The sequence below is a fragment of the uncultured Tyzzerella sp. genome, from assembly GCF_963558545.1.
Taxonomy (GTDB): domain Bacteria; phylum Bacillota; class Clostridia; order Lachnospirales; family CAG-274; genus Tyzzerella.
Genome location: NZ_CAUWHO010000016.1, coordinates 1 through 41595, shown reverse-complemented (window position 1 = coordinate 41595; position 41595 = coordinate 1). Strand labels below are relative to the sequence as shown.

General features: G+C 26.9%; 35 protein-coding genes. 8 read left to right on the top strand and 27 right to left on the bottom strand.

The features are described from left to right. Nucleotides 1-81: 81 nt before the first annotated feature. The gene (locus R5Z65_RS04030) at nucleotides 82-897 is read right to left on the bottom strand and encodes a MerR family transcriptional regulator (protein ID WP_317367218.1); all 816 of its coding nucleotides are present in this window, start codon (nucleotides 895-897) and stop codon (nucleotides 82-84) included. 174 nt (nucleotides 898-1071) lie between these two features. Next, nucleotides 1072-2253, bottom strand: a complete 1182-nt coding sequence (locus R5Z65_RS04025) for a serine hydrolase (protein ID WP_317367217.1) — start codon at nucleotides 2251-2253, stop codon at nucleotides 1072-1074. 181 nt (nucleotides 2254-2434) lie between these two features. Between R5Z65_RS04025 and R5Z65_RS04020 the strand changes: the two genes are divergently transcribed. The 4 genes from R5Z65_RS04020 (at nucleotide 2435) to R5Z65_RS04005 (ending at nucleotide 8567) form a co-directional block, all read left to right on the top strand. Then, nucleotides 2435-3811 carry a recombinase family protein gene (locus R5Z65_RS04020; RefSeq protein ID WP_317367216.1) on the top strand — a complete coding sequence of 459 codons (1377 nt, stop codon included), beginning with the start codon at nucleotides 2435-2437 and terminating at the stop codon, nucleotides 3809-3811. An 8-nt stretch (nucleotides 3812-3819) separates the two neighbouring features. Then, nucleotides 3820-4647, top strand: a complete 828-nt coding sequence (locus R5Z65_RS04015; protein WP_317367215.1) for a hypothetical protein — start codon at nucleotides 3820-3822, stop codon at nucleotides 4645-4647. 405 nt (nucleotides 4648-5052) lie between these two features. Further along, entirely contained in the window at nucleotides 5053-6921 is a 1869-nt protein-coding gene (locus tag R5Z65_RS04010; protein WP_317367214.1) for an S-layer homology domain-containing protein, read from the top strand. Between the two features lie 14 nt (nucleotides 6922-6935). Beyond that, nucleotides 6936-8567: a peptidoglycan DD-metalloendopeptidase family protein gene (locus tag R5Z65_RS04005; RefSeq protein ID WP_317367213.1), complete on the top strand. Its 1632-nt coding sequence runs from the start codon at nucleotides 6936-6938 to the stop codon at nucleotides 8565-8567. 119 nt (nucleotides 8568-8686) lie between these two features. Here R5Z65_RS04005 and dnaJ read toward each other — a convergent pair whose 3' ends face one another. The 9 genes from dnaJ to R5Z65_RS03960 form a co-directional block, all read right to left on the bottom strand. Next, on the bottom strand, nucleotides 8687-9832 hold the full coding sequence (dnaJ, locus tag R5Z65_RS04000; RefSeq protein WP_317367212.1) for a molecular chaperone DnaJ: 1146 nt from the start codon (nucleotides 9830-9832) through the stop codon (nucleotides 8687-8689). A 256-nt stretch (nucleotides 9833-10088) separates the two neighbouring features. Continuing rightward, nucleotides 10089-11927 (bottom strand): molecular chaperone DnaK, encoded by a 1839-nt coding sequence (dnaK, locus tag R5Z65_RS03995; protein WP_317367211.1) that lies wholly within the window; start codon nucleotides 11925-11927, stop codon nucleotides 10089-10091. A gap of 37 nt (nucleotides 11928-11964) precedes the next feature. After that, a complete protein-coding gene (grpE, locus tag R5Z65_RS03990; RefSeq protein WP_317367210.1) occupies nucleotides 11965-12522 on the bottom strand; it encodes a nucleotide exchange factor GrpE in 558 nt (185 codons plus the stop codon). Between the two features lie 17 nt (nucleotides 12523-12539). Next, a complete protein-coding gene (gene hrcA / locus R5Z65_RS03985) occupies nucleotides 12540-13571 on the bottom strand; it encodes a heat-inducible transcriptional repressor HrcA (RefSeq protein WP_317367209.1) in 1032 nt (343 codons plus the stop codon). Nucleotides 13572-13769: 198 nt separating this feature from the next. After that, a complete protein-coding gene (locus tag R5Z65_RS03980; protein ID WP_317367208.1) occupies nucleotides 13770-14975 on the bottom strand; it encodes a GGDEF domain-containing protein in 1206 nt (401 codons plus the stop codon). A gap of 6 nt (nucleotides 14976-14981) precedes the next feature. Next, on the bottom strand, nucleotides 14982-16175 hold the full coding sequence (locus tag R5Z65_RS03975) for a GGDEF domain-containing protein (RefSeq protein WP_317367207.1): 1194 nt from the start codon (nucleotides 16173-16175) through the stop codon (nucleotides 14982-14984). A 194-nt stretch (nucleotides 16176-16369) separates the two neighbouring features. Next, a complete protein-coding gene (locus R5Z65_RS03970) occupies nucleotides 16370-16747 on the bottom strand; it encodes a helix-turn-helix transcriptional regulator (protein WP_317367206.1) in 378 nt (125 codons plus the stop codon). A 254-nt stretch (nucleotides 16748-17001) separates the two neighbouring features. Further along, on the bottom strand, nucleotides 17002-17517 hold the full coding sequence (gene purE, locus R5Z65_RS03965; RefSeq protein ID WP_317367205.1) for a 5-(carboxyamino)imidazole ribonucleotide mutase: 516 nt from the start codon (nucleotides 17515-17517) through the stop codon (nucleotides 17002-17004). Nucleotides 17518-17527: 10 nt separating this feature from the next. Continuing rightward, nucleotides 17528-18694, bottom strand: a complete 1167-nt coding sequence (locus R5Z65_RS03960; protein WP_317367204.1) for a 5-(carboxyamino)imidazole ribonucleotide synthase — start codon at nucleotides 18692-18694, stop codon at nucleotides 17528-17530. Between the two features lie 140 nt (nucleotides 18695-18834). Here R5Z65_RS03960 and R5Z65_RS03955 point away from each other — a divergent pair, with 140 nt between their 5' ends. Genes R5Z65_RS03955 through R5Z65_RS03945 form a run of 3 tightly spaced genes read left to right on the top strand, consistent with a single transcriptional unit; the run spans nucleotide 18835 to nucleotide 24315 of the window. Beyond that, nucleotides 18835-20010, top strand: coding sequence for a cation diffusion facilitator family transporter (locus R5Z65_RS03955; RefSeq protein WP_317367203.1), 1176 nt, complete (start codon nucleotides 18835-18837; stop codon nucleotides 20008-20010). A 30-nt stretch (nucleotides 20011-20040) separates the two neighbouring features. Next, nucleotides 20041-23277 carry a DNA translocase FtsK 4TM domain-containing protein gene (locus R5Z65_RS03950; protein ID WP_317367202.1) on the top strand — a complete coding sequence of 1079 codons (3237 nt, stop codon included), beginning with the start codon at nucleotides 20041-20043 and terminating at the stop codon, nucleotides 23275-23277. Between the two features lie 36 nt (nucleotides 23278-23313). Beyond that, the gene (locus tag R5Z65_RS03945; protein WP_317367201.1) at nucleotides 23314-24315 is read left to right on the top strand and encodes a hypothetical protein; all 1002 of its coding nucleotides are present in this window, start codon (nucleotides 23314-23316) and stop codon (nucleotides 24313-24315) included. Nucleotides 24316-24370: 55 nt separating this feature from the next. Here the strand turns inward: R5Z65_RS03945 and R5Z65_RS03940 are convergent, their stop codons facing one another. From R5Z65_RS03940 to R5Z65_RS03920, 5 genes are all read right to left on the bottom strand, one after another. After that, entirely contained in the window at nucleotides 24371-25009 is a 639-nt protein-coding gene (locus R5Z65_RS03940; RefSeq protein ID WP_317367200.1) for an N-acetylmannosamine-6-phosphate 2-epimerase, read from the bottom strand. Between the two features lie 48 nt (nucleotides 25010-25057). Next, nucleotides 25058-25948 carry an ROK family protein gene (locus R5Z65_RS03935; protein WP_334309015.1) on the bottom strand — a complete coding sequence of 297 codons (891 nt, stop codon included), beginning with the start codon at nucleotides 25946-25948 and terminating at the stop codon, nucleotides 25058-25060. After that, nucleotides 25948-26397, bottom strand: coding sequence for a YhcH/YjgK/YiaL family protein (locus R5Z65_RS03930; protein WP_317367197.1), 450 nt, complete (start codon nucleotides 26395-26397; stop codon nucleotides 25948-25950). Before R5Z65_RS03930 ends, R5Z65_RS03935 begins: the two co-directional genes overlap by 1 nt. Nucleotides 26398-26408: 11 nt before the next feature. After that, complete coding sequence (locus R5Z65_RS03925) at nucleotides 26409-27905, bottom strand: sodium:solute symporter (RefSeq protein ID WP_317367195.1); 1497 nt, start codon at nucleotides 27903-27905, stop codon at nucleotides 26409-26411. Between the two features lie 94 nt (nucleotides 27906-27999). Next, complete coding sequence (locus R5Z65_RS03920; protein WP_317367194.1) at nucleotides 28000-28890, bottom strand: N-acetylneuraminate lyase; 891 nt, start codon at nucleotides 28888-28890, stop codon at nucleotides 28000-28002. Nucleotides 28891-29197: 307 nt separating this feature from the next. Between R5Z65_RS03920 and R5Z65_RS03915 the strand changes: the two genes are divergently transcribed. Further along, a complete protein-coding gene (locus tag R5Z65_RS03915; RefSeq protein WP_317367193.1) occupies nucleotides 29198-30010 on the top strand; it encodes a MurR/RpiR family transcriptional regulator in 813 nt (270 codons plus the stop codon). Between the two features lie 33 nt (nucleotides 30011-30043). Here the strand turns inward: R5Z65_RS03915 and R5Z65_RS03910 are convergent, their stop codons facing one another. From R5Z65_RS03910 to R5Z65_RS03860, 11 genes are all read right to left on the bottom strand, one after another. Next, nucleotides 30044-30916, bottom strand: coding sequence for a YitT family protein (locus R5Z65_RS03910; RefSeq protein ID WP_317367191.1), 873 nt, complete (start codon nucleotides 30914-30916; stop codon nucleotides 30044-30046). Beyond that, nucleotides 30894-31655: a WecB/TagA/CpsF family glycosyltransferase gene (locus R5Z65_RS03905; RefSeq protein WP_317367190.1), complete on the bottom strand. Its 762-nt coding sequence runs from the start codon at nucleotides 31653-31655 to the stop codon at nucleotides 30894-30896. The genes R5Z65_RS03910 and R5Z65_RS03905 overlap by 23 nt, the downstream gene beginning before the upstream one ends. A gap of 13 nt (nucleotides 31656-31668) precedes the next feature. Further along, a complete protein-coding gene (locus R5Z65_RS03900; protein WP_317367189.1) occupies nucleotides 31669-32151 on the bottom strand; it encodes a hypothetical protein in 483 nt (160 codons plus the stop codon). Between the two features lie 20 nt (nucleotides 32152-32171). After that, nucleotides 32172-33293: a polysaccharide pyruvyl transferase CsaB gene (gene csaB / locus R5Z65_RS03895; RefSeq protein ID WP_317367188.1), complete on the bottom strand. Its 1122-nt coding sequence runs from the start codon at nucleotides 33291-33293 to the stop codon at nucleotides 32172-32174. A 13-nt stretch (nucleotides 33294-33306) separates the two neighbouring features. After that, nucleotides 33307-34695: an O-antigen ligase family protein gene (locus tag R5Z65_RS03890; protein WP_317367187.1), complete on the bottom strand. Its 1389-nt coding sequence runs from the start codon at nucleotides 34693-34695 to the stop codon at nucleotides 33307-33309. Nucleotides 34696-34699: 4 nt separating this feature from the next. Further along, nucleotides 34700-35212, bottom strand: a complete 513-nt coding sequence (locus tag R5Z65_RS03885) for a hypothetical protein (protein WP_317367186.1) — start codon at nucleotides 35210-35212, stop codon at nucleotides 34700-34702. Nucleotides 35213-35241: 29 nt separating this feature from the next. Next, nucleotides 35242-35772 (bottom strand): DUF4330 domain-containing protein, encoded by a 531-nt coding sequence (locus R5Z65_RS03880; RefSeq protein ID WP_317367185.1) that lies wholly within the window; start codon nucleotides 35770-35772, stop codon nucleotides 35242-35244. Then, complete coding sequence (locus R5Z65_RS03875; RefSeq protein ID WP_317367184.1) at nucleotides 35765-36898, bottom strand: glycosyltransferase family 4 protein; 1134 nt, start codon at nucleotides 36896-36898, stop codon at nucleotides 35765-35767. The genes R5Z65_RS03880 and R5Z65_RS03875 overlap by 8 nt, the downstream gene beginning before the upstream one ends. A gap of 100 nt (nucleotides 36899-36998) precedes the next feature. Beyond that, the gene (locus tag R5Z65_RS03870) at nucleotides 36999-38261 is read right to left on the bottom strand and encodes a glycosyltransferase family 4 protein (RefSeq protein WP_317367183.1); all 1263 of its coding nucleotides are present in this window, start codon (nucleotides 38259-38261) and stop codon (nucleotides 36999-37001) included. Continuing rightward, nucleotides 38261-39514 carry a nucleotide sugar dehydrogenase gene (locus R5Z65_RS03865; RefSeq protein WP_317367181.1) on the bottom strand — a complete coding sequence of 418 codons (1254 nt, stop codon included), beginning with the start codon at nucleotides 39512-39514 and terminating at the stop codon, nucleotides 38261-38263. Before R5Z65_RS03865 ends, R5Z65_RS03870 begins: the two co-directional genes overlap by 1 nt. A gap of 197 nt (nucleotides 39515-39711) precedes the next feature. Next, nucleotides 39712-41202, bottom strand: coding sequence for an oligosaccharide flippase family protein (locus tag R5Z65_RS03860; RefSeq protein ID WP_317367180.1), 1491 nt, complete (start codon nucleotides 41200-41202; stop codon nucleotides 39712-39714). Nucleotides 41203-41595: the final 393 nt, after the last annotated feature.

The following is a 41595-nucleotide window of genomic DNA, read 5'->3' as shown; positions in this document are numbered from 1 at the left end:
ATATTACTATATATTTTAATATTTTTCTATAATTATTTTATAATATAAAAAATTTATAATTAAATATATTTTAAAAGTATACTAGTCCTCTATTTTTATAATTATTTTTGTAACATAATCATCTATTTTAGAAATAGCAAATTCATTTAACCCTATTTCATAAGCATTACCTATTAAATTTAAATTATTTTCATTAGCAAATTTTAAAATGTTTTTATACAAAGTTTTTAAATTACTAAAATCTCCTATTGAATATGAGCAAATATACCTTCCTTTTAAACATACTACAAATTGCTCTAAATCTGTATCTATAAAATTATTTGAAATAGGAAAAAATAAACCATTATACTGTGTAAAATCTCCTTTTTTTACCATATCTAAGGAAATATAGCTTCCACAGTTTACTTTAAATTTTTCTAACTGCCATATTTTTTTCGATTTATCCAGTATATCCTCAATATTATATTCTTTAAATAAAAAAGGTACTTCCACTATATAGCTTTCCTTATAATCTACTACCTCAATACTATTATTTTCAACTTTGGTTGATAATTCCAAACTTTCCTTTTTATTTTCTAATATAGCTTTTAACTTATTTAACTTATTTATTTCCTCATTAATAAAATCTAATCTATTCTCGGCTATTTTTAGAAAGTTTTTAGGCTTGCAATCTTCTAAATACATTTTAATATTTGAAATAGAAAAACCTAACTCCCTAAACATTAATATAAATTCTAGCTCTATAGATTGTTGTAGAGAATAATACCTATAATTATTTTCCCCAATATAAATAGGAGAAAATAGCCCTATTTTATCATAATAATGTAAAGTTCTTGTATTAATATTATGAAATTTTGCAAATTCTGATATTGTCATTACTTTAAATTTATTTTCCATAATTAATCTCCTTTAAATAAGTGTTAATAACAAAACTATATATTAAAATTTAATATATATCAATCAATTTTTTAGATACTTTGTATTTAAAAACAGGTATTCCTAAATTGATATCAATAAAAAAAATATACAAAAAAATTAAATATTAATATCTTTGTATATTTTTATAATATTTTATGATATGCTATCTACAATACTTCTAAAAAATTCTATATTTTTTATTTCATAATCTGATTTGTTAAAATTAGAATCTGCACTAGTTTTTACAATAATTATGTTTTTTAATGGGTTTACATATAAAAATTGTCCATAAACTCCAATAGCAAGAAATTCTTTTTCATTACTCTCAGGAATCCACCATTGATACCCATAACCAATAGCATTTTCTATGCTATTAGTTTTATCTGGTCTAGAATATGGACTACTATTATCTAAACTTTGTTCAATCCATTCTTTTGGTATTATTTGCTCTTTGTTATAAACTCCATCGTTTAAATATAATCTTCCAAACCTAGCATAATCTCTAAGAGAAATGTTTAACCCACCCATTGCTAATTCTTTATTATTATTTAATGTCCAATAGGCATCTGATTGTACTCCTATTTTTTTCCATAACTTTTCTTCCATATATTGTGAAAGACTATACCCAGTAGCGTTAGTAATAATTTCTCCTAAAATTTCTGTATTTATACTTAAGTATTTTCTATGAGTAAATGGCTTTTCCTCTACTCCAGATTTAGCTATTAATTTCATTGGTGAAACTCCCAATAAAGTTTTAATAGAAAATTTACTTAAATCTTTTTCCTCATCAAACTTTATACCTGAAGCCATTTGCAAACAAGCCTTAATAGGAATATTTTCTAAATCTGTATTTTTAAATTGTGGTATGTATTTTCCAATAGGTTCATCAACACTATTAATATACCCTTCCGAAACAGCTATGCCCATTAATGCAGAAACAAATGATTTTCCCATAGAATTAGATGAAAATAAAGTATCTTTATCTCCTCCTAAATAATATTTTTCATATTTTATGTTATCATCTTTTATAATAAGTAATCCTGTTGTTCTAGTTTCTTCTATAAAATCATCTACTGAATAAACACTATTTTTAAAACTAAAACTTTTAGGTAAATTTATTGAATTACTTTCATTAAATTCAAATGTATTTTCGCCTTTATTAATAATTCTCACTGGCTGTATTTTAGCTGTATTTTGAAAAGTATAAGGTAAATTTTCATCTTTAAAACTATTTAAAGATGTATATATTAGTTTAACTTTATCCTTATATTTTATAATACTTACTAATACAATGGCTACTACTACAAGTACAATTATAACTTTAAAATTTTTCATTTTATTTATAACTCCTTTTATATAAAAACTTTTGGTAAATAAAATATAAACTATCTACTAAGTGTAAAGTCAATACTATATTAATAAAATTTATAAATTATATAATATGATACTTACAATTAATATTAAATAAATTTAAACATATATTTTATATCAACTTAAATAAAATTTAGGAGTTTTTATGAAAAAAGCCGTTGCATACGTTAGAATGTCTACAGATAAACAAGACTACTCTATAGAAAGTCAAAAAAGAACAATAAACGAATATGCAAAAAAAAACAGCTACAATATAATAAAATATTTTGAAGATAAAGGTATATCTGGTAGAGATGCAGAAAAAAGACCTGCTTTTATGACTATGATAGAAGAAAGTAAAAAAGGTTATTTTGATTATGTTATTATATATGATAGCTCACGTTTTGCAAGAAACTTAGAACAATCCCTAATATACAAATCTATACTTAAAAAAAATAATGTAAATTTAATCTCTATAACAGAGCCTATGCTAGATGATGATAGCCAGCTTATAGCAGATGCACTTTTTGGCGCTATGAACGAAATGTACTCTAGGAAGCTATCTAAAGTTGTAAAAAGAGGTATGACAGAGAAAGCTTTAAAGGGAGAATATATATCTTGTGCTCCTTATGGATACTTTAAGCCTAAAAATAAGCCTCTTGTTATAGTAGAAAAGGAGGCTAATATAGTTAAAGAAATTTTTAGGTTATTTTTAAATGGTAAATCTACTTATGCAATAGCAAAAATATTAAATGAAAATAATATTAAAACAAAAAAAGGAAATAGTATAGATACACGCTTTGTAAAAAAAATATTAACAAACCCTACATATAAAGGTTATTATAGGTTTGAAACAGAAAAAAAAGTTATCCTAAATAAATCAACACATACACCCATTATTGACGAAGATACTTTTGATAAAGTACAAATTTTATTTAATAATAACAACAAAAGATTAAATAGTAAAAATAAACCACTAGAATATAATAAACATTGGCTTACTGGTATGATAAAATGTGTACATTGCAATAGCACCTTTGTATATGCAAAATATTATAACAACAGGCAAGATAGATTTAGATGTGGTGGTTATACCTGTGGTAAATGTGATAGTTCTTTTTCCATTGGTATATATAATATAGAAGATATTGTCATAGAAAAAATTAAAGAAATATACCCAAATAAAAAATATAAAATTAAAAATATATCAGATACTAATCAAAAAAAATATAAACTATTAAAAGATATAGAAAAATATAAAAAAGCTTTAGAAAAAGCTAAAGATGCCTATTTTTTAGAAATAGACACATTAGAAGAATATAGTAAAAATAAAACTTTTTTTACTAAAAAAATTAAAGACCTAGAAACACAACTAAAAGATTTTAAAAAAACCAATAATAATATACAAGAAATATCTATATTAAGTATACTAACAGGAAATTACAATATGGCATTAAAAACTAAAATTTCTAAACTTGTTATAAACAAAATATTAATAGATGGTAAAAATAGAAAAATAAAAATAATTTTTAATGCTTATTAAAATGTTGTATGCTATTGCATTGTAGACAACAAGACTGCCTTACAAGTGATGTATTAGGACCTGCTAGAGCAGACTGTTTTGAACACATTGGAAATAGAACTATACAAGAAGGAGATATTATAGTTCCACCTTCTAATGCTGCTAGCGTTTCTGTAGAAAACTTAAGAGTAAAAAGAGTTATCGTAGCAGATAAAGAGCCTAATCCATTTAAAAGTGGTTTTTGGGATATTACTTTAAAATATGTATTTGTATACACATTAGCTTTTAGAGAATCAGATGGAACAATTATTGGTAAAATACAAGCCAACAGTATATATACTAAAAAAGTAACATTATTTGGTTCTATTGGCACAGAAATTTCTATATCTACAGATTTATTTAATCCAAATGGCTCTGGTTGCTGTGAACTTAACTCTGACCCATTTGTTTTAGTAGAATCTAAAGCAGTAGCTCTTGGTGCTGAACTTAGATACCAAAATAGACAATGTTGTGCAGATGAAGCTTTAGATGCAACAGAAGTAGGCGTTACTATTGGCTTATTTACAATAATAAAATTATTTAGACTTGTAAATCTTTCTGTATTATCAAGAGGATTCTGTATACCAAAAGAATGTGAAAACATTTCTCCACTTAATCCTTGCGAATTTTTTGATAGCTTAGATTTCCCTATGGATATTTTTGCACCACCTCAAAAAACAGAATTTTTAGCAGGTATTAGTGGAAATATACCAAATGATAACACAAACAATAATAATAACGGCTGTGGTTGTCATACTGGTTGTGAACATCACAATAACTGTGGTTGCTCTTGCAATAATAGTTGCCTTCTTAGATAGTATAAAAAGCAGTAGATTTTTTTCTACTGCTTTTTATACTATCTAAAATTAATATATAACCATATTTTATAATATCTGTTTTATATAAAAAATATTAAAAAACTTATCAAATAAATATATAACAAAATAATTTATTCATAATAATTATTACTATTTGCCAAATTCATTTATTAATACTATATTAAAATATATTATTTAAACAAAAAACTTTTATGTATAATGTTCTTTATAAATGTTTATAAATAAACTACTCTTAATAATGATGTATTTAAAATAATTTTTATACTATTTACCTAAATTTTTCATATTTTTTTATTTTACCCTTGATATTTAAGATAGTTTAAGTTATAATTGTTACAAATATATTACAAAAATTAAGATTCCTTTACAATTAAGGAGGCGTATATGAAAATTTTTCAAAAAATATTAGCCATATTTGGTTTATCTACATTGGTTTTAATTAATAATACAAATGTATATGCTAATATTTTTAATGATGTGGACCAAAATGCTACGTCCTACCCCTCTATAGAAAAAATGTCTAAGCTTGGCATTATGGTAGGCGATTTGCAAGGTAATTTTAAACCAGATAGCTATATTAGTAAATTTGACGCTATTAAAATTTTATCAAAACTTATAAAAAATGATAAAAATATTAATATATCTGAAAGTAAATATAATAGTATAATTTTAAAATACGATGAAAAGTTTTCCCGTTGGGATAGCTCTGCTAATACATCTCTAGCTATTATGCTAGAAAATGGTATATTAACAGAAAATAACCTAAACAATTTTATTATCCTAGATAAAAACAATAAAGAGCAAGTAAGGGCTTTATCTAACGAAGAAATAGCATTACTTTTGGTTAGGATAGATAATAAAGAAAATGTTGTTAATAATATGTCTTTCCAAAAAGTTTTTAAAGACGAAAGTAATATTAACCCAGATAAAGTTAAAGCTTGTTATTATATGGATAGTATAAATATAATAAATGCCAAAGATGATAACTTTTTACCTAAAAATGCTGTTACTAAAGCTAACCTTGCTGTTATATTAGATAATTTTTTACAGCATTCAAATATAGAATTAAATACACTAAATAATAGTACTGAAAATTTAAACAATAACAAAACTATACAAACTAGATTTGTTACAATAGAAAAAATATTTATTGACACAAACTCTATACAAATAAAAATAGGTAATGAAACTAAAATATATCCAGTAGAAAAAAATGCTTATATATATATTGATGATGTTTCTTATAATTTAGTTAATATAAAGCCTAACAGTAATGCAGAAATTACTATACAAGATAATGTTATTGTTAAAATAGATGTTAAAACTAATTTACAAATTAAAAATGTCGCTGATAATAATTCTAAAAAACTATATGGTATAATAAAAAATGTTTCTAACGATAGTATAGGTTTATCTTACAAAGAAATGGACGATAATGGTTTTTATAGCAAAGAAAAAATTGAAATTATTCCTTTATCTAAAAATTGTAAAATAACAAAAAATGGTATTAGCGTTAAAACATTAAAAGAAAATAGCTTAGCTACTGTTATATTAGAAGACAAAATAGCTAAACAAATAATATTAGAAGATGATAACACATTATTTATAGGCACTATAATAGAAAAATCTAAAAATAAAATAACTATAAAAACTACTGATGAAAAAATATTTGAAATTGGATTTTTAGAAAATTCACAAATAATTAGAAATAATAAAGATGCTTCTATTAATAGTTTAAAAATAGGAGATTCAATAAATATTAATGTTAAAAATGATAAAATTTCTAAGATAAACGCTAAAGGTTATAGAAGTAACAAACAAGGAGTTGTAAAATCTATTAAAATAAACAATACCTCATCCATTATAGAAATAGAAGATAATGAAAATAACTCCCACACATATTATGCTAATAACCTTACAACAGATATTTATTCTATAAGAATACTAGATACTGTTAATTTATATTTAAACAGCTCAGAAATATATGCAATAGATATTTTAGAAAGAAAACACAACAAAAACTTTAGTGGTGAAATTATTGATATTAATAACAACTGTATAAAAGTTTTTACTAAAGACTTAACAGAAAAACACACTACTTCAGTTCTTATAGATAAAAATACTACAATATTTGATTGTAAAAATTTAAATATTATAGATGCTAACGGTCTAAAAAAAGGTGATAACATTTATGTTGTTTTAAAGGATACTATAAATAATATAGCATCTAATATAAACGTAGTATCAAAATAAAATGGAGGTTCTTTATGTCTATTAATGTTAATAAGGAAAATTATTATGAAGATTTACCCAATAATAAAAATAAAAGTAACATAATAAATTTTCCTTTTAAAAATAATCAATTAAACTTAAAGGAAGTAAATCTTGTTTGTAAAGAAAATACGGTTAATGCTAGTAATAAAAAAGAATATAGCTTAAAAAATACTATAATAAATAAATTTTATTCACCAAAAAATAAAGAAACAATATTAAATACACAAGAAAGCTCAAATAATATTATTTCTATTAATCCTGAAAATAATAATGGAAATAATAAAATACCACCTAAACCAGTTGCTCTTACTGTTTTAGGAGTTATATTAATAGTTTTATCTATATGGGCTTTAACACACAAAAATGCTCAAGAGGTATACGTAGGTGATAAAGCCGTAGCTATAATAAAACCTAATAAAGATAACGTGGAAACACCAGAACAGCTTAAAAATCTTGCTCTATCTAGCTTATCAGAAAAAGCTGGTGCCAATGTTGAGGTAAATGAAGATGTTTCTTTTAAACCTATTAGAGCATCAAAAAATGAAATTATCCCTATATCTGATGCAACTAAAAAAGTTTCTGAAAGCTTTACTTTTAAAGTAGAAGCATCTATCATTACAGTTGATGGTCAACCTATAGCCACTGTAAAAAATAAAGAAGAAGCTAACAAAGTTTTAAATAGTATAAAAAATAAATATGTAAATAAAGAAAAAAAACAAGCTGCACAGCCTAGCTTTGTACAAAATGTAAAAATAGAAGATAAATATGTAAACGAAAAAGACATAGTAACAAATGAAGATGCTTTATCTTTATTAACTGTTAATAAAGACCAAGGAAAAGAACACGAGATTAAAAAAGGTGATACACTTTTTGAAATAGCAATGAAAAATGATATGTCTTTAGAAACTCTTTTAAAATCAAACCCTACAATTACAGAAACAACTCCTCTTAAAATTGGTAGCAAAATTAATGTAGTTGTTCCAGTACCTTTATTATCTGTTGTAACTTATGAAGAGGCTACTTACAATATGCCTATACCTAAAACAATAGAAACAATTAAAAATGATAAAGAATATAAAACATATAAAAAAGTTTTATCTGCAGGTAAAGATGGTACAAAACAAGTTAATGCAAAAATAACTAAAATTAATGGTGTGGAAGAAAAAAGGGATATTTTATCTGAAAAAGTATTAACTCCTGCTGTTGTAGAAAAAGTTGAAGTTGGTACATTAAATACACCTCCTAAAAAGTCTATTGGTACATTTGCATATCCTGTTAGAGGAAGACTGTCATCTGGCTTTGGCCATAGATGGGGTACAACACATAAAGGTATAGACCTAGCTTGTGCAGCTGGTACACCTATAAAAGCATCTGATGGTGGTACAGTAGTATACTCTGGTTGGAATAACGGTGGATATGGATATATGGTTAAAATAGACCACGGCAATGGTTACCAAACTGTATATGCTCACAATAGTAGAAATGCTGTATCTGTTGGACAAAAAGTTGCCCAAGGCGAAGTTATAGCATATGTTGGTAGTACTGGTAATAGTACTGGTAATCATGTTCATTTTGAAGTTATACAAGGTGGAGTTCAAAAAAATCCTTTAAACTTCTTAAAATAAATATATCTATTTTATAACTAAAACAAATATAAAAATACGTAATTTTAATTATAAAAATACTAATAAAAACAAAAAGTCAAGTACAAACTTAGTTTGTACTTGACTTTTTACATATTATACTAATCAAAGTGCTTTTTCATTTTATCAAAGAAATTTTCTTTTTTTATATTTGGAATAGAACCATCTTGTGATGCAAACTGCATAAGAAGTTCTTTTTGCTGTTCACTAATTTTTGTAGGTACTACTACTTTAAATTTTATAATTTGGTCTCCCCTCAATTTAGGGTTTCTTACATTAAATACACCTTTATTTTTAAGCGTAACTACCGTTTCTGGTTGTGTACCTGGTTTTACAGTATAATATTCTTCTCCGTCTATTGTAGGTATTTTTATATTATCACCTAAAGTTGCTTGTACAATAGAAATAGGCACTTCTATATATATATCATTGTTCTGTCTAACAAAAGTTTTATGAGGTCTAACACTAATAGCTATAAGTAAATCTCCATTAGGTCCACCTTTTTCTCCAGGAGCACCCATACCTGCTTTTCTAATGCTTTGTCCTTCATTAATACCTTTTGGTATATCCACTGTTATTGTTTTTGTTTTTCTAACTTTTCCTTTTCCACTACAAGTTGTACAAGGGTCTTTTACTATTTTACCTTCCCCGTGGCAAGTACGACATTCTATAACACTTGTCATAGAGCCAAACATTGTTTGTTGCATAACTCTTTCTTGTCCTGAGCCTCCACAAGTATGGCAAGTTTGAGCGTGTGTACCAGGTTTAGCACCAGAGCCTCCACAAGTATCACACTTGTCATCTGCTTGAAAAGATATTTCCTTTTTACACCCAAATATAGCTTCTTCAAAATCTATTGTAAGGTTATATTGTAAGTCTGCACCTCTTGATGGTCCTCTTCTTCTCCTTGATGAACCTCCACCAAATATATCAGAAAAACCTCCACCACCAAAGAAACTTTCAAAAATATCTCCCATATCCATACCAGAGAAATTTCCTCCACCAGAAAATCCTCCAGCACCATCAAATGCAGAGTGCCCAAACTGGTCATATGTTTGTCTTTTCTTATCGTCGCTAAGTACTTCATATGCCTCTGTGGCTTCCTTAAACTTTGCCTCTGCTTCTTGGTTATCAGGGTTAGCATCTGGGTGATATTTTTTAGCAAGCTTTCTATAAGCTTTTTTTATGTCGGCATCTGTTGCACCTTTGTTTAAACCTAAAACTTCATAATAATCTCTTTTTGCCAATTTATTCACCTACCAATTATATTTTAACTATATTTACAAATTTTTTATTTATCTATATTTTTATTATTTAATAAATACCTAAACAAAATAGCTATTTAATTTAAACTTTATCTTAGTTATAGATAAGGTAAATACAACCTTATATTATGTATAAAATTATAGATAATAAAACTTTAAGATAGTGTTTTACCCTCTAACCATCGGCTAGAGGGCCTTTATTAAAATAATTATTTATAAAATTAATACTTAATCTATATTAACCATCTATAATATCATCATTATTTGTAGCACCTTGGTCTCCCATATCTCCCATATTCATATTAGGGTTACCACCTGCTTCTTGATAAAGTTTTGTTGAAAAATCATTAATAAATTTTGTAAAGCTTTCTGTTGCTGTTTTTAATGTTTGAGTATCTGTTTCGCTCATAGTTTCTGCAACCATTGGGCTAGATACAGCTTTTAAGTTGTCAATCTCTTTTTGAAGCTCTGCCTTATTTTCTTCAGATACTTTATCGCCTACATCTTGTAAAACTTTTTCACCTTGGAAAATTAAACTTTCTGCTTCGTTTTTAACATCAACGGCTTCTTTTCTCTTAGCATCTGCCTCTGCATATTGCTCTGCCTCTTTCATAGCTCTTTCTACTTCATCATCACTTAAATTTGTGCTAGATGTAATAGTTATATTTTGTTCTTTTCCAGTACCTAAATCTTTAGCAGAAACAGTAGTAATACCATTAGCATCTATATCAAATGTAACTTCAATTTTTGGTATACCACGAGGAGCAGGAGCAATACCATCTAATTTAAATTGTCCAAGCTCTTTATTATCTCTAGCCATAGGTCTTTCACCTTGAACTATTCTAATATCAACAGCTGTTTGGTTATCAGCATAAGTTGTAAATGTTTCTTTTTTGTTAGTAGGTATAGTAGTATTTCTTGGTATTAATACAGTAGAAACACCACCTGCAGTTTCTATACCTAAAGAAAGAGGAGTAACATCAAGAAGTAATATACCACCTGCACCTTCATCTCCTGCAAGTTTACCACCTTGTATAGATGCTCCAAGAGCAACACATTCGTCAGGGTTTATACCTTTAAATGGCTCTTTACCAGTTATTTTTTTAACTTCTTCTTGAACAGCTGGTATTCTTGTAGAACCACCTACTAATAATACTTTATCTAATTCACTAGCCTCTAAATCAGCATCTTTTAAAGCATTTCTAACTGGCTCTAATGTAGCCAAAACTAAGTCGTGAGTTAATTCTTCAAATTTAGCTCTAGTTAAAGTTAAATCTATATGTTTAGGTCCGTCTTGGTTCATTGTAATATATGGTAAGTTAATATTTGTTGTTGTAGCTGAAGATAATTCTTTTTTAGCTTTTTCTGCTGCTTCTTTAAGTCTTTGCATAGCCATTTTATCCGTTCTTAAATCCATACCTTCTGCTTTTTTAAATTCATCTACAAGGTAGCCTATAATTTTTTCATCAAAATCATCTCCACCTAAATGGTTGTTACCACTTGTAGCTAAAACTTCTATAACGCCATCGCCTATTTCTATAATAGATACGTCAAACGTACCACCACCTAAGTCATAAACCATTATTTTTTGTTCGTTTTCATTATCAAGTCCATAAGCTAAAGCTGCTGCTGTAGGCTCATTTATAATACGTTTTACATCAAGCCCTGCAATTTTACCTGCATCTTTTGTTGCTTGTCTTTGGCTATCTGTAAAATAAGCTGGAACTGTAATAACAGCTTCTGTAACACTTTCTCCAAGATAACTTTCTGCATCTTTTTTAAGTTTTTGTAAAATCATAGCAGAAATCTCTTGAGGAGAAAACTTTTTACCATCGTTTTCAAATTTATAATCAGTACCCATATGTCTTTTAATAGAAATAACTGTACCATCTACATTTGTAACAGCTTGACGTTTAGCCGTTTCACCTACTAATCTTTCTCCTGTTTTTGTAAAACCTACAATAGAAGGAGTAGTTCTAGCACCCTCACTATTAGCTATAACAACAGGTTGCCCACCTTCCATAACAGCAACACAAGAGTTAGTTGTACCTAAGTCTATACCAATAATTTTTCCCATTTTTTGTATCCTCCTTAAAATATATTAAATATATTAATTAATTTGCCACTTTAACCATACTAGGACGTATTACTTTGTCCTTATACTTATAACCTTTTTGCATAACTTCTGCTACTACATTTTCGCCAAAGCTATCATCATCTATGTGTAAAACAGCATTGTGTATGTTAGGGTCAAATGTTTCTCCAACGCCTGATAGCTCCTCTACACCCATATTTTTAAATGTTTCTATCATTTGGTTAAATATCATATCTATACCTTTAAACATATTGCTAGCTTTATCTTCTTCTGATGTAGATAAAATAGCTCTTTCAAAGTTGTCAAGTATAGGTAATAGTTTTTCTATTGTATCTCTAGTACCATTTTCGTACATAGAAGCTTTTTCTATATTAGTTCTTTTTCTAAAATTGTCAAATTCTGCCATACTTCTTTGTAGCTTATCCAAATAGTCCTTAGAAGATGCTTCTGCTTTTTCTAGCTTATCTTTTAACTGGTCTATTTCTTTTTCATCTTCTTTAACATCTTCTGTTGTTTCATCAATAGTTTCTTCTAATGTTTCGTTTTCATCTACATTTTGTTCAATATCTTTTTCCATTATTTTTTCCTTTCCCCTTAATCTGACGACAAGGTTTTAAGAACATTATTTATATTTTTAACAATCCCCTCCAAAACACTGACGGCCTTTGCATAGTCCATACGCGTAGGAGCTATAATACCTATTGTACCCTTAGCACCCGCTATTTTATACTCAGTTTTTACAATACTACAATCTTTTAAACCCTCTATAGTATTTTCTCCACCTATCAATATTTGTATAGAATTGTTATTTTCACCATTATTACTTAATATATCCACCAACATTTCTTTTTCTTCTAAATATTGAAATACTGGTTTTGCCTTTTCTATATTACTAAATTCTTTAAAATCTAGTATGTTGTTTATACCACTAGTATAAAATTTAAGGTCTTCTTCTTCTTTATTAGCTTTAAATATTTCACTAAAAACTTTACTAATAACTTGCTCTGCATCAGTCAAAATATCCTTTTCATCAATTAAGCTTTTAATTTCTTCTAGTGAATATTTTTCCACTAAGCTATTTATAGCAGAGCTAATAGATATTAAATCTTGTACAGATAAATTTTGGTCTACAGGTATAATATGATTTTTCACATTTTTATTTTCTGTAACAATAACAGCTATAATAGATGTTTCATCTAAAACAACAAGCTGTATATGTTTTATCTTTTCTTCTTCCACCTTTGGTTTACTAATAATAGTTGGATAGTTTGTAAGCATAGATAAAGCTTTTGCTGTTTGCTCCATAAGATAGTCCATATGATTTATATTATTTATTACTACATTTTGCAAAAAGCTAGTTTCTTCTTCTGTAAGGTCCCTATGCCCCATAAGGTTGTCTACATATAGCCTATATCCCTTGTCTGATGGTATACGCCCAGATGATGTATGAAGCTGAGTTATAAGCCCAAGCTCCTCTAAATCGCTCATCTCATTTCTTATAGTAGCACTACTAATGCCTAAATCATAGTTTTTAGCAATAGTACGAGAACCTATAGGCTCTCCTGTTTCTATATAGCCTGTAACAATAGCTTCTAATATTTTAGTCTTTCTTTCATTTAAGTTCAAAAAATCACTTCCTTAGGAACAAATAACTTAACCATTAATATCTATTAGCACTCATTTTTTATGAGTGCTATCTAGCTTGAAATAACATTAACATTTTTTTTTATTTTTGTCAAGTACTTTTTTTATTTTTATATTTAATTTATATTATATTTATTTAATAATTAAAAAGACCTAAAGTAAAAATTTAGGCCTTTTTAACTATTTTCTATTTTTCTTTCTAGCTTTTTTAAAGTTATACATTTGCATATCAGCAAGTTTTATTATCTCATCTCTAGAAAGGTTATTATCTGGTGTAATTTCTACAACTCCATAACTTATAGATGTACTATATGGCTTATCAAAAGCTTTACTAATGTTTTCTGCCCTTTCAAAGCATCTAATAACGCACTTCATAGTTGCATAAATATCTGTATGCTCTAAAACTACTAAAAACTCATCTCCACCTATTCTACCTATGGCTTTTCCTATAAATTCTGAATTTAATATATCTGCCACAGCTTTTATATAAAAATCTCCTTCGTCGTGCCCATATACATCATTTGTTGTTTTAAGCCCATCTATATCTATAAAAGCTATACAAAAAAATGGAACTCCTGATAAAATATCATCTATCTTTTTATATATAACATCTCTCTTTAAACAAGACGTAAAATAATCGTGGTTTGCCTCATATTCTAGTTGTTTTAATACAATTTCTTCCTGTTGTATTTCCTTTTCTATATTTTCTGCTTTTACTACATATAGTTGTAATTTAGAAAATAAATAACAATATATACTAGTGGTAAAAAAACCTATAATAGCACATACAGCCGATTTTATGTACAATATATGAATAAACATTGGATTTTTTTCAATATGTATATTACCTGTATTAATTATTATAAAAGTATATATACTAATTAATATACCAATAGCAAATTTTAAATTTTCTTTGTCTGTAACTATCATATGTATATATTTAATAGGAATAAAAAATAGAAATAAGAGCATATATATAATAACTGTTATAAAACTTAATATTGTTACAATTGTTATTGCATTAAAGTCTTCAACAATCATATAAATAGGTGTATTTTTTAATATAGAATAAATACATATATATATTAATCTTACTGAAAAAAAGTTTATTACAAAATATAGCGTAATAAATACGTTTTTAACCCACTCTGCATTATATATACGTTTTAATTGAATACACATAAGTATAAAATAGACAACCATAAATACCCATTCGTATACAATAATTTCAAACTTTAAAATTATTCCAACTATAATAAAATTTAAAATCGTACTAGTATAAATACATCTAGGTCTTTTTATATTATTTAAAAATAATTTAGATGAGTATAAAAGTGCTGTATAACTATATATTACAAATAATAAAAAACAAATTATTTTTAACATTTAAAATTATTCTCCTTTTGAATGAATCTTTTGAAGCCTCATTTTATCATCAGCAATTTTAATAATATTTTCAATTCCAGTTTGTAATAAAGTTTCATCTATAAATATAGTACCTATACTTGCAGATACTTTATAATCTTTTGTAAGATTATCTAATGTTTTAATTTTTTTGTAAATCCTATCTAAAACAATACTTACCTCTTCTTCTTTTATATCTGTTAAAATTATAATAAATTCATCTCCACCTATTCTAGATATTATGTCTTTTTCTCTAACAGAATTTTTTAAAACTTTGCTAACATTTATTATGTATTCATCGCCAATTTCGTGTCCTAAATTATCATTAACATTTTTTAGTCCATCTATATCTACAAACAAAATACAAAAGTTATATATATTTCTTTTATATTTATCCTTTAAATCTTCCATTATATATTTTCTATTGTAACAAGCTGTTAAATCATCTTTTAATATTTTATCTTCTATATTTTTTTTATTAATATTATTTTTCATTTTGATAAGCTCTAATTCATCAGACTTTCTTTTAAAAACAACCTTTTTAACACTTTTTATACTGTAAAAAAATAACATATAAAACAATATACCGTTTAATATCGGTATAGTTGTAAGCATTATCATATAATCCGTAGTATAATATTTACTTTGTAATACTATAACATCTACTATTGTAAATAGTAAAATAAACATTATTACAGTAGATATCATATAAGCATAAACAGGTGCAGTTGAAATTTTAATAATATCTCCAGACGATATAAACTTTAAACTTATTTTAAGGATAATAAATAGTATAATAAATAATAATGCTAACCCATAAAAAAACATTTTTTCATCATTAAACATCTCAAATGGAGTCATACCTATAATATAAGAATAAATAGGCACAAATAACATTTGCATAATACTAATATTAATAATCAATATTCCGCTACAAATAAATGCTTGTATAAACTTAGCCTTAGAAAATATTAAAAACTCTATAGTTAATGTCGACAATACACAAAAATATGAAATATAGTAAGGGAATTTTAATTTATAAGCTAATAGCATTAAAGACGTATTAGTTAAAGCCATTAATATATAAATTAATTTTATTTTTTTGAAGTTTGTTAAAATTTTTGATACATATTTAAAAATATAATAATTAAAACTAAAAAATATTATAGTAGCAATACCCATATTATCCCCCCTTAATATATTTATACTTATTTTATATATTATAATATATATACATTAAAATTACAATAATAAATTAAATTATTAATACAAATATTTCCATATATAATAAAAAATAAAAAAAGTAGCTAAAACAAAATATATAGTTTAAACCATAAGCTTTTATTTTATCTACTTTTTATCACACTATTATTTTACTAAATATCTTCTTTTTCTCCATTTTTATTAGAAACATATTTTTTAAAATTTTTCATAGTACCTATAACAAAATCTAATTCTTGTTCGTCCATACTACTAATATAAGTTGCGATAGTTGTTCTTTTTTTCTCAATATTAGGTTCTTCTTTTATAACCATTCTCTCATCTGAAGGACACGTAATAAGCTGATCTAATGTAATGCTAAAGAAATTAGCAATCCTACATAAGTTTTTTATACTAGTACCTCTTTGCCCTCTTTCAATTAGTCCTAAAAAACCTGGTGCAATATTTAAGATTTCTGAAAGTTCATCAATGGTAAGGTTTCTTTTCTGTCTTTCAAATCTAACATTTGAACCAATTATTTTATTGTGATCCATTTAAATACCTCCAAAATAAAAATTAAAATATACCATTCATACTAAAAACTACATACAAATGATATACCTTGTAACATTTTATCACAGTTATTTAGCATTTTCAATAGGGTTGTACAAAATTTATTAAATTCTTTTACTAGGGTATAAAACACACCTAACAAAAAAACGCAAAAAATGTCATAATAATATTAATATATAATTAGTTAAAACTTTATTAAAAAAGCTAAAAACAAATTTTATATACTATAAATATTTTACATAAATTCTTTAATATATTTTTTATACCCTATTTCTTCTAAATTTTTAGCCTTTTCTAGCACAGAATTATTTAAATTCTCTCTATAAGAATTAATTTGTTCACTAATTCCTTTATCAAAAGCACCTAATATTTGTACGGCTAATAACCCTGCATTTGTACCACCATTAATAGCAACTGTTGCAACGGGTATACCAGCTGGCATTTGCACTATAGAATGTAAAGAATCTACACCTTTTAAAGCCTTTGTTTTTATAGGTACACCTATAACAGGTAAAGGTGATATAGCTGCTACCATACCAGGTAGATGAGCTGCACCTCCTGCCCCTGCTATAATTATTTTTAACCCTCTATCTTTTGCACTTTGTGCGTATTGGTACAATCTTTCTGGTGTTCTATGTGCAGACACAATAGTTAATTCATATTCAATATTAAATTGGTCTAAAATATTTGCAGCTTCGCTCATAACCTTTAAATCTGAGTCGCTTCCCATAATAATTCCTACTTTAGTCATACTATCCCTCCTAATTTTTAGAAATAAATTTTATATAATCATAAGCTTTTGTTGCATTATTTTCTGCTTGTTCTAGAGATTGCATACAACAAGTTAAATGTCCCATTTTTCTTTTAGGTACTGTTTGTTTCTTGCCATATATATGTACAAAAACATTATCTATATTAAGAGCCTCTACTAGTCCCTCTACCAAAGTATCTCCTTTATGTCCATCTTCACCAAGTAGATTTATCATTACAGTAGGATTTAATAAGCTTGTACTACCTAAGGGTAACCCTAAAATAGCTCTTATATGATTTTCAAACTGGCTTGTAACACACCCTTCTATTGTGTAATGTCCAGAATTATGTGGTCTTGGAGCTATCTCATTTACCAAAACCTCTCCATCTTTTGTTATAAAAAATTCTACACAAAACATACCAATGCCATTAAATATATTTATAATGTTATAAGCTATATTTATAGCATTTTTTTTGCTTTCTTCCGATATATTGGCAGGGACAATTGTTTTATGCAAAATATTGTCTATATGTATGTTGTTACCTACTGGATATACTTTTATATCGTTATTTAAGCCTCCACAAGCAAGAACAGATACTTCCATATAAAATGGTACAAACTTTTCTATCATTAAAGGTGTGCTTAAATTTGGATTTAATATGTTAAAACCCTTTTCTATATCTTCTTCACATTTTATTATGTAATTACCTTTACCGTCATATCCACCTGTGCAAGATTTTAAAACCATTGGGTAGGAAAACTTTGAAGAAACGTTTTTTATATCTTCTATACTCTCTACAATACAAAAATCAGGTACATTAATATTATTTTCTTTTAAAACTGTTTTTTGTGTAAATTTATTTTGAATAATCTTTAAAGAGCCTGGGCTTGGATATATTTTATGCCCCAATTCTTCAAGCTCCATAAGGCAATTATAGTCTATATGTTCAAATTCATAAGTTATAACATCACATTTTTTAGCTAAGGAATATATAGCCTCTCTATCTGAAAAGCTAGCTACTATATGTTCATCACAAATACTACTAGCAGGGCAGTCTTTGGTAGGGTCTAATACTATTATATAACAACCAAGCTTTTTAGCTTCTAATATCATCATTTTGCCAAGCTGTCCTCCACCAATTATACCTATTTTTTTATTTAATGGATAAAATTTCATAGCATAAAACACTCCTAATAAACATTTTTAAATTTAGTATACCATAAAAATACTTATATGTCGACAATAAAAATACTTGTGTTATAGTGTTTAATTTGTTATAATTTTTATTAATGTTATTATTTTTTTAGGAGGTAATAATGACAAATTTATTAGTAAAATTATTTATAAAAGACTATAAAAATATAAAAAATGAAAATGTTAGAACAAAATATGGTGAGCTAGGTAGTTTAGTTGGTATATCTAGCAATGTAATACTATTTATTATAAAATTTTTAGTAGGTGTTTTAATTAATAGCGTTGCCATAATGGCAGACTCTTTTAATAACCTTTCTGATAGCCTATCCTCTATAATTACATTAGTAGGGTTTAAGCTAGGAGCAAAACCTGCCGATGAGGAGCACCCTTTTGGCCACGGTAGAATGGAATATATATCAGGACTTGTAGTATCTTTTATCATAATACTTATAGGCTTTGAGTTTTTAAGAGCTTCTTTCTTTAAAATTATAAATCCAGAAACTATATCTTTTAGCTATATAACTATATTTATTTTATTAATTACTGTATTAATAAAAATATGGCAAGCTATGTTTAACAAAAAAATAGGAACTTTAATAAATTCTCATTCTTTAATAGCAACTGCAACAGATAGCCGTAATGATGTTATAGTAACTTCTGTAACTATTGTATCTTTAATAATATTTAAATTTTTTAATATTAATCTCGATGGGTATTTTGGTATATTTGTAGCACTATTTTTAATGTATTCTGGCTTTAACCTTGCTAAAGAAACTTTATCTCCTCTTTTAGGAGAAGCTATTGATAATGAGCTTGCAGAAAAAATTAAATCTATTGCTATTAGCTACGATGGCGTTATAGGAGTACACGATATATTAGTTCATAACTACGGCCCTAATAAAAGTATAGCATCTTTACACGTAGAAGTGCCTAGCAATATAGACATAACTAAATCTCACGAAACAATAGACCTTATAGAAAAACATATCCAAAAAGAACTTAATATATTTTTAACTATCCATATGGACCCTGTAAATGTAAATGATGAAAGAATACAAACTATACTAGACACTATAAAAAATGTTTTTAAAAATTATGATGATGAGCTAGACACTCACGACCATAGGCTTGTAGATGGACAAAATAGGATAAATTTTATATTTGATTTAGTTATACCCTATAACTTTTCAAAAGAAAAAGAAACAAAACTTATATCTGATATAAAATCTAATGTATCTGCCTTAGATAAAAGATATAAATGTATAATAAACATAGAAAAAAGTTTTATAAATAAATAATTTTAAGTATATTACAAAGGAAGTTTTTAAATGGCTAAAACAGAAAATAAAAAGGAAAATCTAAAACACAAAAAGCAAAAACACTTAATACCTCCTAAAAGTCCTGTTAGTGCTAGCCTATCCTTAGAGGTAACATCTATACTTATAATATGCTTTAGCATTTTACTTATAATAAGTATATTTTTTGGCAGTGGAGGTTTTTTAGGAAAGGCACTTAGCAGCTTTTTTAAGGGGTTATTTGGAATAGGTGCTTATTTTTTACCTATAATAATGATTGTATCTAGTGTATATATATTTTTTGTACAAACTAATAAAATAAATATTTTTAAGCTAGTATTAGCTATAATATCATTTATTCTTTTAATAAGCTTTTTTCATATTATAACTAGGCAAGATATAAATAATTTTTCAAGCTATTTTACATATTTAGCTAATGAATATAGAACAGCAAAATTTTTAGATGGTGGTATTTTAGGTGCTTTAATAGGAGATTTATTTATAAAAATAATAGGTGTTCTTGGAAGTTATATTGTTATTTTAATTTTATTTGTAGCTAGTATATTTTTATTAGCTGGCAAATCATTTTTTAAAACTGTTTATACAAGTTTTAAAAACCTATCTAATTATTTTTACTACGAATATGATGTTAAAGAAGACTTTAAAGACGATAAAAATGTAGATAATTTAAATAGAAAAAGTATTTTTTCAAAAATAAAAGAAATTATATTAGATAGAAAAAATAGTAGTTCATACTATGAAGAAGAACAAGAAATAGAGCAACCCCCTCCACCACCTATAAGTAAAAGAACACCAAAAAAACTGCCTAACCCTGATATTATACTAAGTAATACCGAGTTTGAAACACCTAGAAGAATAATAAAAAGGTACGATAATTACCTATTTGATGGTATAGATAAATACAAACGCATAGAAAAACCAGTTTTTTTTGATATGAATAAAAATCCTAAATCAAACAAGGACAAAAAAATTCTTTTTGCAATAGATGAAATAAATAACCCACAAAATTATAATAATAAAAATCTAAATAATACTACTAAGGCCAATAATATAGATATATCTAATAAAAACTTAAATAACACCTTAGATAGCAACATATATTCTACAACGGCAAATATAATAAAAGATTTTGAAAATGACATATCAACAAAAAATAAAGACTTATTTGAAATAAAATCTAAGGAAGAATACGTTAATAATATATGTAAAAAGAAATATACTAAAAGTGCTACTATAGATAACAAATTTAGCATCGACCTAAAATTTGCAAATGATACATCTATAGAAGATATTTTTGAAAATCCTCCAGAAGAATTTTTAGAAAATGAAGTAGCCGATGATTTACTAGACAATTTAGACGAATTTTATAATTTTGATGATGGTATAAATGAAGATATCCCTGAAAACTTAGATAGTGATATAAAAGATAATAACCATTTAGATTTAGATTTATCTTATAATCCATCTTTAAATGATAATGAAAATATACCTCTATCAAATGATATTACTTTAGATGATGATGAAGATTTATTATTACATACTACCACACCTTTAGATTATGATGATAACAAGGATAAAGTATTATCTAATAACATAGCACCAACTCAAAATAACAACACATCTTATATGAAAAAAGATAACGATGGGTTTACTATAATAAACCAAAATAATAATATTAACAATAAATCATATAAAAATGTTGACAAAATGGAAGAAAAAGAACAAAATATAAATGAACCTATTATTATAAAACCTGATGTTGAAAAAATGGTAACAAATTTATATGTTGAAGAAGATGTAAAAAAAGAATATATTTTCCCTCAGCTATCATTCTTATCTAAAAATCCTAATGTAATAGATGAAAATAACGATATTGAGCTTAGGGAAAACTCTTATATACTAGTTAAAACACTAAAAAGCTTTAATGTAAATGCTCAAGTAATAAACATAAGCAAAGGACCTTCTGTTACAAGATATGAGCTATCCATAGAAGATGGTATAAAGGTAAGCAAAATATTAGGCCTTGCTGATAACCTTGCTCTTAGCCTTGCTGCTAGCTCTATTAGGATAGAAGCTCCCATACCTGGTAAATCTGCCGTTGGTATAGAAATACCTAATAAAGAAGTTAAAAGTGTATTTTTAAGTGAAGTAATATGTGCAGAAAAATTTCAAAAGTTTCCTTCAAAAGTTGCTTTTGGCTTAGGAAAAGATATTACAGGTAATGTTATTGTTACTGATATTGCAAAAATGCCACATATGCTTATAGCTGGTGCTACTGGCTCTGGTAAAAGTGTTTGTATAAACACACTTATAACAAGTATACTATACAAAGCTAACCCAGAAGAAGTTAAACTTATGATGATAGACCCAAAAGTAGTAGAGCTTAGTGTTTATAACGGTATACCACATCTTTTAACACCTGTTGTTACAGAGCCAGAAAAGGCTGCTGGTGTTTTAAATTGGGCTGTATCTGAAATGATGGAAAGATATAACCTTTTTGCCCAAACAGGTACTAGAAATCTTGTAGGCTACAATTCTTTAAAAGAAGAAAATAATGAGCCAAAGCTACCTCAAATAATTATTATTATAGATGAGCTTGCAGACCTTATGATGGTTGCTGCAAAAGAAGTAGAGGCATCTATATGTAGGCTTGCCCAACTTGCAAGGGCTGCTGGTATACACCTTATTATAGCAACACAAAGACCTTCTGTTGATGTTATAACAGGTCTTATTAAAGCAAATATACCATCTAGGATAGCCTTTGCTGTGTCTAGTGGAACAGATTCTCGTACTGTTTTAGACACAGTTGGTGCAGAAAAGCTCCTTGGTAAAGGTGATATGCTCTTTAGGTCTGTTGATATGAACAAGCCTTTAAGGATACAAGGTGCTTTTATATCCGACAAGGAAGTGGAACATATAGTAACCTTTATAAAAGAAAATAGTTCACCTAATTATGATGAAAATATAATTAATAAAATAGAAAATTCTGCAAAATCTAATGATAATATATCATCTGATAATTCCGATGAGCTTACAGAAGATGTAATATCTTTTTTAGTAAAAAAAGGAAAAGCATCTACATCTATGATACAAAGACAATTTAGGATAGGTTATAACAGAGCTGCTAGAATAATAGAAGAACTAGAAGACAGAGGCATTGTATCTTCTGAAAATGGTAGCAAGCAACGTGATGTCTTAATGGATAGATATCAATACGAAGAATATTTAAACAGATATGATAATTACTAAATCATACCTTAATTGAGTAATCAAAGGAGAAATTTTATGAAAAAATCGAAAATAACACTAATAATCTTAGAAATTTTACTTATTATTACAGTTTTTTGTAAACCTCTTTTTAATGCTTTACCAAGTAAAAGTATAGATACTATTGTACAAAAAGAGCTTAAAGAAAATCAAGTGGCTTCCTTAAACTATTTATTAAAATATGAAATACCAGAAGGATACGAAGAGGCTCTAAATTTATATGGTGAAATTGCAATTACTAACCCAGATAATACTTCAACATTTACAATGGATTTATTAGAAAGTGACAAAACTACTCAAGAACAATTTTTTAAATCTCAAGAAGAAATATTTGAAAAATCTGCAACTTTTAGCTTATTGTCAGAAGATACATATAAAGAAAAAAATAAAACAATATATAAAAAAGTTTATGAAATAAATAATAATTTTTCACACTTTTACGCATTTGTTGGTGCAATAGAGGTTAAGGGAAATTCTAAAGACTTTATAGGTGTTATTGGTACTGCCGAATCTTTAGATTCTTCTGATGATTTTGAGTTTTTACTATCTACAACAGATTATACAAAACAAAAAATGAATAAAGCAAAATTATTCTCTGATGAGCTAGAATTTACAACTATAACTGTTCCTGGTGATTGGAAAAGGCTAGAAAGAGCTGTTCCTTATAGCTTTTATAAACAAGATGGACCTAATATGGCATACATAATAGCTAGCAGTTCTAATAAAAATGAAAGAAACCCACAAGAACAGTATAGCTATGCTAAAGAGGCTATATCTAGCGACCCATCTGCTGACTTAAAAGAAGACTCTATTGTAAAAACAATAGACAACAAAACTTTAACAACTTCTATAATAGAATTTAAAGATTCATATATAACAACTGTACTTACATTAGTAGAGTTTAATGATGCCGATGTATTTTCACTAATTAGAATAGATGTTGTAAGTGAAAATGGACTAGGGTATATACAATCTGAAATAGATTCTGTTATTAACTCTATAAACTTAAAAAAAGATTAATCAATTAAAATTATATTTAAAATAATAAATACCACCTATTTTTAGGTGGTATTTATTATTTTAAAGCATCTACAAATGCTTTTGTTATTAATTGTGGCCTTGTTATAGCACTACCTACAACAACTGCATAAGCTCCCATATCAATAGATTTTCTTGCTTGCTCTGGTGTATTAAAATTTCCTTCTGCTATAACTTTTGCATTTTTACAATCTTTTATAAGCCTTTCTAAAACTTCAAATTTTTCTATACCCTTAGACTGCTCTGTGTACCCTATTAAAGTAGTACCTACATAATGAAACCCTATTTCATCTGCTCGCATACCCTCTTCATAGGTAGATATATCTGCCATAAATTTTTGGTCTTTATACTTTAATATTATTTCCCTTAAAAATTTTTCATCTTGGCTTATAGTAGCATCTACAGCTATTATATCAACACCTTCTTTTACAAGTTCTTCCACTTCTTTCATTGTTGGTGTAATATATGGAACAAGATTTTTGTAATCTTTTTTTATAATACCTATTATAGGTAAATTAACATTATTTTTTATTTCTTTTATATCTTCAACGCTATTAGCTCTTATACCAACTGCTCCTCCTTGATGGGCAGCTAATGCCATTCTTCCCATTATAAATGGGCTATGCAAAGGTTCATTATCTAATGCTTGACAAGATACTATTAGCCCTTTTTCCATACTAAATCCTCCTATTTTATCTATTATCAATGTTTAGCTTTAGGTTAATTATATTAAATTTTGTCTATTTAAAAAATTATAATATGCACCTAACATACCAGCATTATTTTTATGTTTAGCAAAATCAATTTTTGTATTTTTTAATACTGGCTCTATTAAATATTTACCTAAACTATTTAATATTTTATCATATAAATAACTTTTTTGAGACATTATTCCCCCACCTAAAACTACAATTTCTGGATTTATAACGTAACATATATTAGCTATTCCATAAGCCAAATAATCACAAAGTTTATCTATTTGCTCTATACAAACTTTATCTCCTTGTTTTGCTCTTTCAAAAATAAACTTTCCATCAATATTATTTTTATCAATATTTAAAGCATCTGCCGTATTTTTTACCAAGGCTGTTGTGGAGGCAACATCTTGAAATGTGCTATTAAACATATTCATATATCCTACCTCACAACCACTGTTAGAAAATCCGTTTATAACTTTGTTGTTTATAATAATACACCCTCCTATGCCTGTACCTACTGTAAGGCATAGGCTAGAATGAGTATTTTGAGAAACTCCAGCATAAGCTTCACAAAGACCAGCACAGTTTACATCATTTTCCACTTCACAAGGTATATTAAAAATTTTCTCAAAAGATTTTTTATAATTTATACCTATATAATTAGGGATAGATTTATTGGCATATATAATTTCTCCTGTATTGGCATTTACCATTCCTGCTGTTGATATACATATACCTAATATGTTTTTTTCTAAAATATAATTTTGGCATATATTTTTAATTTTATTAAAAATGTACTCTCCACCTTTAAATGCTTCTGTTTCTATCTCATTAGCTTCTAAAATATTTCCATTATCATCTATGATACCATATTTTATCATAGTGCCACCTATATCTATAGATATATATTGTTTAATCATATTTTCACCTTAAATATAGCTTTTTTTACTTTTTTACTACTAGAAACATTTACAGATGGCATATGTGCATCGTTAGGATAAAGTATTAAAAAATCTTCTTCTTGTAAAACAATACTACTTTTTTTATCTCCATTAATGTTTAAAAAGTCTTCTTCTTCTACAAATTCCTTTTGCTCCATATTATTTATAAAGTTTACATTTATAATCTCTTCTCCATCTAAGATAAAATGTATATCTAAGTAGCTTTTATGAGCTTCCCAAATTCTTTTATCTTCTGTTGTTGTTTCATATTCTACTATATTAACAAATAAATCTTTACCACATATCTCGTAGCTACCCTTTTCTAAATCTTTTAGATTATTTTTCTTAATGTAATCAAAACATTTTTGTATGTTTTCAGGTAAAAAACTATATTCTCCAATATTTTTTATGTTGCTATATATCATAACTAACCCTCCTACTTATAGTATATTGTAGCTCTTTCATCAAGCTCTTTATTTGGTTTAAACATTGAGCTTGCTATAAGCCCAACAACTAAAGAAACTAAAATAGATATTATTGCATAAGACCAGCTAGAAATACTTGGCACTTTGTATTTAATAATTGCTATTACTATAGCCGTTACAACAAATCCTATAAATGTACCTTTTGCATTAGCTTTTTTAGTAAATGCACCTAAAACAAATATACCTACTAATACCCCTAAAACAAGACCCATAAAAGCATTAAATGTTTCATATGCAGATTTTATATCTCCATTAGCAAGAAGTATAGATATACCTATAGTGGCAATACCTACTCCAAGAGATATATATTGTGCAATCTTTGTTTGTTTACGCTCATCTATATTTTTGCTTATATAAGGTTGTATGTCTAATGCCCAGCTTGTAGCAATAGAGTTTAGGCCTGTTGATAATGTAGATTGGCTAGCTGCATATATAGCTGCTAATAATATACCTGTTATACCAACTGGTAATTCCAATGAAATATAAGATGCAAATATTTGGTCTTGTTTAGCAATAGATGGTAATGGATTTTGTGTATAAAATACGCTTAACCCTGTACCTATTAAATAAAATACCGTTGCAACAAATAAAGATAATAAGCAATTTGTAAACATCATTTTATTTAATTTTTTAGTATCTGTTGTTGTTGTAAATCTTTGTACTATATCTTGACTTGATACATAAGATGCAAATGTGTTAAACCCAGCACCCACTAAGACTATAAATACACTTGTCTTAAATATATTAGGGTCGAATAAAACTTCATTCTCTGCTAAAAATTTATGATTTTGTGTAAATTCTTTAAAAATTGCTCCTATGCCACCGTCAATACCACCAATAAGGTAAACTAAAGCAAATACTACACCTACTATTAAAACAGCACCTTGGATAAAATCTGTCCATAATACAGACTTTAACCCACCTGTATAAGAATATATAATAGCTATTACCCCCATAACTATTATTAAAATATTTACATTTATGCCCATAAGGCCTGATAATACAACACAAGGTAAATACATTATTATAGACATACGCCCTATTTGGTATATTATAAAAGTTAAAGCACCTAATATCCTAAGCCCCTTACTACCAAACCTCATATCTAAATAATGATAAGCAGTGTCTATATCCAACCTACTGTATATAGGCAAGAAAAATTTAATTGTAAGTGGGACTGCTATAATAACCCCTAATTGTGCAAACCATAAAAACCAAGTTCCTGCATAAGAGTTACCTGCTAAAGACAAGAAAGATATGGGGCTTAAAAGGGTTGCAAATATAGAAACACTTGTTACCCACCAAGGTATAGTTCCATCACCTTTAAAAAACTCTTTACCTTTCATATCTTTTTTAGAAAAAAGTATACCTACAACTAAAACTGCTAATAAATATACTACTAGTATAATTAAATCTATTGTTGTAAAACCTAAATCGTTAGCTTTCATTTATATCTCTCCCTTCAACTATATTATACACCTATTTACAGGGAATAATTTTATACTAAGTACTCCCTGTATTTATAGGTTGTTATAATGCAAACTAGATATTTTTTAAATATTTTTCATACATATCTTTTGCCTTTTCTTTTTGAGCGTCTGTTATAACAGACATAGGCTTTTTACAATATCCAGCATCTACACCTTGTAATTGTAATAAATACTTAATTGTTTGATATAACCCATTACCTAAAATAGCTGTTATTAAATCATTTGTTACATTTTGTATTTTAAATGCTTCTTCTATTTTACCTTGTTGTGCTAATTCAAAAATCTGTCTAGCTCTTACACCGTTTACATTAAATGTAGACCCAATAGCACCATCTACGTTTAATACAGTAGCTGGTAACATCATTTCATCAAATCCTGCATATATAAGATGCTCTGGATATGCTTTTCTAAGTCTTTCTAATAAATAAAAGTCGGCTGCTGTAAATTTTACACCTATTATTTTTTCATTTTCAAATAGTTCTCCAAACTGTTCTACACTAATATTAACACCTGTTAAAAATGGTATAGAATATATTATAAGGTAATTATCTACACTATTTATAATAGTATTATAATAATCTTTTATTTCTTCAAAGCTAAATTTGTAATAAAATGGAGTAACAGCAGATATAGCATCATATCCAAGCTCTGTTACATATTTTGCAAGCTCTATGGATTCGTGTATGTTTAATGACCCTACTTGTGCTATAAGCTTAATATCATTTTTAGCTTCATCTTTAGCTATTTTAAATATTTTTTTCTTTTCTTCTGTTGATATTAAAAAGTTTTCTCCAGTTGAACCCCCAACATATAACCCATCTACTTTCATTTTGTCAATATTGTGTCTTACAATTTGTCTTACTCCAGCTTCGTTTATATTTCCATTTTCGTCAAAAGATGTTAATAATGCACTAAATATTCCTTTTAAATCTTGTTTTTTCATTTTCATTTCTCCTTTAATATATAAAATTAACGCCGTATTAAAATAATTTACATTTATATTGTATTCATAAAAATTATTTTAATCAATGGTAATTTTAGCAAATTTTTTGTAGTATTTTTTATTATAGTTGTATAGCCATAAATATTTTATTATTTTATATTTTATATTTTTATAGATATTATACACTTTATTGCTAAAAATATTTAAATTTTATGTTTGTTTTGCATATTAATATACATTGTTTAAATTATTTGTATATTATGCTATAATATTAAAATGATAAATAAATTAAAATAAGGTGATATAAATGAACATTTTAGAAGTAATTCAATTAAAGTATCTTGAATTTTCCTTAAAAGAACAAAAAATAGCAGCCTATATTTTAGAAAATTCCCAATATATAGAAAATATGAATATTACAATTTTTGCTAAAAACTGTAATGTATCTACTGCTACTGTGACTAGATTTTGTCAAAAAATAAATTGCCAAAGTTTTGCTAATTTAAAAATTATGATTAGCTCTATAAATTTGTCTTCATCTTCAATTACTACAAAAAATGACCCTCTATATAAAGTCCATTCATTTTATAAAGATATTATAAATACAACTAAAAATATAGTTAATATAGATGATTTAAAAATTTTATATAATAAAATTAAAAATGCTAAAAGAATATACATTTATGGGCTTGGTAGCTCTGGCCTAACAGGTACAGAGTTTATGCTTAGGCTTATAAGAATGGGATTTCATTGTCAAGCTATTACAGATTCTCATCTTATGATTATAAATAGCTCCATATTAAATCAAAATGATTTAGTTATAGCACTTTCTTGCTCTGGGGAAACTTTAGATGTTATAAATGCTATAAATTTGGCTAAAAACAATAAATGCTTTGTAGCATCTATTACTAGTTTTCCTACAAGCACATTAGCTTTAAATTCTGATTTTTTTATTATTACACCTAATTCTAAATTGCTTACTAAAAATTCCTTTATTAACTCTCAGTTTTCAACAATATATATTATAGATGTATTAACAACTATATTCCTAGAGGAAGAAGAAATGCGTAAAAAAATGGACACTACAATAAATACAATATTAAATAACCAAAAAAAATAAGCTATTTACAAATAGCTTTATTTTTTGGGGTATTTAATCTATCATACCTTTAAACCCTGTTCCTATTACTTCGCTAACATTAGCAATAACAACAAAAGCACCCTCATCAATATCTGCCACAACTTCTTTAAGCTCTGGTATTTGCTTTTGCTTTACAACACAAAATATAACATTCTTTTTATTTTTTGTATACATACCGTGAGCATCTAATGATGTTGCACCTCTATCAATAATATTTAATATACTATGCCCTATCTCGTCAGATTTATCACTAATAATAAATACAGCTTTAGCAAAATCAAACCCATCTACTACTATACCTATCACTTTACTTACTATAAATACACTCATAACGGCATATAATGTAGGTCTAACGCCAAAAACAATTATACCAGTAAATATTATAGTAGCATCTATACAAAGAAGTATTTTTGATATTTGTATATGTCTTAAAAATTTATTTATTATAATAGCTAAAAGGTCTGTACCTCCTGTGCTACATCTATTTCTTATAATAAGCCCTAACCCTATCCCGTCTATAACTGCACCAAAAAGTGCAGCCAAAAATATATCTTCTGTAAACTCTGGTAAAAAATCTGTAACTGCTAATGTAAAAGATAAAAAGAATGTAGCAAAAAGAGTGTTTCCTAAAAATTTTAAGCCAAATATTTTATATGCTATTAAAAATAATGGCAAGTTTATTAAAATATTACTAAGCCAAATAGGAAAAGGTACTCCAAAATATGTTTGAGCTAAGCTATCTAGTATAATACCAAGCCCTGTAACTCCACCTAGAACAAATGTATTAGGCTTTAAAAATATATTAATTGATACACCTAATAAAAAGCACCCAATAATAATATTTAAATATTTTATAAATGTTTTATTCTTTAATATTTCCTTCATTTTTACCACCTTTTATTTTATATTTTAAAACTTCTATAATAAATAAAGGTAGCTTTAGCATTCTTTTAAACCTTGTAGGTTGTGTTATAAGCCTATAAAACCATTCTAAATTTAACTTTATAAAAATTTTAGGAGCTCTTTTTACATTGCCACTCATAACATCAAAGCTACCACCAACACCTATCATAACTTTAACATTAAGCTTATCTTTATTATTGTATATCCATTTTTCTTGTCTAGGAGAGCCAAGTCCAACCAACAATAAGTCTGGATTAAGCTCATTTATTTTTTCTATTATTATATTACCCTCTTCATCTTTAAAATATCCGTTATGAGTGCCAACTATTTTAATTCCTTTATATTTTTTTTCCATCATTTCTTTAGCTGTAGTAATTGTTTCTTCGCTAGCACCTAAAAAATATACTGTTTTATCTGTATTTTTTATTTTTGAAAAAACACCTTGTACTAGGTCAAATCCTGGAACACGCTCTCTTATATTATATCCTAGCATTCTAGCACCTATTACTACTCCTATTCCGTCTGCTATATTTAAGTCGCTTTTATTTAAAATTTCCATAAATTCTCTATCGTTAATAGCATTTATAATAAATTCTGGATTAGGCGTAAAAATTATCTTTTTTTCATTTTTTTCAAGATATAAAAGTACCAACCCTATAGCTTCATTTAAATTTACATTGTTTATAGGAACGCCTAATATATTGCAAACTGTAAAAGACATATAAAAACTCCTTTTATTTTATCTCGTAATCACCTTTTACTAAAAACCACGCCTTTTCAGTAACTTTTACACCTCTTCCGTCATCTCTAGGTATTATAAGAAAATGATTCTTATTTACTGTGTTTTTATTTCTAAGCTCTATACCATTTGTTATATTTGCAATACCTTCTTTACCAGGTACAACAGCATTTCCTTTTCCGCTTCTTAATATAAGCTCTGTACCTTCTTTACCGTATATAGTTTGCCCAACCTCTACTAATACTGGTTTAAAGCTATTTCCACTTATTTGCACATTAGTGTTAGTTGGTTTATTTCCTACATTAGAACCTACAGTAGTATTTATTACTTCTAAAACTTGATTTATTTTATCATCTACATAGCTTTTTGCAACTAATGGGTCGTCAGAACCTCCAGCTTGTTTTGCAAAAGTTACACCTGTTGCTATTATAACTGTTGCAAAAAATATTTGTACTCCAATTAATACCTTTTGTTTCATTACTACTCCTCCTAGTAAATTTATTTTTTATTAGTTCTTATTTGTTCTAGCTCTTTACCTAAAAGAATTTCATTTTGTTTTGCCTTATCTAAAAGTATATCTATTTTTTCAGATAATATATCCTCATATCTTTCAAGTCCCATAAACATACCCTCCATTTGAGCAGTAAGTTTTTTTGCATCTATGTCCCCTGTTCTAATATCTCCACCGTTTGGCATATTTAAAACATCGAGGTAATACTCTATCTTAGGGTCGTACACAAGTCCTATCATAGGCACTTTTTTAGATGCAGAAAACAGTAGTGTGTGAAGTCGCATACCAAGTATAAGTTTCATCTGTCCTATTATGCCAAGTATTTCATCTGGTTTATATATTTCTTGTAATATATAGCTATCTTGTTTCATTTCATACATTACTCTTTTAGATACTTCTATGTCTTTTGGTTGCTCCATAGGTATAAAAAGAATGGTTTTACCTTGTTTTACCATATTATCGCAAGCACTGGCTATTTCTTTTATATATTTATCTCCATATTTAGCCTTGCTCCAGTTCCTGACAGATACTCCTATAATATCTTTATCAAGGGGTATTTTTTCTTTTATTAAAAAATCCTTTGCCTTTTTATCTGATATAGATTTAAGGGTAAAAGCAGCATCTGCTGTAACGTAAATTTTAGGTTTTTTAACACCCATATCTAATAAATCTTTTTTAGAAAACTCTTCTCTAAGAGTAATTAAATCTACATTGTCAACTACCATTTTTACTAATTTTCTATTTAAATTTCCATTAACAGGTCCTATCCCGTTAGAATAAAGCATTACTTTTTTCTTAAAAAGCTTTGCTGTTTTTATAATACTTAAATAATATAAAAGTGAACGTGTGCTAGTGCCATTTTGTATTAAAGTGCCTCCGCCAGATAGTATGATATCACTTTTTACAATAGCTCTTATCACTTCAATAGCATTAAATCTCTGTATAGAATTAATATTGTATTCATTTTTTGTTAATTCAGGAATATGAGAAATAGCAGTTATATTAACATCTGGTGCCATTTCTTTAATGTTTGTTGTCATAGCCATTAAAGTTGCCTCATCTCCGCAATTTCCATATCCATGATACCCAGCTATTAATAAGTTAATCATTGGTTATCCTTCCTTAATTTTTATTTGTTAAAACTATATTGTTATCTTTATAATTTATATACCAAAAATGCATTAGTACTGCTACCAAAAGCCAAAAACAAGATGTCATCATAGGTACTTCAAAAACATTTTCTACAAAATTATGCACAATAACACCAAAAAGACCTGCTAAAATACCTATCTCTAGCTCCTTAGATACTTTATCTGTTGTTATTCTAATAGTTCTTAAACCATTTACTAATATTTGATACATAAGTATTAAAAATGCAAATAATCCAAAAAATCCTGTTTCCACAGCTGTTTTTAGGTAGTAATTATCCATATAAAATGTTTCTACCATTTCTGTTCCCACTAAATAAGATAACTCATTATTTATAGCAACAGCACCACCAAAATGTCCAAGTCCTACCCCAAAAAGAGGAGTTCCTTGTAAAATTTGTAACCCTGTTATCCATCTTACAAGTCTTCCACCTCTTAAGCTACTTTCTATATATTCTGGGCTTAACATATAAGATATCCTATTAGCAATACCAGGTACTAACAATGCTGATAATACCCCTACTACTAAAACAGGTATTAAAAGTCTTTTATCTTTTAAAAATGCATAAACTAATATAGATACACCAAAGCCTATCCAAGCACCTCTTGAAAAAGTAAATACTAAGCACCCTACCATTATCAATGAAAGTATATAAAATAATGCTTTTGTTTTAATATTTTTATATAACCCTGCAAATGACAATGTTAAAGGTAAAGCCAATGTAATAAGCGAGCCTAGTATATTAGGGCTAGTAAGGATAGAAAATACCCTTGTTCTAACACCTGCCTCTTTGCTATCTACCCAACCTGCTGGCATTTCAACCCCTATTATATATTGGTATACACCGTGTATAGCCATTAAGGAAACAACTATAACAAATATAAGGCACAGCATTTTAGCTCCTTTAGTATCTTTTAAAAGCTGTATTATAACAAAATACCAAAGTATGTATTGTATAACCGCCCTAAATCCCTCTAAAGATATTCTATAATCTGGAGAATTTATAATAAATACAACAAGCATTGCTATTAAAAACAATATAACAGGCAAATCTAATGGTGTTTGTTTAAATCCTTCTTCATTTCTATATCTAATATATTTATAGCCCCATACTAAAAACATAGCTATAAATAAAAGTTCGTCCCATATGCTTGCTATACCTGGTGCAAAACTTCTTAGCACAAAATCTATAAAAGGATATAGACAAAGTGCATATGCTATAATTTGATAATTGGCAAATACAAGCCCTATAATAGCTAGTACTAATGAAAATATAATTACATTTTCAATACCAAAAAATGCACCAAATATACCAGCTAATAAAAATAATATTATTAAACTAATTAGCGTTTGCTTTTTCACATCTTCACCAACTCTTGAATATTTTATAAATAAAACTTTGTTTAAAACAATTTGTGCTTTCACTAAATAAAAATAATACAAAGGCTAAAGCCAAAAGTCCAAGAGATACATAAATATTAAATCTATTAATAAATATTGACACAATGGTGTAAGATATGTTAAAGCTACCTATTAATATCCATAATACTGTTAATGTTTTACCTTTTATATCATTTTTTATATCTCTTAAATTTAAAAATGCTTTACTCCCTAATAGACATTTTTTTATTATGTTGTATAAAAAATCCATTATTTTATCTATTATTTTTACTATTTTTCTAATAAATTTATATATTAAACTATTTAAAAAATACGGCTTTTTATTTAAATAATTTTTCACTTTTTTATATAAAAAACTCTGTTTAAAACAATTTAATATTTTATATACAAATTTTTTAAATAAGCTATTACTGTATGATTTTATTATTATTTTATCAAATAGCCTATAAATAATACTATCTTTTATAAATAAAGGCATATTATACCTCCTGTTCTTATAAAGCTATGCTATTCTACTGTTGTAGCATCTGCCATATCTCTAATCTCTATATTGCGAACTTTACAGTTAGCCTCAAACTGTTGTGTTTTTAATATAAAGTTATAGTTTACTCTAACCTCTTGATTACCTGCCTTTAATATAGGGCTAGACGCATTTACTGTATCTTTTATAACTACCGTAATATCTTTCCATATTGGGTGTTGTGCAAGGATAGCCTCTCCTTCATAATTAGTAGTAATATAGGCTGCTGGCTCCATATCAATAGACACTATTTCTGCATCTGTAAATACATTGTTAGCTACAAGTTTATCTCCTGGTTTTAAGGTATCTATTGCCTCTGGCACGATAGAGTTTCCATATAAAGTAACATATATTTCTTTTTTACCATCTAAAGGACTTTGCCCCTCTGCATTTCTGCTACTACTAGTAAGCCTTATCCCAACAATAGCTATAACACCTATTATTACTATTGCCACTAATAAATCTACAACATTTACAATTCCAAATAATTTTCCTTTTTCATCTACTATTTTACTCACAATTTTCCTCCTTTAAAATGTTTTTATAAATATCTATATGTGTTTTTGCCATTTTTTCATCAGAAAAATGGTCATAGGCATATTTATAAAAGCTTTCACCAAAGCTAGACATAAGCTTTTTATCTTTTAAAAGTATACTAATTTTTTCTGCTATATCTTTACTACTACTTGGTTTTATTAAAAACCCTGTTTCATTATGTTTTATCATTTCTGGTATACCACCAACACAAGTTGCTATTGTAGCTTTTTTAAGCCTTGCCCCTTCTAAAAGAGCATACGGAAAGCTTTCAGAATAGCTTGTCAAAACATTTATATCCAAAGCATTATAAAAACTGTTTATATCTTTTACAAAACCAAGCATTTTTACATTGTCTTGCAAATTATTTTCTTTTATAAAGCTTTTTATATTATCTTCTAATGCACCACTACCAGCTATTAAAAACATAATATTTTTATCTTCTTTTAGTAAAATTTTACTAGCTTCTAAAAAATGTTTTAACCCCTTTACTTGTTGTAGCCTTGCTGCTATCCCTACATATAAATAACTTTCATCATAAGGTATGTTATAGCTTTTTAAAAATTCCTTTTTATCTAAAGGTCTTATTTCTTTTTGCATATTTATACCATTATATATAACTTTTAATTTTTTTTCATCAAATCCTCTTTCTATAAGCATATTTTTAAAAGATTTTGTAACTGCTAATATATAATCAAACTTTCTAAGAGCAATAGCATTGATAGGCATAAATATAGCCTGCTTATATATGCTATCTTTAAAATCTAGCTTATAATCACTATGAATAGTTGTTATAAAAGGTATGTTAAGGCTATTTTTTATAAAAAATGCTATATAGTTTGCACGTGCTCCGTGGCAATGTACTATATCATAGCCACCATTAGCTATATATTTTTTTATATCTAAAATAGGCCTTAAGCTATATCTTCTCTTTTGATGTATAATTTTTATAGGGATACCTTCATTTTTAGCTTCTTCTGTAAAAGCACCTTCCATTATACATAAAAGCTCTACATCTATGCCTTCTTTCATAAGCCTTTTAAGAAGAGTTATAACGTGAGTTTTTGCTCCTCCGCCATCTCCCCCGCTTATTAAATGAAGCACTTTCATTTTATTATCACACCCCAAGGTATTATTTTAATATTAATATATAATACATTAAATATCAATATTTTATATTATTATAATATATTATACAATTTTAAACAAATTAATTTTTTGGAAACTCTAAAGCCTTATCAAAAATATTAGCCAAATCTTTAGTAAGTCTTTTTCTTTCAAATTTTTCTATTATGTTAAAATCCGGCTCAAAATTTAAATTGTTTTGTTGCCATTTTTCATAATAATTTTTTATAATATTTTCTATCTCTAGCACATTGTCTGTATTAGCTACAATGCCTATTTTACTTTCTAAAACTAAATCTTTAGCAACCCCATCTGGAAGTATTGCAAGTACTGGCCTTTTAGTGTTCATATATTCAAATATTTTACCTGTATAAAAAGCATTAGCACCAATACCACTACCTTCTATTAAAATTAAGGCATCTGCACTAAGCTGATGTTTTATACAAACATTATGAGGTACATACCCAACTATCTCTATTTCATTTGTTAGCCCAAAGCTATCTATTTGGGCTTGTAGCCTATCTTTATGGTAATTGCCAATAAGTTTAACTTTTATAGTATTTTCTTTTACTATGCCTTTTTCTTTTAGGCTTTTTATTGCACTAAAAAAGTTATCTGGCTTTCTTCTACCGTATAAAGCCCCTGTATAAACCATTGTAAATTTATCATTGTTAGGCTTTGTAAAATCCATATTATAAAAATCTTCTTCGTCATATCCATTTGGTATAACATAAAAATTATCCTCTGGTATACTGTTATTTTTTATAAAGTTATCTCTCATAACAGGCGTATTAGTTATAAGGTAGTCTGCCTCTAAAAGAACATCTTTTTCCATATTTTTTTCTATTTTTGTTCTTATAGCATTATGTGGGTTATCTAATGTATAAGGGTTGTTAGTCCATTCATCTCTAAAATCTACTATCCATTTTATGCTTGGTATTTTTCTTTTTATATACAACCCTAAAAGATGGTCGCTATAAGGCGCACTTGTTGTATATATAATTTTTATATTGTTATCTTGTATAGTTTTTAGAGCCTTATTTTTACTTTTTTCAAACCATATTCTAGCACTATCTGGAATCATTATTTTAGCTAGTACCTTAAAAGGTATTTTTAAAATGCCTTTTACTTCCGATGGTTCATAAGCCCTTGTTCTAATAATATTTACACCTTTTGGTACATCATTTAAAAGAGTTTCGTCTATTAAATTTGCTCCTGTTGTTTCTCTTGTAAAAACAATAGGTTCGTACCCAAAACTTCTAAGATGTTTTACAAATTTTACACTTCTTTGAACACCAGAACCGCCCATAGGTGGAAATTGGTTTGCAATAATAAGAACTTTTTCCATTATTTTTCACCTAATAAATAATAATTTATGTTATTTTTAATAATTTCTTCTTTATTAAAGAAATTTCTTGTATCTAATATATTTTTATCTTTTAATAATGTAGATACTTTATTAAAATCTATATATTTAAACTCATCGTGATTTACTCCTAAAACTATAATGCTAGCATCTTTTACTGCATCATAAATATCCATATTGTTTTCCACTTGGTCTTTAGCGTGTGGGTCACATACATTTACTTTTACATTTTCTTTTTTAAGCATATCTAAAAGGTGCATAACAGGACTTTCTCTAACATCATCTATGTTTGGCTTATATGTTACACCAAATAAAGATATTGTTTGTCCATTAAAACCACCTAATATATTTTTAATTTTATCAAATACAAACTGTGGCATACTATCATTTATATCTCTTGCTTGTTTTATAAGTTTAGCATTTTGAGATTTTTCTACTAAAAACCACGGGTCTAAAGCTATACAATGCCCACCTACACCAGGCCCTGGGCTTAGGATATTTACACGTGGGTGGTGGTTTGCAAGACGTATAACCTCAAAAGCATTAACCCCTAGCTCCTCACTTATTTTTGCAAGCTCATTAGCCAAAGCTATATTTACATCTCTAAATGTATTTTCCATAACTTTACACATTTCAGCCGTTGTAGATGTAGTAATAAATATTTCTCCTTCTACAATACTTTCGTACACTTTTTTAACTTCTAAGCTAGATTTTTCGTTTATCCCACCAACAATACGGCTATTTGTTCTAAGCTCTTCTATAACTTTACCTGGTAGTATACGCTCTGGAGAGTGTGCAACTAAAAGTTCTTCTCCTAGCTCAAGTCCTGTTTCTTTAAGTATAGGTAACATTAAATCTTCTACTGTTCGTGGAGGAGAAGTAGATTCTAATATAACAATACACCCTTTTTTAAGATTAGGTACAATGGCTCTTGTAGCACTTTCTACATAGCTCATATCTGCTGTTTTGTCTTTATTAATAGGTGTAGGCACTGCTATTATATAAACATCACAATCTGGTGGGCAAACTGTTGTAGCAGATAAATTGCCACTTTCTACACATTCTTTAACAAGCTCTAAAAGACCTGGCTCTTCTATTATTATTTCACCTTTATTAAGTGCATCTACGGCTTTTGGGTTTAAATCATATCCAATTACCTTATGCCCTTTAGATGCAAACATAGCAGCAGTAGGTAAACCAACATATCCAATACCAATCATACAAATCTTTTTCATAGGTGTAAATTCCTTTCTTATCTATTTTATATAAAATATTTAATAGTTTTTACATTATTTCTATTTTACCACTTTTTATAACCTTTAACAATATTTATTTATGGTAATACAATTATTTTCACAAAAATTTTACAAAATTAGATACTTTTATTTATTATTATTTTAAATATACCCTCATTACATATTTTTGTTAAGTATTATCTTTTTTTAAGCTTATTTACAATAATATTTATTTCATTTTTTATTTCTCCTGTAAAATATAAACATAGTGTATACACTAAAATACCTATAAATATAAGTACACATAATGTAATAATATTAACTGGCAATAATTGTTTTATAATAATTATAATTGCTCCCATTATAAATATACTTATTATTATTCTATATAAAGATGGCTTGTTAAGGTTAAAAGACATATGCTCTTTTGTACCATTTTTCGCCAATATAAAATATAGGAAAAATGCTATAAATGTACTTATACCAGCAAATTTATACCCAAATATTTTTATAAACGCAACATTTAATATTATATTTAATACACCACTTATCATACTTCTTTTAAATATTTCTTTTGTCCTAGCATTAAGCTCCCAAGGTTTTATAGCATATTCTGTAAGCCCTAAAAACATCATACCAAGAGAAACAAATCCCATTATGCTATGCCCTTCAAAATATTTAGCTTCAAATAATACCTTAGCTACAAAATCTGAAATACAAAACACCCCAACAACTGCTGGTAAAGATATTAAAAGATACGTCCTTATAGCATTACCTATAAGTGTTTTTGTAAGCTCTTCATCACCTTCGCTCCAAGTCCTAATAATAGTAGGATAACTTCCCCTCATAGCACCTGTTGCCAAAAGAGTAAAAGCAGATGCTATTATAGAATAGTTTGTTTGGTATATACCTACTTTATCTTCTCCTAAAAAATATTGTATAACATATATATCCGATTTATTTAAAACTGATGTAGCTATCATATTACCCATTAAAGGAATACCATACATTTTTAAAACATATAATATTTCTTTATCATAGTATTGCCATTTTATGTGCTTTTTTATATCTAGTTTTATAAAACCTATTAAAGCCGTTATAAAATCAAATATTATATAGCTTATAAATATCCATTCTATCTTAGTTGTAAATATCTTATTTAAAACAACAATAGCAAAAAGTTTACCTACTACATTTATAACGGATAAAAATAAATTTATCTTGCTTTTTCTAATACCTGCAAGCATTCCTATAATCAATTGAGATGTATTATAGGTAAAAAACATAATAAAACTAACTATAATAAGACTTATAGGATAAACATTAGTTATACCCTTAAAAAACCCTAAACTTAAAGCCGTTATTAAAAAACTTGCTATACAAAATACTATTATATTAACCTTAAACCAAGAAAAGAAAACTGTAGAAAAAAATTTATCTTGCTCATTATCTAGCTCATATTTATTAATATACCTTAATACTGACTGTACAAGCCACTGTATTAGCACCATAGCAACTGTTGTTACTGCTATATTTATACTAGAATATCTACCTGTTTGTTCTGGTATGTATATATAAGACATAGCAGATATAGTAAGCACTCCCACTATACCCTCTATACCTTTTGCTAACATATATATAATAGTATCTTTAGCCATAGCTTGATTTTTATTGTTTTTATTAGACATTTTATTACCTCTTTTATCTATGTTTTAAATACATTTATATTATATACAAATTTTTATACTTTGTCTATTAAATGCCCTTTATACTAATTATTTATAATTTATATTAAACATACATTAACTGTATAGGAATAATTAATTTTATTTAATCAATTTTTTTAATACTTTGTATTAAAAAACAGATATTCCTATATATTTTTATTCTTAAAAATTAATACAAATAACCGTATATAATTTTTACTCTAAAAATATAAGTCATATCTTAATTGTATTTAATCAATTTTTTTAATACTTTGTATTAAAAAACAGATATTCCTATATATTTTTATTCTTAAAAATTAATACAAATAACCGTATATAATTTTTACTCTAAAAATATAAGTCATATCTTAATTG

Bases quoted from the DNA above. Each gene is read 5' to 3' on its own strand.
- R5Z65_RS03865 (WP_317367181.1), bottom strand. From the start codon at position 39,514: ATGAAAAAGATTTGTATGATTGGTATTGGATATGTTGGTTTACCTACT.
- R5Z65_RS03940 (WP_317367200.1), bottom strand. From the start codon at position 25,009: ATGGAAAAAGGGCTAATAGTATCTTGTCAAGCATTAGATAATGAACCT.
- purE (WP_317367205.1), bottom strand. From the start codon at position 17,517: ATGACTAAAGTAGGAATTATTATGGGAAGCGACTCAGATTTAAAGGTT.
- R5Z65_RS03885 (WP_317367186.1), bottom strand. From the start codon at position 35,212: ATGCCTTTATTTATAAAAGATAGTATTATTTATAGGCTATTTGATAAA.
- R5Z65_RS03920 (WP_317367194.1), bottom strand. From the start codon at position 28,890: ATGAAAAAACAAGATTTAAAAGGAATATTTAGTGCATTATTAACATCT.
- R5Z65_RS03875 (WP_317367184.1), bottom strand. From the start codon at position 36,898: ATGAAAGTGCTTCATTTAATAAGCGGGGGAGATGGCGGAGGAGCAAAA.
- R5Z65_RS03860 (WP_317367180.1), bottom strand. From the start codon at position 41,202: ATGTCTAATAAAAACAATAAAAATCAAGCTATGGCTAAAGATACTATT.
- R5Z65_RS04020 (WP_317367216.1), top strand. From the start codon at position 2,435: ATGAAAAAAGCCGTTGCATACGTTAGAATGTCTACAGATAAACAAGAC.
- R5Z65_RS03975 (WP_317367207.1), bottom strand. From the start codon at position 16,175: ATGGGTATTGCTACTATAATATTTTTTAGTTTTAATTATTATATTTTT.
- R5Z65_RS03950 (WP_317367202.1), top strand. From the start codon at position 20,041: ATGGCTAAAACAGAAAATAAAAAGGAAAATCTAAAACACAAAAAGCAA.
- grpE (WP_317367210.1), bottom strand. From the start codon at position 12,522: ATGGAAAAAGATATTGAACAAAATGTAGATGAAAACGAAACATTAGAA.
- R5Z65_RS03960 (WP_317367204.1), bottom strand. From the start codon at position 18,694: ATGAAATTTTATCCATTAAATAAAAAAATAGGTATAATTGGTGGAGGA.
- R5Z65_RS03910 (WP_317367191.1), bottom strand. From the start codon at position 30,916: ATGAAGGAAATATTAAAGAATAAAACATTTATAAAATATTTAAATATT.
- R5Z65_RS03925 (WP_317367195.1), bottom strand. From the start codon at position 27,905: ATGAAAGCTAACGATTTAGGTTTTACAACAATAGATTTAATTATACTA.
- dnaK (WP_317367211.1), bottom strand. From the start codon at position 11,927: ATGGGAAAAATTATTGGTATAGACTTAGGTACAACTAACTCTTGTGTT.
- R5Z65_RS04010 (WP_317367214.1), top strand. From the start codon at position 5,053: ATGAAAATTTTTCAAAAAATATTAGCCATATTTGGTTTATCTACATTG.
- R5Z65_RS03870 (WP_317367183.1), bottom strand. From the start codon at position 38,261: ATGGAAAAAGTTCTTATTATTGCAAACCAATTTCCACCTATGGGCGGT.
- R5Z65_RS03900 (WP_317367189.1), bottom strand. From the start codon at position 32,151: ATGAAACAAAAGGTATTAATTGGAGTACAAATATTTTTTGCAACAGTT.
- csaB (WP_317367188.1), bottom strand. From the start codon at position 33,293: ATGATTAACTTATTAATAGCTGGGTATCATGGATATGGAAATTGCGGA.
- R5Z65_RS04005 (WP_317367213.1), top strand. From the start codon at position 6,936: ATGTCTATTAATGTTAATAAGGAAAATTATTATGAAGATTTACCCAAT.
- R5Z65_RS03970 (WP_317367206.1), bottom strand. From the start codon at position 16,747: ATGGATCACAATAAAATAATTGGTTCAAATGTTAGATTTGAAAGACAG.
- R5Z65_RS03915 (WP_317367193.1), top strand. From the start codon at position 29,198: ATGAACATTTTAGAAGTAATTCAATTAAAGTATCTTGAATTTTCCTTA.
- R5Z65_RS03945 (WP_317367201.1), top strand. From the start codon at position 23,314: ATGAAAAAATCGAAAATAACACTAATAATCTTAGAAATTTTACTTATT.
- R5Z65_RS03930 (WP_317367197.1), bottom strand. From the start codon at position 26,397: ATGATATATAGCAACATAAAAAATATTGGAGAATATAGTTTTTTACCT.
- R5Z65_RS03980 (WP_317367208.1), bottom strand. From the start codon at position 14,975: ATGTTAAAAATAATTTGTTTTTTATTATTTGTAATATATAGTTATACA.
- R5Z65_RS04030 (WP_317367218.1), bottom strand. From the start codon at position 897: ATGGAAAATAAATTTAAAGTAATGACAATATCAGAATTTGCAAAATTT.
- R5Z65_RS03905 (WP_317367190.1), bottom strand. From the start codon at position 31,655: ATGTCTTTTACAGTTTGCAATATATTAGGCGTTCCTATAAACAATGTA.
- R5Z65_RS04025 (WP_317367217.1), bottom strand. From the start codon at position 2,253: ATGAAAAATTTTAAAGTTATAATTGTACTTGTAGTAGTAGCCATTGTA.
- R5Z65_RS04015 (WP_317367215.1), top strand. From the start codon at position 3,820: ATGCTATTGCATTGTAGACAACAAGACTGCCTTACAAGTGATGTATTA.
- R5Z65_RS03955 (WP_317367203.1), top strand. From the start codon at position 18,835: ATGACAAATTTATTAGTAAAATTATTTATAAAAGACTATAAAAATATA.